The sequence below is a fragment of the Blautia parvula genome, from assembly GCF_020215665.1.
GTDB classification, from domain to species: Bacteria; Bacillota; Clostridia; order Lachnospirales; family Lachnospiraceae; genus Blautia; species Blautia celeris.
On sequence record NZ_CP084061.1, the window covers coordinates 3,563,187 to 3,620,857 of the forward strand.

57 protein-coding genes (2 of these 57 cut by a window edge) are annotated in these 57,671 nt (G+C 48.3%); 5 read left to right on the forward strand and 52 right to left on the reverse strand.

Annotation, left to right across the window (positions count from 1 at the left end; all coding sequences use genetic code 11):
• From LC508_RS16395 to LC508_RS16445, 11 genes are all read right to left on the reverse strand, one after another.
• Positions 1-533, reverse strand: partial view of a DctP family TRAP transporter solute-binding subunit gene (locus tag LC508_RS16395; RefSeq protein WP_103732613.1) — the 5' portion only. It extends 508 nt beyond the left edge of the window; the window shows 533 of its 1,041 coding nt (coding positions 1-533); its start codon is at positions 531-533; its stop codon lies off the left edge, out of view.
• A 209-nt stretch (positions 534-742) separates the two neighbouring features.
• On the reverse strand, positions 743-1,372 hold the full coding sequence (locus tag LC508_RS16400) for a zf-HC2 domain-containing protein (protein ID WP_054351465.1): 630 nt from the start codon (positions 1,370-1,372) through the stop codon (positions 743-745).
• A complete protein-coding gene (locus tag LC508_RS16405; protein ID WP_103732614.1) occupies positions 1,362-1,850 on the reverse strand; it encodes an RNA polymerase sigma factor in 489 nt (162 codons plus the stop codon). The genes LC508_RS16400 and LC508_RS16405 overlap by 11 nt, the downstream gene beginning before the upstream one ends.
• Positions 1,851-2,255: 405 nt before the next feature.
• Positions 2,256-4,940, reverse strand: coding sequence for an ABC transporter permease (locus LC508_RS16410; RefSeq protein ID WP_158587274.1), 2,685 nt, complete (start codon positions 4,938-4,940; stop codon positions 2,256-2,258).
• Between the two features lie 2 nt (positions 4,941-4,942).
• Positions 4,943-5,617: an ABC transporter ATP-binding protein gene (locus LC508_RS16415; RefSeq protein ID WP_033139981.1), complete on the reverse strand. Its 675-nt coding sequence runs from the start codon at positions 5,615-5,617 to the stop codon at positions 4,943-4,945.
• A gap of 155 nt (positions 5,618-5,772) precedes the next feature.
• Entirely contained in the window at positions 5,773-6,753 is a 981-nt protein-coding gene (locus tag LC508_RS16420; RefSeq protein WP_103732577.1) for a sensor histidine kinase, read from the reverse strand.
• 3 nt (positions 6,754-6,756) lie between these two features.
• Positions 6,757-7,425: a response regulator transcription factor gene (locus LC508_RS16425; RefSeq protein ID WP_054351460.1), complete on the reverse strand. Its 669-nt coding sequence runs from the start codon at positions 7,423-7,425 to the stop codon at positions 6,757-6,759.
• A gap of 917 nt (positions 7,426-8,342) precedes the next feature.
• The gene (locus LC508_RS16430) at positions 8,343-9,743 is read right to left on the reverse strand and encodes a DUF4153 domain-containing protein (protein ID WP_103732578.1); all 1,401 of its coding nucleotides are present in this window, start codon (positions 9,741-9,743) and stop codon (positions 8,343-8,345) included.
• 73 nt (positions 9,744-9,816) lie between these two features.
• On the reverse strand, positions 9,817-10,023 hold the full coding sequence (locus LC508_RS16435; RefSeq protein WP_033139879.1) for a helix-turn-helix domain-containing protein: 207 nt from the start codon (positions 10,021-10,023) through the stop codon (positions 9,817-9,819).
• Positions 10,024-10,035: 12 nt separating this feature from the next.
• Complete coding sequence (locus tag LC508_RS16440; protein WP_054351456.1) at positions 10,036-10,518, reverse strand: DUF2975 domain-containing protein; 483 nt, start codon at positions 10,516-10,518, stop codon at positions 10,036-10,038.
• A gap of 252 nt (positions 10,519-10,770) precedes the next feature.
• Positions 10,771-11,262, reverse strand: coding sequence for a GNAT family N-acetyltransferase (locus LC508_RS16445; protein ID WP_054351455.1), 492 nt, complete (start codon positions 11,260-11,262; stop codon positions 10,771-10,773).
• A gap of 141 nt (positions 11,263-11,403) precedes the next feature.
• On the opposite strand from LC508_RS16445, the gene LC508_RS16450 reads away from it, so the two are divergent.
• Positions 11,404-12,402, forward strand: coding sequence for a hypothetical protein (locus tag LC508_RS16450; protein ID WP_181014407.1), 999 nt, complete (start codon positions 11,404-11,406; stop codon positions 12,400-12,402).
• A gap of 67 nt (positions 12,403-12,469) precedes the next feature.
• On the opposite strand, the gene LC508_RS16455 is transcribed toward LC508_RS16450, so the two are convergent.
• The 22 genes from LC508_RS16455 to LC508_RS16560 form a co-directional block, all read right to left on the reverse strand.
• Positions 12,470-12,955 (reverse strand): CarD family transcriptional regulator, encoded by a 486-nt coding sequence (locus LC508_RS16455; RefSeq protein ID WP_033139881.1) that lies wholly within the window; start codon positions 12,953-12,955, stop codon positions 12,470-12,472.
• 311 nt (positions 12,956-13,266) lie between these two features.
• Positions 13,267-14,346: a uroporphyrinogen decarboxylase family protein gene (locus LC508_RS16460; protein WP_033139882.1), complete on the reverse strand. Its 1,080-nt coding sequence runs from the start codon at positions 14,344-14,346 to the stop codon at positions 13,267-13,269.
• 150 nt (positions 14,347-14,496) lie between these two features.
• Positions 14,497-15,489, reverse strand: coding sequence for a LacI family DNA-binding transcriptional regulator (locus tag LC508_RS16465; protein WP_054351452.1), 993 nt, complete (start codon positions 15,487-15,489; stop codon positions 14,497-14,499).
• A 127-nt stretch (positions 15,490-15,616) separates the two neighbouring features.
• Positions 15,617-16,495, reverse strand: a complete 879-nt coding sequence (locus LC508_RS16470) for a DMT family transporter (protein ID WP_033139884.1) — start codon at positions 16,493-16,495, stop codon at positions 15,617-15,619.
• Positions 16,496-16,502: 7 nt separating this feature from the next.
• Positions 16,503-17,543 (reverse strand): M20/M25/M40 family metallo-hydrolase, encoded by a 1,041-nt coding sequence (locus LC508_RS16475; protein WP_103731313.1) that lies wholly within the window; start codon positions 17,541-17,543, stop codon positions 16,503-16,505.
• 16 nt (positions 17,544-17,559) lie between these two features.
• Complete coding sequence (locus LC508_RS16480) at positions 17,560-18,918, reverse strand: MATE family efflux transporter (protein WP_158587275.1); 1,359 nt, start codon at positions 18,916-18,918, stop codon at positions 17,560-17,562.
• 70 nt (positions 18,919-18,988) lie between these two features.
• Positions 18,989-20,284, reverse strand: a complete 1,296-nt coding sequence (locus LC508_RS16485; RefSeq protein WP_033139886.1) for an ABC transporter substrate-binding protein — start codon at positions 20,282-20,284, stop codon at positions 18,989-18,991.
• Positions 20,285-20,325: 41 nt separating this feature from the next.
• A complete protein-coding gene (locus LC508_RS16490; protein WP_081960153.1) occupies positions 20,326-21,165 on the reverse strand; it encodes a carbohydrate ABC transporter permease in 840 nt (279 codons plus the stop codon).
• A complete protein-coding gene (locus LC508_RS16495; protein WP_103731314.1) occupies positions 21,162-22,055 on the reverse strand; it encodes a carbohydrate ABC transporter permease in 894 nt (297 codons plus the stop codon). Before LC508_RS16495 ends, LC508_RS16490 begins: the two co-directional genes overlap by 4 nt.
• Before the next feature lie 15 nt (positions 22,056-22,070).
• Positions 22,071-25,187: a glycoside hydrolase family 2 TIM barrel-domain containing protein gene (locus LC508_RS16500; RefSeq protein ID WP_103731315.1), complete on the reverse strand. Its 3,117-nt coding sequence runs from the start codon at positions 25,185-25,187 to the stop codon at positions 22,071-22,073.
• 15 nt (positions 25,188-25,202) lie between these two features.
• Positions 25,203-26,228, reverse strand: a complete 1,026-nt coding sequence (locus LC508_RS16505; protein ID WP_033139889.1) for a LacI family DNA-binding transcriptional regulator — start codon at positions 26,226-26,228, stop codon at positions 25,203-25,205.
• Positions 26,229-26,509: 281 nt separating this feature from the next.
• Positions 26,510-27,535 (reverse strand): SIS domain-containing protein, encoded by a 1,026-nt coding sequence (locus LC508_RS16510; RefSeq protein ID WP_103731316.1) that lies wholly within the window; start codon positions 27,533-27,535, stop codon positions 26,510-26,512.
• A 20-nt stretch (positions 27,536-27,555) separates the two neighbouring features.
• Positions 27,556-28,272 (reverse strand): GntR family transcriptional regulator, encoded by a 717-nt coding sequence (locus tag LC508_RS16515; protein ID WP_103731317.1) that lies wholly within the window; start codon positions 28,270-28,272, stop codon positions 27,556-27,558.
• A 1-nt stretch (position 28,273) separates the two neighbouring features.
• Positions 28,274-29,053, reverse strand: a complete 780-nt coding sequence (frlD, locus tag LC508_RS16520) for a fructoselysine 6-kinase (protein WP_054351438.1) — start codon at positions 29,051-29,053, stop codon at positions 28,274-28,276.
• Complete coding sequence (locus tag LC508_RS16525) at positions 29,031-29,765, reverse strand: GntR family transcriptional regulator (RefSeq protein ID WP_103731318.1); 735 nt, start codon at positions 29,763-29,765, stop codon at positions 29,031-29,033. Before LC508_RS16525 ends, frlD begins: the two co-directional genes overlap by 23 nt.
• A gap of 277 nt (positions 29,766-30,042) precedes the next feature.
• Entirely contained in the window at positions 30,043-30,744 is a 702-nt protein-coding gene (locus LC508_RS16530; protein ID WP_054351436.1) for a hypothetical protein, read from the reverse strand.
• Positions 30,741-31,085 carry a PadR family transcriptional regulator gene (locus LC508_RS16535; protein WP_033139895.1) on the reverse strand — a complete coding sequence of 115 codons (345 nt, stop codon included), beginning with the start codon at positions 31,083-31,085 and terminating at the stop codon, positions 30,741-30,743. The genes LC508_RS16530 and LC508_RS16535 overlap by 4 nt, the downstream gene beginning before the upstream one ends.
• Before the next feature lie 115 nt (positions 31,086-31,200).
• The gene (locus LC508_RS16540) at positions 31,201-31,419 is read right to left on the reverse strand and encodes a hypothetical protein (protein ID WP_054351435.1); all 219 of its coding nucleotides are present in this window, start codon (positions 31,417-31,419) and stop codon (positions 31,201-31,203) included.
• A 117-nt stretch (positions 31,420-31,536) separates the two neighbouring features.
• The gene (locus LC508_RS16545; protein ID WP_033139897.1) at positions 31,537-32,766 is read right to left on the reverse strand and encodes a permease prefix domain 1-containing protein; all 1,230 of its coding nucleotides are present in this window, start codon (positions 32,764-32,766) and stop codon (positions 31,537-31,539) included.
• Positions 32,753-33,103, reverse strand: coding sequence for a PadR family transcriptional regulator (locus LC508_RS16550; protein ID WP_033139898.1), 351 nt, complete (start codon positions 33,101-33,103; stop codon positions 32,753-32,755). Before LC508_RS16550 ends, LC508_RS16545 begins: the two co-directional genes overlap by 14 nt.
• A 48-nt stretch (positions 33,104-33,151) precedes the next feature.
• Positions 33,152-33,343 (reverse strand): hypothetical protein, encoded by a 192-nt coding sequence (locus LC508_RS16555; protein WP_054351432.1) that lies wholly within the window; start codon positions 33,341-33,343, stop codon positions 33,152-33,154.
• Between the two features lie 155 nt (positions 33,344-33,498).
• Positions 33,499-34,449, reverse strand: a complete 951-nt coding sequence (locus tag LC508_RS16560) for an AraC family transcriptional regulator (protein WP_158587276.1) — start codon at positions 34,447-34,449, stop codon at positions 33,499-33,501.
• 116 nt (positions 34,450-34,565) lie between these two features.
• Between LC508_RS16560 and LC508_RS16565 the strand changes: the two genes are divergently transcribed.
• Together LC508_RS16565 and LC508_RS16570 are read left to right on the forward strand one after the other, a co-directional pair.
• Positions 34,566-35,906 (forward strand): MATE family efflux transporter, encoded by a 1,341-nt coding sequence (locus LC508_RS16565; protein WP_054351428.1) that lies wholly within the window; start codon positions 34,566-34,568, stop codon positions 35,904-35,906.
• Positions 35,907-35,927: 21 nt separating this feature from the next.
• The gene (locus LC508_RS16570; RefSeq protein ID WP_054351427.1) at positions 35,928-36,536 is read left to right on the forward strand and encodes a maltose acetyltransferase domain-containing protein; all 609 of its coding nucleotides are present in this window, start codon (positions 35,928-35,930) and stop codon (positions 36,534-36,536) included.
• Here the strand turns inward: LC508_RS16570 and LC508_RS16575 are convergent.
• Genes LC508_RS16575 through LC508_RS16595 form a run of 5 tightly spaced genes read right to left on the reverse strand, consistent with a single transcriptional unit; the run spans position 36,472 to position 42,933 of the window.
• Complete coding sequence (locus LC508_RS16575) at positions 36,472-37,515, reverse strand: hypothetical protein (protein ID WP_103733199.1); 1,044 nt, start codon at positions 37,513-37,515, stop codon at positions 36,472-36,474. The genes LC508_RS16570 and LC508_RS16575 overlap by 65 nt on opposite strands.
• Positions 37,512-39,011, reverse strand: coding sequence for an HlyD family secretion protein (locus tag LC508_RS16580; protein WP_118593908.1), 1,500 nt, complete (start codon positions 39,009-39,011; stop codon positions 37,512-37,514). Before LC508_RS16580 ends, LC508_RS16575 begins: the two co-directional genes overlap by 4 nt.
• A 2-nt stretch (positions 39,012-39,013) precedes the next feature.
• Complete coding sequence (locus tag LC508_RS16585; protein ID WP_052099068.1) at positions 39,014-39,820, reverse strand: carbohydrate ABC transporter permease; 807 nt, start codon at positions 39,818-39,820, stop codon at positions 39,014-39,016.
• Positions 39,821-39,851: 31 nt separating this feature from the next.
• Positions 39,852-40,757 carry a carbohydrate ABC transporter permease gene (locus LC508_RS16590; protein ID WP_225305199.1) on the reverse strand — a complete coding sequence of 302 codons (906 nt, stop codon included), beginning with the start codon at positions 40,755-40,757 and terminating at the stop codon, positions 39,852-39,854.
• Complete coding sequence (locus LC508_RS16595; protein WP_103732588.1) at positions 40,684-42,933, reverse strand: ABC transporter substrate-binding protein; 2,250 nt, start codon at positions 42,931-42,933, stop codon at positions 40,684-40,686. The genes LC508_RS16590 and LC508_RS16595 overlap by 74 nt, the downstream gene beginning before the upstream one ends.
• 185 nt (positions 42,934-43,118) lie before the next feature.
• Here LC508_RS16595 and LC508_RS16600 point away from each other — a divergent pair, with 185 nt between their 5' ends.
• Entirely contained in the window at positions 43,119-43,799 is a 681-nt protein-coding gene (locus LC508_RS16600; protein WP_103732589.1) for a response regulator transcription factor, read from the forward strand.
• Positions 43,793-45,109 carry a sensor histidine kinase gene (locus LC508_RS16605; RefSeq protein ID WP_103732590.1) on the forward strand — a complete coding sequence of 439 codons (1,317 nt, stop codon included), beginning with the start codon at positions 43,793-43,795 and terminating at the stop codon, positions 45,107-45,109. Before LC508_RS16600 ends, LC508_RS16605 begins: the two co-directional genes overlap by 7 nt.
• A 41-nt stretch (positions 45,110-45,150) precedes the next feature.
• Here LC508_RS16605 and LC508_RS16610 read toward each other — a convergent pair whose 3' ends face one another.
• From LC508_RS16610 to LC508_RS16675, 14 genes are all read right to left on the reverse strand, one after another.
• A complete protein-coding gene (locus LC508_RS16610; RefSeq protein ID WP_054351417.1) occupies positions 45,151-45,798 on the reverse strand; it encodes a hypothetical protein in 648 nt (215 codons plus the stop codon).
• Positions 45,779-48,310: a hybrid sensor histidine kinase/response regulator gene (locus LC508_RS16615; protein ID WP_118593909.1), complete on the reverse strand. Its 2,532-nt coding sequence runs from the start codon at positions 48,308-48,310 to the stop codon at positions 45,779-45,781. Before LC508_RS16615 ends, LC508_RS16610 begins: the two co-directional genes overlap by 20 nt.
• A gap of 17 nt (positions 48,311-48,327) precedes the next feature.
• Positions 48,328-49,626, reverse strand: coding sequence for an ABC transporter substrate-binding protein (locus LC508_RS16620; RefSeq protein WP_103731004.1), 1,299 nt, complete (start codon positions 49,624-49,626; stop codon positions 48,328-48,330).
• A 634-nt stretch (positions 49,627-50,260) separates the two neighbouring features.
• A complete protein-coding gene (locus LC508_RS16625) occupies positions 50,261-50,848 on the reverse strand; it encodes a DNA-3-methyladenine glycosylase I (RefSeq protein WP_033139910.1) in 588 nt (195 codons plus the stop codon).
• Between the two features lie 83 nt (positions 50,849-50,931).
• Positions 50,932-51,714 (reverse strand): TatD family hydrolase, encoded by a 783-nt coding sequence (locus tag LC508_RS16630; protein ID WP_158587277.1) that lies wholly within the window; start codon positions 51,712-51,714, stop codon positions 50,932-50,934.
• 10 nt (positions 51,715-51,724) lie between these two features.
• Positions 51,725-52,021, reverse strand: a complete 297-nt coding sequence (locus LC508_RS16635; RefSeq protein WP_033139912.1) for a hypothetical protein — start codon at positions 52,019-52,021, stop codon at positions 51,725-51,727.
• Positions 52,022-52,210: 189 nt separating this feature from the next.
• Positions 52,211-52,423 (reverse strand): DUF3791 domain-containing protein, encoded by a 213-nt coding sequence (locus LC508_RS16640; protein ID WP_033139913.1) that lies wholly within the window; start codon positions 52,421-52,423, stop codon positions 52,211-52,213.
• A gap of 2 nt (positions 52,424-52,425) precedes the next feature.
• A complete protein-coding gene (locus LC508_RS16645) occupies positions 52,426-52,665 on the reverse strand; it encodes a hypothetical protein (RefSeq protein ID WP_033139914.1) in 240 nt (79 codons plus the stop codon).
• The gene (locus tag LC508_RS16650) at positions 52,665-53,156 is read right to left on the reverse strand and encodes a DUF3990 domain-containing protein (protein WP_033139915.1); all 492 of its coding nucleotides are present in this window, start codon (positions 53,154-53,156) and stop codon (positions 52,665-52,667) included. The genes LC508_RS16645 and LC508_RS16650 overlap by 1 nt, the downstream gene beginning before the upstream one ends.
• On the reverse strand, positions 53,153-53,455 hold the full coding sequence (locus LC508_RS16655; RefSeq protein ID WP_033139916.1) for a nucleotidyltransferase family protein: 303 nt from the start codon (positions 53,453-53,455) through the stop codon (positions 53,153-53,155). Before LC508_RS16655 ends, LC508_RS16650 begins: the two co-directional genes overlap by 4 nt.
• A gap of 105 nt (positions 53,456-53,560) precedes the next feature.
• Positions 53,561-54,520: an anti-sigma factor family protein gene (locus LC508_RS16660; protein ID WP_054351408.1), complete on the reverse strand. Its 960-nt coding sequence runs from the start codon at positions 54,518-54,520 to the stop codon at positions 53,561-53,563.
• Positions 54,521-54,524: 4 nt separating this feature from the next.
• Complete coding sequence (locus LC508_RS16665) at positions 54,525-55,001, reverse strand: RNA polymerase sigma factor (RefSeq protein ID WP_054351407.1); 477 nt, start codon at positions 54,999-55,001, stop codon at positions 54,525-54,527.
• 252 nt (positions 55,002-55,253) lie between these two features.
• Positions 55,254-56,351, reverse strand: coding sequence for a winged helix-turn-helix transcriptional regulator (locus LC508_RS16670; protein WP_103731002.1), 1,098 nt, complete (start codon positions 56,349-56,351; stop codon positions 55,254-55,256).
• A 92-nt stretch (positions 56,352-56,443) separates the two neighbouring features.
• Positions 56,444-57,671, reverse strand: the 3' portion of a protein-coding gene (locus tag LC508_RS16675) for an ABC transporter permease (RefSeq protein WP_103731001.1). It continues 842 nt past the right edge of the window; 1,228 of the gene's 2,070 nt are visible here — the last part of the coding sequence; its start codon lies off the right edge, out of view — the gene reads right to left on this strand; the stop codon is at positions 56,444-56,446.

The following is a 57,671-nucleotide window of genomic DNA, read 5'->3' on the forward strand; positions in this document are numbered from 1 at the left end:
GGTGTACGGACCTCACGCTTGCTGTTGGTGATCTGGCGGAAACCGTTGTGGAAAGAGCCCAGATAGGTGATTCCCTTTGCCTCCAGCCGCTCCGCGTAGTATTCCCCTCCGGTGTTGTCAATGATCTCTCTGGCATGCTGGTAATCATCAAAGATCCACGGGATCGTTGCCACGGAAAGCTGTTCGTCAATGACTGCCATAACACATGTGGCATAGGCTGCCAGATCCACGCCTCCGCCTGCGATCATCTCAATTCCCTTTGTGGAGTTTCCTCCTGCAAGCTGGTCGTTGGGATAGACGGCTATGGTCACATTTCCATCGGATGCCTCCTCCACCAGTTCCGCAAATTTGTCCGCCACTCTGGAGTCGATCTGAATGTCCGTTCCGTTCACTGCCATGACCAGTTCAATCTTCTGATACCCTTTTCCGGCTTCCCCGGAAGCCTCCACATTCTTCGTTCCGCCGCTGCACCCCGTAAGCAGCCCTGTCATAACGGCTCCGGCAGTCAGCAGGCTTAACACCCTAGCTTTCATAAATACCTCCTTTAGTGTCCCCCCGTTTTTTAACATCCTACGTTGGTTGTTTTTCTATGATTACATCCTAACATCCCATGTTTTAAAAGTCAACTGTTTTCGGTAGATTCCATTATATGTACAATTTTTATCTCTATTTTCTGTACATTATGCACAGAAAGAGAATCAGATACCCCTGATTCTCCTTTGCTGAAATCTGTTCTTATCTTCTAATTCTGTTCTGAAGAGGATATGTTCTCTTCACTGATCAGTTCTCCGTTTCTGATCGTGATGGTCTTATCGGAAAACTCCAGGACCCATTCACAGATGTAAGCATCGCCTGCCATTTCATTTTCCCATCCCATGCTGCCTTTGACAAAGAGTCCTTTTCTAAAGCTCAGGGCCTTCAGGTAGGTACGGGTGCCGATGATGTTGCCGCTGCTGTCCTCTATATTTTCTGTCATTCCATTGAATTCCAGTTCGCCTCCTTTTGGCGTCAGCTCCAGATATGCTCCGTTTTCCTTCAGGCCGTAAGACAATTTTACATCACTGGACAGCACATTTCTGCTCCCCATGCTGTACCCTGTAAAAGTCCAGACCAGGGCCGCGGCCAGAATTATGACAGCAAACGCCGCAGCGATCAGTACCTTTTTCCTCTTCTTCCTCATTCCCACGATCAGAGCTGCATCCGTCACGTCCGCTTTCGGCAGGATCTCAGGAACTTCCCCGGTCATCTCCCGGTAATATTTACTGCATTTTTCACATGTCTTTAAATGTTTTTCAATTTCTCTGTTGCTCTCCTCGCTGGTCAGTCCGTCTGCATAGGAAGGCAGAAGGTCCTGTACTACATCACATTTCATGCCTGTTCTCCTCTCTGATTTTCTGCTTGCCCCGGTAAAATGTTACCCGCGCCCAGTTCTCGTCCCTGCCCAGTATCTCCCCGATTTCCCGGAAACTGAAATCCCCGCTGATTCTCAGATACATGACCTCACGTACAGGTTCCGGAAGCTGATGCAGTCTCTTGTACAGGTACACCCTCTCATCCCTGGCTATCAACTCCTCATCGGGCTGCATGGCATCTGAGGGAATTTCCTTTTCCGGCTCATACACTGCTGTCCTCTGTGACTGTTTCACTTCTTTTATCCAGAGGTTCTTCGCAATCTGGCAGAGCCAGACATAGAGTCTGCAGTCACCCCGGAAGCTGTCTATGGATTTCATGGCCCTGAAAAACGTCTCCTGCGTCAGTTCTTCCGCAGTATGGGGATCATGGCAGAGGCTGAACAAGTATTTGTATACCTGGACAGCATATTTTGTGTAAATCTGCTCTATATCCTGCATCTTTCGTCCTCCTTATCCATAAGAGCTGCCAGCGTTTCTTTCGTTACAGATAATTTTAAAATTTATATTTTATTAGTTGTAAATTGTGGTAATAAACAAGACAAGTATATCTTGAATTAATATCTTGAATCTGTTATGATAAAAATATAAAAGGAACAACCGCCCACAAGGTGGGTTGACCAGGAAATAAAGGAAAGAAAAACCACCCTCAACTGGCCAAGTATTCGGGTGGTTTTTCTATGTTAAGTCAATGACAAATCAAATAATAGTGTCAATAAAACCCTGATGATTCAGCACAGCCCGTTACACCTTAGCTTTGAAAAGTGGAATCAGCCTTTCAAAGTCAGGGCATAACGGGCTATATTAATGAAATCTGCAGCTTATCTGCATAAATTACAGGCAGCGTCAGTCCGCATATCTTCGCAGACGCTCCGTTATGCTCTTTCCCGTCATCCGTCTGTACATGAAGACTGCGGTCAGTATACAGATTGCAGGCAGGCTTGCCGCGATTACTGCCGTCCATGCCCAGGGATAATAGAATTTAAAATAGAGCAGGTCCTGTTTTATGGCCTTTCCCAGAAACCAGAGGACAGCGGAGCCCAGCGTAAGAAGCATCCCAATCACACTCAGGCCATAGAATGCACCTTCCAGGACCACCAGCCTGCCAAGCTGTTTTCTGGTCATCCCCACGCTCTCCATAACAGCCAGTTCCTTCTGCCTGGATGACAGACTTGTATAAAGTGTATTGAAATAGTTTGCAATTCCCATCACCATCAGCAGAACGCTCAGTACCCCCATAACAATCCGGCTAGCGCGGATATAGGAGGAGGCGTCATTCAGGGCATCTGATTTGCTGTTCATATAGATGTAGTGCTTTTCATCTCTGGTCCTGTTGTCCTGCTGTATAATTCCGGTAATCTCCTGTTTGATAAGCGGTTCCTTCTGCCTGTCCACATCAATCTGTATACCGAAGATTTTTTCCTTGAAATTCAGGCTCCTGAAAGCCTTCTCCGTCATGATAAAATAATTGATCCCGCTTCCGTGGGTTGTCATATTCAGTTTGGGAAAGTGTTTTTTTGATATATCCAGGTATCCGGCGCAGGAAAGTTCCCCTTTCAGATACTTGTCATCCACTTTATTCTCAAATAGTGAAAGGCTGTAAAAATGCAGAGGCATTCCAATCGTTTCATCACCATCTTCCTGCAATTCTTTTGACAGCTCATGCGTATGCAAAAGCATGGTGCCTGTACCGTTTTCCAGGCTGTCCACATCCGCATTTATCCCATATTCCTCCACATACTTTCTCAGTTCTTCAACAAACGCATCGTCTACAATCTGTAACGTGGCAAAAAAACTTACGGCTGTGGTGCCGTATACAGATTTCAGACGGGGCAGAAGGGCTTCGTCCCCTCCTTCCTCAGTTCCGTTTGTCTCAGAGGGCATATTGATCATGGCAAAGCAGCCTTTTGTATATCCCATTTTGTCTTCAGACACACCATCAACTGCAAGTATTCTGTCTCTTAACTCTTCTGTAATGACCGGTGTGTTATCATCCCAATCATATGATGCATATCCCGCGTCCCGGTCAATGTTTGTAAAAGTACTGATTTCAAAGTCATGCCGCTCCTCAATACTGTTTGTAATATCCGTCCCCCTGCTTATGACTACTGCTCCCAGCGCACAGATACACCCCATGCTCAGGGACAGCAGGGTGACTGCAAATCTTCTCCCGGAACGTGTGATATTCCGCCATGCCATCCCTGCAATGGATGCCCCGTCACTGCAGTGTTTCCTGCTTCCACATCTCTGCAGGATACTGCTCCGCGGCTGCCGGGTGCGCCTCTGACGGCGGTAGGTATGGCTGGCTGCCGCAGATGCAGTCTCCTCGTAACGGACAGACTCTATGGGACTGAACTTCACCACTTTTCTGACAGCGATCCCTGCGGCCAGAAGCGTTGTCAGTCCTACGAACACCACACTGGCTGCCAGAAATGCGGGATAAAACACAGCCATCCCTCCGGCACTTCCCATACCGTGGAGATATAATTCTCCCAGCGTCCCCGGAAGCAAAAATTTCACCACAAAAGAACCGGCAGCAGCCCCTAAAAGGCATCCTGCAAGAATCATTCTCCCGGTCTGGCAGAACACGATCTTTTTGATCTGTCCGCCGGTCGTGCCAATGGTTTTCAACAGACCATACTGGCGGATATCATTGCCAAGAGTGATGGACATTACATTGTAAATCAGCAGAAAGGCTCCCCCCAGAATCATAACACTGCAGAGAAATGCCACCATATAGCTGCCGATAAAATCCTCCACCACCGTAAATGCCAGGGAATTCATCCCAATAAACTGCTGGGCAACAGATTCCGTGGACACATCCTCATAAAGTTTCGCCTCCATAAGTTCACCGTCTGCAAAAAACCCGTTCTGTTCCATGAGAATATAGCTGGCAGGAAATAGGGGAATCCCCAGACTTTCCAGATATTTCTCAGAGAAGTAGGCCACAGGGACATTCAATATGGGGTTTACATAATCTTTATAATAACCGGATAAGACGAAACTGCTCTCTATGGCATCCCTGTTCTCCTGAAACCGGAGTTCTGCATCCAGTGTCATTCCTATATGGGGATTTTCAATGCCAAGCTGCTCTAATCCACGAAGGGGGAGCATAACTTCATTCGCTTCTTCCGGGTAATGGCCTGTGACATCTGTGTAGGCCGGTCTTATCAATTTTTCAAATGCCGTATTGTCGAGAACCGTACAGCCCAGTACAGGCGCTCCGCCCTTATACCAGACGGCAAAGTCTTTTTCCAGGCCTGTATTTTTCACATAATCCAGTGTTTTTATTTTTTCATACTGCTTTTCTGAGCCGTCTTCCAGGGAGAGGCTGGCAACGCTGCCGTCATTTCTGGCGTATAAGAGATAGTCTGCCTCCATTTTCCCCCTGGCAATGCTGAATGCTCCGAATACCATGAACACAGCCAGGGCAACTGCCAGCGTCAGGACACGGTTTCTCCCCCTGTTCTTCCTGTAATTGGCCCGCGCAAGCTCCCGGATGACTTCCCTGTTGTTATTCCTTAATTCCATAGTCATTCCTCCCTCCTGCAGATCCGCCCGTCTTCCATCCGGATCATCCGGTCGGTCATCTGGGCAATCTCCTCATTGTGGGTGACTATGACTATAGTCTGGGAATATTCTTCCGCCATGGTCTTCATCAGACCAATTACCTCAAGACCGGTTTTGGAATCCAGGTTTCCGGTGGGTTCGTCCGCCAGAACGATGGCCGGTTTTGTCACCAGCGCCCTGGCTATGGCGACTCGCTGCTGCTGCCCGCCGGAAAGGGTGTTCGGCATCTGGTGCACCTTCTCATCCAGGCCCAGGGAATGAATGATCCTGTCCACAAATTCTTTGTTGATCTTCACACCATCCAGCTTCAAAGGCAGAACAATATTCTCATACACATTGAGCACGGAAACCAGATTATAATTCTGGAAAACAAAGCCGATGTTCCTGCGCCTGAATACGGTCAGTTCATCGTTATCCATGGCTGCCAGCTCATATCCTCTTACCATCACGCTTCCGGTGGTGGGATAATCCAGACCTCCCAGCATGTTGAGAAGGGTGGTCTTGCCGCACCCGGAGGAACCTATGACTGCGATAAATTCTCCCTCACTGATATCTATGTCCACGCCGTCCAATGCCCGGACTACCAGCTCCCCTGTTTTGTAAATCTTCTCAAGGCCTCTTGTCCTTAATATTTCCATACTTTCCTCCTTGCCTGCCCGCCGCAGGCTGTGCCGGTTAAGGCATTCCTGCTGTGTGCCTGTCGTGCTTAACAGGAAATGCACACACCTCATGCGGGCTTCTCTGTTATTTCTGCTGTCATGATATGAGGATAGCAGGTAAATCTAACAATCTTCTAACAGGGAAGATAAATGGAGATGGAAGTACCGTCCGCTTCCCTTTTCACTTTCAAAAACCCTTCATGCTGTTTCACGATCTCTCTTGTGATATACAGTCCTATACCGAATCCCTCCTGGCTGTTCACATTGCTCCCCCTGTAAAAACGGCAGAAGATGCGGTTTTCATCATCAACGATCCCCATGCCGAAATCGCGGACTTCAATCTGTGTGAACATTTCATTTTTCACTGCCCGGACAATGATTTCTGAATTTTCAGGGGAATATTTAATGCTGTTGTCCAGCAGATTGGCTGCTGCCTCGGAGATCCAGTTTCTGTCATGGGGAAGAGAGATGTTTTCCGGACAATCCAGAGTTATTTCCATGTGTTTTTCCTCTGCCTTTCTCCTTACCTGAAAAATGGCTTTTGCCAGGGTCTTTCTGAGGTTCTGTCTCTCTTTTCTGATCTGGATAATGCGGTGTTCCATGCGGGATGCGGAAATGAAACTCTCTGTGAGAAACTTTATCTTCCGCTCTGACTGCTCCACTGCCCGGATGCAGGTATCCTGCTCCTCTGCTGTCAGCTCCTGTTCACGCAGAAGGGAAAGGTAGGTCTCCATATTGGTGAGAGGGGTTCTGATCTGATGGGCAATCTCTGACAGAAAGCGGCGGACCTCCTCCTGTTCTTCCAAAAGCTTTTCATTGTATTTTGTCACAATGGCATGGATTTTTACAGTCTGTGCCTGGAGTTTTGATACCAGGCTGTCAGCGGTTTCTGTTGTGACAGGGCTGCCGTTTCCCTGAATAAGCTGTTCCAGAATATCGGATATCTGTATCAGATCATCCTCGTATTTTTTTCTTATACCTGAAAACACCGGGAGATAACAGCAGAGAAAACAGGCCGTCAGAAGCAGATATCCGGCATCCGCGGTCAGAAAGGAAGCCAGAATCCCCGCGGCAATGGGCAGGATTCCTGCAGTGTAATATATCTTTTTCTTCATAGGCTAATCTCCGAAAGTGTATCCCAGGCCGAATACATTTTTCACAAATATGGGATGGGCATTGTCCGGTTCTATTTTCTTTCTCAGGCGGTTGACGGTGACGCTCACTGTATTTTCCACCACAAACTGACCGTCAATATCCCAGATCCTCTCCAGTATGGTCTCCTTTGTCAGAATTTGTCCGCGGTTTTGGACCAGAAGTTCCAGAAGACTGTACTCCTTTGCCGTGAGATTTATCTGACGCTCCTGGTAAAACACCTGTTTTTTCTTCCAATTGATCCTGAGGCCACGAAACAGAAAACTGTCTTCCTCCCCGCCGCTTCGGCGCAGAATGGCCTCAATCCGCTTTTTCAGCACACTCATCTGAAAAGGTTTGACCACATAATCATCACATCCGGCCTCGAATGCCTCCAGCATATCGCGCTCTTCATCCCTGGCAGTCAGAAAAAGAACCGGTATCTTACTAAAGCGTTCCGCCTCCCGGCAGATGGAGATTCCATTCCCATCCGGCAGATTTATGTCAACCAACATCAGGTCAGGGTTATCCTGCAGCAGAGCGATCCCATCCCTGCATGATTTTCCGGCGGTTACCTGATACCCCTCTTTTTCCAGAGTGATGACAAGGGCCTTATTCAGAAGTTCGTCGTCTTCAATCACTGCTATTTTCTTCATCTGTACTCCTTTTTTTCGTTATCTATCCTGAAATTATAACAAATAGCAGAGATTCTGAACAGAGGGAACTATCTCGACCTTTGGTCTGTTGCAAATAGCAGGAGCCAAAATATAAAATTTTTATAACCCATTGACAGAACATCCGAATGCTGTATCCTGTCACTATCTGTTATTTAACCCTGCAGTATATAGCGGGCTATAAGGCAGGCTGCCCGATACGGGTATGGCTCATTTGCAGCCAGATCATTCATCTTAGCAGGCTTTCCTGCATTCCGGCGTTTCGCCAAAAATCTCAATTTATTTATGAAAACAAAATATCCGGATGCGGAACTTATGTCACTATTTTGCCGTGTCTGTTTGAAAGCGTGGTGCTGCCTTTGACATAATTTTCGATTGAATATCTTGTTATAATTTGCTAAAATAAAAGGATATAATGCATGAGTGATATTGCATATCAAAATAAAGATATCGTATCAAAAATATTCGGTCACGGGCTGAAGTAAAAATCCCTTGAGGTCTATGGCATTCCTATGTCCCAGGTTGTGAATGTCCTTCCGGTGAATCTGCCGGCAATCGAGGCCAGCGAACTCAGTACGGATAATCTCTTTGAGCTGGAAGATCATTCTGTGGCACTGATCGACTATGAAAGCCAGTACACGGAGCTAAGCAAAGTGAAATATATCAATCACATAGCCAGGTTTCTAAAACGGTATGGGGCAGGGAGCCCAACAGGAAAAACTCGCATTAAAACTGCTTCTAAAAGGCCAAAGCCCGGAAGAAATCTCCGCAAAAACAGGCCTGCCCATAGCTGCATTAAATCAAATCAAAAATTAGCATATCCGTCATTTACATTTCTCAGGCTGAAAATCCCTGCACCTTCCCAATCTAAAAGATTATAAGCGCAGGGATATTCATGTCTAATATATATTTTCTTCTGTTATCTGCTCCGGAAAATATTTCTGATTATAAGAATCCATCATATATTCAACCGGAAGTACACAGAGCATGCAGTATAAAACGGCTCCCGTTATAACACTGATCCGTACCATGGGAAACGTTCTCCACTGGCGCACAATAACCAGGGTAAACACCACTGCCATCCAGATCATAAACACCATTGTCAGTACCCTCTTGATGGTAAAGCCAAAGGCGGCTATATAAAGCACCATTTTACTCATGGCAGTCAGTATAAGAAGCAGAGTGAGTACAGAAAGAAGGACATTGAGCCAGCGCAGCACTGCACTGCTCTCTTTTCCTTTTCTGGAAAACAAATTGGCCCCCAGCAGAAGGACCAGATTCAGCGCAGCGATCTGGCAGAGTTCAAAAAATCCTCTCCTGGCATATTCCGCATAGGTAAAGTTCTCCGGCCGGATTCCGGCAAAGGCGGAAAACAGATATTTTCCCTGCAGCCCTATGAACAGCAGATAAATGGCGCATACGATCAGTATGGCTGTAGTGACGGCCGTATTGGGCACGATCCGGATAGAGCGGGAGGTTTCCCGGAGCTCCTCTTTGTCAATGCAGTCCGTATTTCTCTTATGGATCCCTCCGTAAATCAGTCCGAATAAATATGCCGAAACAGGCAGGGAAAGTATCATCCTGGCAAGAGTATACAAAAAGTGCTCCTGGATATACAAACCACTGTTCTGCATCAGCCTCTGAAACCCTTCATCCGCACTGGACAACAGGGGAAGCACAAGGAGCAGAACAGGGACAGCTATGATAATGCCCAGGATAATATAGCGGATATCCTTCCCTCTGCCCTTCTTTTGAAGCTCCTCGTCCGTATCCCTGTCCTCGTGTATTCCCGTTATAATCTTAAAACCACATCCGAAGTTACCGAAAGGCACCCGCAGCAATGCATTCCATCCGTCAAACACAACCCACTCCGACGTCTTATCCTTTTCCAGAAGACTGCCGGATATAAGCAGTGTCCAGTACGCCGCACATACGATCAGCATTGGGACCTGCAGAAACGGCATGGCGCTCCAAAAGGCATACGGTACTCCAACGCCCAGCATAATGACCATCCAGAACCAGCTCTCCCGTCCCGGACGTCCCCCCTTCAGGAAAATATAGGCCAGTACTGCAGTCGCATATGCAGCAGTATAAAATGCCAGATGACTGCCGAAATCCATGCTGGTAAAGGTATATACAAACCCATATCCCACCAGCAAATACAGCCAGGCAAAACATTTATCTTTTCCATCCGCCTCTATGGGTTTTGCCTTTATCCACTCATTTTCCTCAAAAACAGGCGCACTTTCACAGGGCAGACCGTTCTCACTGCCTGCCGGCATTTGTTTTTCCGTATTCATATTTTACTGCTCCTTTCTCACTTCTGATTTTTTAACCCCAAACTGCCGTGAGCGTTTGATAACTACCCATATATTAATCGTCCACATACTCCAGAATATCTCCGGGCTGGCATTCCAGGGCCTTGCAGATACTGTTTAATGTGCTGATTTTTATCGCTTTGGCTTTGCCGTTTTTCAATACCGAAATATTGGCCATTGTGATTCCCACACGCTCAGACAGTTCCGTGACGCTCATTTTCCGCTTCGCAAGCATAACATCTATATTAATAATAATCGCCATCTTCTGTCCCTCCTATATGGTCAGATCCTGGTCTTCCTGTATTTGGCTTGCATTATAGACCAAATGGGACAGGGCAGCACACAGGACTGTGAGTGTAATGCAGATAAACAAAATCAAAACAATGCCGAATAAATAGCCGATCCCCAGAGAATACCACCCCAGAACACAGAACACTGCCAGAAACAGGGCGTAAAGCACACTGTCAGCCAGTGTATAGTGGCTCATCTGCTTAAGCGCCTCTGCGTTTTCCCGGCAGAAAGACTTGTTCTCTCCAATCCTGCTGCATACGCCCCAGAATTTGACCAAACATAGGAAACAGGGAATCGCTGTTATCCAGATGAAGATACAGGTTCCCCAATACACACCTTTTCCCGCCTGTCCGTCCAGCACCTGCCTCAGTACCGAGGGCAAAAACCACGCCACCAGCGCCAGAAACAGGATTCCGGTTCCGGCTGTTATTAATTTCAAATACTTTGACATTTCTGTTTGCTTCATGATTCTCCTCCTGCAGTTTCAAAATAGATAAATGATTTCTGTCCTTTCTGGCTCCATTATATTGCTTGCGAATCGTAAAGTCAATATATTTTTATTGTTTTACGATAAATTTTATTTGTATTGGATTAAAATCCGTTCTACAGACAGCGTTTTCCGTACAGCAAAATCCAAAATAATTCTCCCGAGCAGCAGCAGAAAAAAAGCCAGGCACCGGTGTGCCTGACTCCTTTTGACAGATGCTCCCTTTTTCATTTACAATTCCCTGTAATATGGACAAATATCTTCATAGTGCCCATCTTTCATCAGAAAGCCGCCGGGAATGACGCCCAGTTGTTTAAATCCCAGTTTTTCATACAGATGCCGTGCTGCCCTGTTAGTCCTCACAACAGCATTAAACTGCAGAATCCGGAATCCGCACATGCGGCCCTGTATGAGACAGTCCTTTACCAGCATCTCCCCGATGTGTTTTCCCCTGGCTGCAGACTTCACCGCATAACTAGCGTTGGATATATGGCCGCATCTGCCCACATTGTTCGGATGCAGAATATACAGTCCCAGAATCTCACCTGTCCCTGCGTCCTCCGCCACCCCGCAGTATGTCTGACAGCAGAAAAATTCCGCGCCCGTTTTCTCATCCAGCAAATCCAACTGCGGGTAAGCCACGCCCTCCTCCACCACTTCGTTCCATATGGAAATCATACTCTCTATGTCTTTTTCTTCAAACTTTCGGACATTAATACCCATAAATTCTCCTCCTCTGTGTCTCATTTTTATCCGTAATTTTATTATACAATCCCTGTCAACCATAAATCCTATATTTCCTGCATTACAACTCTTTTTTTATTATATTTTTGTGTTAGAATAGTAATAAAAGGGGGGAATTTTATGGGCAAAACACTGGTAAAAATATTTTTAGTACTGGTATTTCTCGGGGTGCTGCTGAGTCTGCTGCCCTACGCATGGATACTGCTGATCCCGGCAGTCTTTTTGTACCGGAGAAAATTCAGGGAGGAACCGCTCAGGAAGAAAAAATACACTGCGGCACTGGGCGTTCTTTCTCTGTTGTCACTTGGTACCTTCGGCTACGCCCAGGCATCCGGCCCTGCGGTTGAAAAGATATCCATATCTCCCACATCCAACTATGAGATGGATGTGAATGCAGAATATCCGATCAACATTCAGGTCCAGCCTGAGGATGCACGCCTCAAAAATCTTGAACTGGTAACAGATAACGGCCTTTTGACCCTTGATTATTCTAAGGGCGAGACCTCCGGAGTGATCAAAAGCTCAGGAAAGACAGGGGAAAGCAATGTCTATCTAAAGACAGGGGACGGCAAAAGCAGCAACGCCATACATATCTCTGTTACGGATAAGAAAGCCGAAGCCAAGGCACAGCAAAAGGCCGAGGCTGAGGCTAAAAAACAGGCCGAAGAAGAGGCTAAACAAAAGGCAGAAGCCGAGGCCAAAAAGCAGGCCGAGAAAGAGGCAAAACAAAAAGCCGAAGCCGAGGCCAAAAAACAGGCCGAAGAAGAGGCTAAACAAAAGGCAGAAGCCGAGGCCAAAAAACAGGCTGAGGAAGAGGCAAGGCTCCAGGCAGAAGCTGCCGCAAAACAGCAGGCTGAGGAGGAGGCAAGGCTCCAGGCGGAAGCCGAAGCCCAGCAGCAGGCGGCTGAGGAGGCAAGACTCCAGGCAGAAGCAGAAGCTGCAGCCCAAGAGGCAGAGGCCGCTGCAGCCCAGCCCGTAGAGCAGATGGTCTGGCTCTCGGCGACCGGCAAAAAATACCACAGCATACCCAACTGCGGCAATATGAATCCCGACAATGCCCGCCAGGTTCCGCTTTCCCAGGCCGAGGGCCGGTATGAAAGATGTAAAAACTGCTGGTAAATTCCGCAAAGTAAAATTCCTGTGCACCATAAAGGCGCACAGGAATTTTACTTCATCTAGTCTGTTATTATAAATTTTTTCTGTCCTTTATAAAGCCATCCACTTCATCAGCGGAAATATCGAGCGCATATGCGAATTCACTGTACAGCGCTTTCTCCGCTATCTGGCGGTACTTTTTATCCATACTGGTAATAGAGCCTCTCTTCGTGGTTCTCTGGTACAGTGTTTTCAGAATTTTCACCCATGCTTCACATTCGCAGCTTGAAATGCAGGTCTTGTATTCCCGCTCCCTCATCCGCTCATTTGTAACCCAGAGAATATCAATGTCATCCATCTCGTCAATCAATGTCAGTGCCTCTTCTCTTGTCGCAGGTCTTCTGATATTGTGTTCACCTTCCACAGGGATGTATGCCTTCTCCTTTTCATCATCCACAGACTGCATGGTATAGTATATTTTCTTCCTGTCAGCCCCCGAAAAATCCAGAGTTCCCACTTTTTGAACCTTATACAATCCCCTGCATTTAAAAACTACAATATCGCCTTCCTGTATCATACGGCACGCTCCTTCCATATCCAGAAAAGCCCTGACCTGCCGAAAAGGGCAAGACAAGGCTTATCAATGCGAGTTCCTACAGTCTTAGTATAGCACCTTTCAGAAATTATTGTAAGTGTTATTTTAATGTATTGACAATTTTCAGCGATTCTCCCAATAGAAAGGCAGTTTTAGCTTGTACAAATCACACATGTGCCCCTCTCTGTGACCTGTCCGCCTGCCCAGGCTTCCGGAGAGCGGCGCATTGGCAAACTAAAAAAGCGTAAATCCAAAACCTGGATTTACGCTTCCTGCCACTCGGTAATCTCATTTTATCTGTGGTACAGCTTATTATAATACTCCAGAGAATAGTGATACAGCTCGTCTCTGGCAATCTCTTCTTTTACAGGGTCCGGGGTCTCTGTCATGATCCACGCCATCATTCTGCCGTTCTCTCCGAAGTGATCCACATAGTCGCGGATTGCCGCACGGATCTGCTTTTCATCCCAGTCCGCACCGATATTGACGGGGAAACAGAAGGTCATCTGTTTTCCATAGGTGTTGTGTAGGAAATCCGGATCATTTGCGTTTGCCTGAGGTGTCCACATATCAATGCCCATCTCCAGCATTTCCGGCACATACTGCATATTGCGTCCGCAGGAGTGCAGTTCTATGAATTTGCCCTGGTCTTTTACGAATTTCAGATAACGTGATGTAGCCGGCATAAGCTGTTCCCGGAACATTTCGTTGGAGAAAAATCCGCTCCGCTGGGTTCCCCAGTCATCGTGATAGAGAACGCCGTCCACTCTGCCGTAATATTTGAAGATCTGCTCTGTACTCTCGATCTTATAGTCCGCCATTTTCTGGAAAAACTCCTCCAGAAGCTCCGGCTCCTCATAGAAAGCCACCAGGGATTCATCAAAAGGAATCAGCTCATGCAGCCTCTCAAAAACACCTTCCACGCACTCGTAAATATGAGGCCTGTCAGGGTCCAATGCCTTCTGCAGCTTCTCGCCGTCAGCCTTGAAATCCACAACTGACAGATCCGGCCACGCAAGCTCTTCCTTCCATTTTGCAAAGTCAGAGATGGTACGGGTTCCAGGACGGGTGATCATACCGTTGATTCCCTCCACCATGAACCAGTCAACACCCCACCAGTCATAACCATCCACCTCCGGAACCGGGTGTTCCTCCATGGCGTCCGGCCAAACTGTATTGGATTCATAAAAATACGCCGGCATCCAGTAAGGCTCTTCCCCTTTTACGCACCGGATATAGTTTTCCCTCACGCTGATAGGCCGTTTCTCAATGGGTGGCTTCGGCTGCTGGAAAATCCACGGAAAACTTCCCTCTGCCTGCCAATGTTTGGAATAATCCCTGTTTGCCGCTGTCTGCATAAATTTCGATACCATACAAAATACCTCCTGTCCTTTTTACACCAATAATACACTTCTCTCTTAATAATATTATTGTAGTCAATCAGGACAGAAGATGATAGAGCACTGCATTACAAAAATGGAAAATTTGAAAACTGCATTTTTGTATGGAGCATACCAACCTTTTTATTTAACCCTGCCTGTGCTGCCGCGCACGATAAGCCTGGCGGGCACAATGATTTTCAATCCGATCTCTCTGCCGGAGGCTATGTGTTCCTCCAGGATACGAACTGCTTCCTCACCTAAAAGTTCCATGTGAAGCCGCACGGTGGTAAGGGAGGGAACCAGATAATTGGCTACGGATATGTCATTATATCCCACCACACTCATATCTCCCGGAATCTGCAGCCCTTTTTCGCTTATGGCCCGATAACACCCCACTGCCAGCGCATCGTTGCTGGCGAATACAGCCGTGGGCCTCTCCTTCTCCTCCAGAAGCTCACGGCACAGCACATAACCGTCCTCAGGAGTAAATCTCCCGAGTCTCACAAGAGACTCCCGAAATTCACCTGTCCGGTCCATATATTCTTTATAGGCCACAATTCTGCTGTCATACACTTCCTCGCCGTCCCTGTCCACCTCGTAACCGCCAATGAACGCTATTTTTCTGTGGCCCAGTTCGGTCAGATAGTCCAGGACGGCTTCCACAGACCCTGCCAGATCATTGACGACGCAGTCAAACCTGTCCGACTTTGGCATGGCGTCCAAAAATACGGTGGGCTTTCCAAACGCCTCAATCTGACTTACCATGCTCCTGCTGAATGTTCCCAGACACAGAAGCCCGTCAAGCCCCGCCAGATCCTTCAGTTCCTCCAGATTCTGTATCTGGCGGTATTCTATATTTTCCGCCTCCAGCTTTCTCTCCACTGCAAGACGGACGGTAAGATAATAGATATCCCGCAGTTCCTCCTCCCTGGTATAGGAGTAATAGACTCCCACCGCAAGGCGGCGCTTTCTGCTCTTTCTCTCTTTTAACTGATACTGCAGTTCCCTGGCCGTGTCAAATATCTTCTTTCTGGTCTCTTCCTGCACATTCAGTGTATCATCGTAATTCAAAACCCTGGAAACAGTTGCTGTGGAAAATCCGGTCCGATCTGCGATGTCTTTTATTGTAGCCATCTTAGTTACCTCTCTGTATGATACAATTGTAAACACTTTAGCATCATCTTATCATATCACCCGAAAGCCCGCAACGGATTTATACGGTTCCCTCCGTACCCGGCGGAACACTTCACGAAGATTCCTCTCACATATCCCGCGCCTCTGCCGGCATCTCCGGCTCCCCTGCGGAATTCGCAAGTATGACAGCCCCCAGGATTATGACGCATCCAAGTATCATGCGCAGGGTAATGCTCTCATGGAGAATGATTACGGAAAATAAGGTTCCGAAGACAGATTCCATGGACAGGATAATGGCCGCCTTGGTCTCATCCACATATTTCTGGCATGCGGTCTGAAGAAGATAACATATGGTCGTGCTTATGATCCCAAGGTAGAGTACACTGCCCCATCCCTTTGCAGTGACCTGAAACTGTACCTGCCCGGAGGCTGCCATGAATACCAGGGACAAAACAGCGGCTGTACACATCTGAACAAAATTCAGCACAGACGCCCTGTATTTCTTTACAAAGATACTGGTCAGGAAAATCTGGAAAGCAAATCCCACTGCACATATGAGCGTCAGCCCGTCCCCCAGGCCCAGGGATAAGTCCTTATCCAGGGACAGAAGACCAACCCCCGCAATTGCCAGCACTGCGCCTGCTATCCCCTTCAGCCCCACCTTCTTTCTGCAGATTAAAAACGCGATAAACGGTACGATCACCACATTCGTCGCAGTCAGAAACGCATTCTTTGACGGCGTGGTATACTGAAGCCCTATGATCTGAAGGGAAAATCCAAGAAAAAGCGCAGTCCCCATAAGCGCACCTGCCTTTAATTCTTCCCTTTTCACACCTTTCAGGCTGCGGATGCTGATTCCTCCCATGAGCACAGAGGCCAGAAGAAAACGAATCGCCATGATCTGAAAAGGCAGAAGGCTGTCAAGGGCCATATCACTGGCTACGAATCCACCGCCCCAGATGACCGTGACTACGATCAGTCCTGCAATTGCCATGTATTTCTTCATAACAGCCTCACGCCTCCAGGGGCTTCAGACAGATATCCGGCCCGATACTGCATAAAAATTCCGCCAGCACGTCAATACATGCCTGTACATCACTCATACTGCACACCTCTGCCGGATTATGCATGTAGCGCAGGGGTATGGACAGAACCGTAGTCGGTATCCCCCTTCCGGCAACGTGGATGGCATCCGCGTCTGTGCAGGTCCTGCCGCAGCCGTTCTCCCACTGGCAGCTTATATCCAGATTCTCCGCCGCCTTTTTCAGGCGCCCCACCAACATTTTATGGCTGAAGGAGTTCTGCAGAAATACAGGTCCGCCCCCAAGCCCGATCTCTCCGTTTTCAATGGCCCTTGTCCCTTCATAGTCGCTGGTATATGTCACATCCACCGCAACCGCCAGAGTGGGGGCGATCCGGGATGCGCACCAGGAAGCGCCGTGTTTTGTAAGCTCTTCACCCACCGTGGCCGCTGCATAGACGCCGCATGTACAGCCCTTTTCTTTTGCCTTTCTGGCTGCTTCCAGTATAATGTACCCGCCCAGCCGGTTATCCAGTCCGCGGGCACAGAGCCTGTCATTCAGAAGCTCTCTGTAATCTGTGTCAAAGATCACCGGATCCCCCGGTGCTGCCGCCTCCATGGCGTCCTCCCTGGAAACCGCTCCGATATCAATGATAAGATCCGTGATCTCCGGCTCTTTCTTGTTCAGGGAGCTGTGATTGCGGACTGCGCCGAAAACAACCTTTCCGTTATGGATGACTCTGACCTTCTGCCCCGGATATGTGCCGGGATAGATACCGCCGGCTTTTGATACATGGAGCATTCCCTTCTCCGTTATATGTGATACCATCAGGCCGATCTCGTCCATATGGGCGGACAGCATGACCTTAATTTTGGATGCCGGATTGATGACACTCACCACATCGGCAATCTCATCCGTATAGATCTCATCCGCAAATCCCTCCGCGTATTTCATAACTTTTCTCTGTATATCCTCCTCAAACCCTGAGACGGATGCTGTTGAAAGCAGCTCATATAAAAATTCTCTGCTCATTTTCTCCTCCTTTCCTCTACACTGTTTGAAGCGCTCGCTCCCGCTTTTTATTGATCCGGTAATACAGGACTGCACTGAGCAGGAATCTGGATACCTGGTCCACTGCAATGATCAGCCAGACAGCCGTAAGCGGCAGTCCCAACACATAGGCCGCCAGCATACACAGCGGGATCCTGACGATCCAGATACCGAATCCCGCCACCAGCATGGGGGCATTTTTGTAGCCCATGGCCCTGATGGTCCCATTGTATATCCTGGACAGGTTCTGGGGAATCTGGATAAATCCCATGACAAACACATACACAACGCCAATGGCCTGCAGTTCCGGCTTGTCTGTCATCAGCGTCATAAAGAACCTGGGCAGGAAAATGAGAAGCAGAGAGGTAATGGAACTGATCACAACCCCGACCTTCAGCAGTTCTTTGAAATATATTTTCCGCAGTTCCTCATCCTGCCTGCCGATGGCTCTCGCTGCCAGTGTGGTGGATGCTGTGCTGAAGCCGATGGCCGGCATCTCCGTGATCTCCTCTGCCTGTATGCCGAGCTGGTATGCGGCAAACGCCTGATTTCCGTAAAACAGGATCACCTTGCTTAAAATAATGGCAGAGAACTGCCAGAACATACTCTCCAGCGCTGCCGGAATCCCTGTTGTGTATATGTCATAAATACACCTTCTGTCAAAGCTGAAAAACCGGTGCGCTGCAGGCATTTTCCGGAACAGCCCGCCCTTCTTTTTATACAGCAGATAAAGCCCGGTGCACGCCCCCACCGCCTGAGCAGTCACAAGGGCAGCCGCAGCCCCCTTGATTCCCATGCCTGGAACGCCGAAAGCGCCGAAGATAAAGCAGTATCCGCACACAATGTTGACCACATTCATGAGCACCGCAATATACATGGGCACCTTGGTATTGCCGTACCCCTGGAAAGATGCCGTTACCACGGTCATGATCACCACAAAGGGAAATCCAAACACAATGGTCTTCATATATCCCTGAGCCAGGGACAGAATCTGGGCATCTTTTGAGAAAAATCCCAGAAAAAGCGGTGCCTGAAAATACAGCACCACCTGAAAGATAAGTACAATGATCAGCTCTGTCAGCATGGTCTGCTCCGCGATCTTCCTGCACTCCTGATGTCTCCCCGCACCGTATGCACGGGCGATCAGGACCGTGGCACCGATTGCCACGCCCTTGTAAAAGCACCATAAGGTATCCGTGATCCGGATACAGATTCCCTGTGCGGAAATATCGTTTGCAAGCAGTCGTCCCACCATAGCCGTGATCACCAAGTTAGCTGAGATCTGAAGTATGTTTTCCAGTATCATCGGAATAATGATTTGATAAATTTCCCGTTTTATAGCCTTTTTTCCGTACACAGAAACCTCCATCCTTTTGAAAACGGGTGTCATAAGGCACCCGTTTCCAGTTTATGTGCTGTCTATTCTTTTATTTGCCGAATTTTGCTTTCATTTCCTCCTGTTCCGCATTGAGAACTTCTGTGGGGTCACCGTTGTTCAGCATAACCTTTGCCATGGAGTTCTTGGACATTTCCAATGCCTCCGCAAAGTTGGCTGTGTAATTTACCTGTGGGACAGTCTTTCCTATCTCTGTGAACAGGTCAAAGATCTTCTGGCCTCCGAAGAACTCATCTCCCTCTTTGAACACGTCAGATTCCAGCGCTTTTAAGTAAGAGGGGTACAGGCCGTAATTCTGGAATCCTTCCACATTGGCATCCACGTCCTCCATGACGTATTTTACGAATGCCTTTGCCGCCTCAGCGCTCTTGCTGGCTGAAGGCACGGCAAGAACGGAACCGCCATTTGACGCGCCCTGGCTTTCCGAGTCTGCCTGGAACTTCGGCAGCGGCATAACTGCCCACTTGCCGTCCTGGTCGGGAACCGCATCCTTGATGGAACCAACCATCCAGACAGCGTCTGCGATACATGCGAACTTGTCTGCGCCCATGCCGGCTACCATGTCATCCCATGAGGAGTTGTTGAAGGTAATGCCCGCGTCGTACATTTTCTTACAGGTCTCCATAGCCTGGATGGAAGCTTCTGAATTCACCTGGGTGTTGCCGTCCTTGTCAAAGTAGAAGCCGCCGCCCTCCATCATGAGAAGCCTGTATGTAGTATCATTTCTGGATTCCGCCATGCACAGCATGTCAGCTCCTGTCTTGTCTTTTAAAACTTTTCCTGCCTCAATGAAATCGTCCCAGGTCACAATATCCTCTGCCTTGATCCCTGCCTGCTCGAACAGATCACTTCTGTAGAACATGCCGCACGGGCCGGAATCCCAGGGATAGGCAATAACTTTGCCGTCAACCGTGCACTCTGACAATTTGATGGGGAAGAAATCATCGGGGTTGATCATATCTGTGAACTCTTCAAATTTTCCCGGGAATTTCTCTCCGAACTTTGCCATCTGTTCGCCTTCAATGGACACAATGTCAGGAAGTCCGATACCTGACTGCAGGCATGTGGTCATCTTCTGATACACCTGGTCTACGCCCATCTCCTCAAAGTTAAAACTCACATCCGGGTTTTCCTCCTGGAACTTTTCCGCCCACTCTTCCAGATGGGCCAGTGCCACGTCCCAGCTCCAAATTGTGATCTCACCGGAGAGTGCGCCTTCCTTATCACCGGAAGCCTCCTTTTTCGCTCCGCCGCTCCCGCCGCAGGCTGTCAGGGACAATGCCATCACTGCTGCTGTTACCAATGCCGCTGCTTGTTTCTTTTTCATTTCTTTATTCCTCCTTAAATTTTTTTACAGAATCAGATACACTACTCTTTCACCGCACCGCCCATGACGCCTGCCACGAACTGCTTCTGGAATACCAGGAAGATGATCATAATAGGCAGAACCGCGCAGACGGTCGCCAGCATGATCACACCGTAGTCTTTTCTCCACGCCACACCATCCAGCATAGCCAGGGCTACAGGGAAGTTGTACATGGATTTTGTGCTGAGAATGATCAAAGGCCACATAAAATTGTTCCACATACTCATGAACATATAGATTCCCAGGGCACCCACCGCAGGTTTCTGTGAGGGGAGCACCACTTTCAGGAAAATACCAATCTCCCCACAGCCGTCTATTCTGGCAGCCTCAATAAGGGAGGTTGGGAACGCCAGCATATTCTGCCGCATCAGGAAAATACCGAAGGCTCCGGCAAGACCGGGAAGCACAACCGCCTGATAGGTATTGGCCCAGCCGATATTGTTCATCAGCGTGAACAGCGGCACATACATTACCTGTGCGGGAATCATCATGGTTATCATGATAAGGCCGAACAACAGGCCCTTTCCCTTAAATTCAAACTTCGCCAGCGCATATCCCGCCATGGAGTGCAGCACTATGGCAAGGGCCGTGTAGCTGACTGTCATGATGGTGGAATTGGTAAGGATCCTCACAAGGTCCATTTTCTTGTTCAGGTTCGCAAAATTCTCTGCCAGATGGGAGCCGAAAAACAGTTTCGGCGCTGCGCTCAGGATCTCCGCATTGGTGTTCGTGGCTGACACGAACATGAAATAAAAGGGAAACAGGGAGATCAGTGCTGCTATGGTCAGGAACACATAGGTGAAAACCTTGCGTCCGCTTATCTTCTTTCCTGTTGTTTTCACGAATTGTCACCTCCATTTGTAGCCTTGAACTGGACAAAGGACAGTATGCCGATAATGATCACCAGGGCATAGCTGAGTGCTGCCGCGTACCCGAATTTGTAATACGAAAATCCGGTGTTGTACAGGTAATGCCCAATGGTTATGGTGGCATTGTCCGGCCCTCCTTTTGTCAGTACAAAGGACTCATCAAACAACTGCAGGGTTCCGATCGTGGAGGTAATGCTTACAAACAGGATGATGGATTTTACCATGGGAATGGTGATCCGGAAAAACTTCTGTAAAAAAGAGGCCCCGTCCATATCCGCTGACTCGTAAAGCTCTGTGGGGATTCCCTTCAGCCCGGCGATCATGATAATGGTGTTATAGCCGGTCCACCTCCAGGTGATGCCCATAATGACAACAGCCCTTGCGCCCCACACGGAATTCAGCCAGTCCACACCGCTCCATCCTACAGAGCGGAGAAAATGGTTTACCAGACCGAAATCGGTGTTGAACAGCAGTTTAAAGATCATAGCATAGGCAACCAGTGCTGTCACAGAGGGCAGAAACACGCTGATTCGGTAACAGGTCCTGAATTTCAGGAAATTCTCTTCCACCAGAACTCCCAGGATCAGGGACAGGATCACCATAACAGGCACCTGGATCGCCAGATAGATAAATGTGTTGCCCAGGGACTTCCAGAACACCGGGTCCCTGAACATGGTCACATAGTTGTTGATTCCGCAGAACAGGTACTCCCCGCCCTCAAAATCATAGAAACTCAGCGCCAGCGATTTGATCACCGGATAGACCATGAACACCCCGAACAGGACTATCATCGGCAGTAAAAATATGTACGGCGCCGTTTTTTTGTTCACAAAGTTTCTTCTTCTTTCTTTTCCCCCAGCCATTTTTCTCTTCCTTTCTTACCTTCTCCTGTATTGCTCCGCCTTCTTAGCAAGGCCTTCCCGCTCTGCTCCGAAAATCTTCCAGGTAAATGCAAAGGGTTCGGGATAAAGCCTGTCTTTTTCCAGACACTCAGCGCCCCAGCTCGCACTTCCAAGCCCATGCTGTGCATAGTCTACGGACAATTGGATATGTTCTGTCCTGTGCAGCTCGTTTGTGTGGGAGGCCTGTGTCAGATCTTCCTGGGTGTAGTGCAGTGCGCCAAAGGAGAATACTTCTTCTGATGCTATGCAGATTCCGCTGCCTGAATCTGTGAGAAACGCGGCCCAGCGGGTATCCTGATGGTTTCCTGTCTCCTGGGGCACCACGTAGGGGAAGTAAAAATCCTCCACCTGTTTTTCCCATAAGCCCACCGGATTTCCATCCCTGCAGTCCGGGTATGTCTCCAGGGGTCCTCTTCCGTACCAGACAGCCTGCTCACAGGATTTGTCCAGCACGAACCGCATACCAATCCGCGGGAAACTCTCCGGAAGCTGGACACCTGTGGGAACACCGCTGTATCTGGCGGTCACCAGTCCATCCGGTGTGATGCGGTATTCCGCCTCCACGATCACTTTCCAGTCCACGGTAATGGGCGCGTATATCTGGGAAACCAGGATGGAAACAGCCTGTTCCTGTTCTCTCACCGTCACCTTCTCCACCATGTTCGTCATGGATTTCAGCATGCCTTTTTCCCAAATCTGTGCAGCGTTCTTGTCATTGTCAACAGGAGCTCTCCAGAAGTTCAGGCCAAGGCCCTTTCTGACCAGGCGCTCCCCGTTTACTGTATAGCCGCTGAGATATCCGTGGATTCTGTCAAACTCGGCGGTGAAGTTTTTCCCTTCTATATAGATGGTTCCGCATTTTTCCGTGAGACAAAGACCGCCGGATTCTGTTCCCTCCGAAACTGGATGTGCTGCCGGTTCTGCCTCTTTTATGCACTCCTGATGGAAGGCTGCTTCGTAGTGTTCTTCTTCAGTCCACTCCTGCTTTTCTCTGAAGCGTACGGATATTGTGAGCCAGATATCCTGTGTCTCTGTCCAGTCCTCTGCAGTCTGCGGGTCATACAGCGCAATGCGCCTGCTGCCGTGAGGGGCAATTCCGCCCAGATCTGCTTTTCCTTCCAATAGAACTCCCTGCAGTGTATGGACCCGGAAGGTTCCTTCCAGATGGGACAGATCCGTAAAATCGTATTTGTTGTGTACTGTAATCTCTCCGGTGTCCTTATCAAACCCGGAAAAGGTCACCGGCTCCATCACCTTTTTCACCTGCAGGACAGCCGGAGTCGGTCTTCTGTCTGCCTGCACCAGGCCGTCACAGCAGAACGCGCCGCTGTTTGGATAATCCCCGTAGTCTCCGCCGTATGTAAAACAGCTTTTGCCTTCCCTGTCATATTTTTTGATTCCGTGGTCAATCCATTCCCAGATAAAGCCGCCCTGCAGCCTTGGGTACCGCTCAAAGATCTCCCAGTATTCCTTCAGCCCGCCGGGGCCGTTTCCCATGGCATGGGCATATTCGCAGACCACATGCGGTTTCTTCCTGGTAGTGTCTCTTCCCAGGTCTTCCAACGCTTTGTGCCTGGTGTACATAGTGCTGTAAACATCTGCAATGGAGGCATCCCTGTCCTCCTCATAGTGCACCAGTCTGGTGGGGTCATACGCTTTTATAAACCTTCCGCTGGCAACAAAGCTGCTTCCGAATCCCGATTCATTTCCCAGTGACCAGAACAGGATACTGGGATGGTTCTTATCTCTTCTCACCATGCGCTCAGCCCGGTCCACATAGCTCTTCTCCCACAGGGTATCATCACTGATCCGGTTCATGTTTTTGGTGTAAGCCATCTGGTTGCATTCCAGGTCAGCCTCCTCCATGACATAAAAGCCGAGACGGTCACACAAATCCAGGAAGTCCGGGTGCGGCGGATAATGGGCCGTGCGTACGGCATTGATGTTATACTGTTTCATCAGATACAGATCTGCCAGCATATCTTCCTTTGTAATGCATCTTCCTGTCTTTTCATTCCAGTCATGCCGGTTTATGCCTTTTAATTTGATTGCTCTGCCGTTTACCCAAAACAGGCCGTCCCTCAGACAGATTGTTCTGAATCCCACCCATTCACCGTAGAATTCCACCACCTCATCTTCTCTCTTAAGCGTGATGACCAGCCGGTACAGATTCGGCTGTTCCGCTGACCAGGGCCGTATGTTATCCGGTCCTGCCTCTGCAAGATAGTCTGTTTCTCCTCTGCTGCCGCGTATCCGGCGGGTGTCTTTAAAAATAACCTGTTCCCCGTCAAGCAGCTCGGTCTCTACGGAAAGCTCTGTTTCATCTCCCGTATGGTTCTCAAAGACAGCCTCCAGCCGGAACTTCCCTCTCTTTCCCGGCATACTGCAGGTGCCCTGCTGTTCCGTCAGCAGCTCTGATGTGATACGGCAGTCCAGCATGTGTATTTTCGGCCTGCTGATCAAAGATACATCCCTGATGATTCCGGCAAACCACCACATATCCTGGTTTTCCAGATAGCTGCCGTCACAGAATTTGTAAACCTTTACTGCCAGAACATTGTCCCCGTCCTTTAAGGCCTCGGTCACATCAAACTCCGCCGTATTGCGGGAGCCCTGACTGTATCCTATAAAAATGCCGTTGAGCCATACATGGTAAGCGCTCTCCACACCGTCAAACCGCAGGATATATTCCCTGTCCTTCTGCTTATCTTCACAAAAGGTATGGCGGTAGACGCCTGTGGGATTGTCCGCCTGTATCCCCGGGTCATCCAGGATGGGAAAAAGTGCTATGGCGTCATTGTAATGGGGAAAATCACAGCCATTTAACTGCCAGTGTCCCGGAACCGGCATAAATGCAAATTCCCGGTCATCATAAGTTTCCTCCACACATTCTTCAGGTACATAGAAAGGAGACTCATAATATGCGAATTTCCACTGTCCGTTCAGCAGACGGAAATTTCCGCTCTCCTCTCTCTTTCCTTTCACGGCTGATTCCCTGTCCGGATAACCGCAGTAAAACGGTCTGACCGGAAGGCGGTTCCTGCCAAGAACCTCTACATTGCTCCAATCCCTGTGTCTGTATAAGTATTCCATTTCTTCCCCCTTCTTTTATTCAGGACAGCTTTCCCTGAGTATCAACTGATTCGGGACCACTATTTTCAAGCCCCGCTCCCTGTCGGTCCAGAGGCATTCCATCAGTGTTTTGGCTGCCATCATACCAATCAGGTCATTGTGCAGCTTCACTGTGGAGAGAGCCGGTGTCACAAAGGACGCTGCCTGGTCATCATTACAGCCGATGATCGCCACGTCACCCGGAACTGCTATTTTTTCTTCCTCCAGAGCCTTTAAAAAGCCGATCGCCATGGTGTCGTTCTCCACAAACACAGCTCTGGGGAGCCTTCCCTTCCGGATGATCTCTTTTCCCAGACGGTAACCGAACTGGGTATGATTGGACTGGGCCAGGTAAATATATTTTTCATCGTATTTTTCCAGGCTTTTCATGATCTGGCGGAAATACAGGAACCGTTCATCCCTGTGGAGCTTTCCATTGACTTCAAGCCCATAAGTACCCATATATCCAATGGTGTCAAATCCCTTTTTCAGAAAAAAGTCCAGCGCTTTTTTCACAGCCTGTTTAAAATCATTTACCACACAGTCGGCCTCCAGCTTCTCGTCTTTGAGCTGAAAGTCAGCGCATACCACCGGCAGCCCGGAGTCCAGCACAGCCCGGCGGAATATCTTTTTCTGATACCAGAGCGTTGAGTAACCCACAAAGACAAGCCCCTGGTACCCTGAAATCCTGGATGCATTGGCATCCAGCATGGGCTCAAACACCTCTTTTACCTTGAAACCGTTTTTCTCCAGCTCCATTTTAATGTTCATGCGGATGACCTGGTAAAACCTATCCTCCACTTCCTCTGTCTCGCCGTACAGGAGCATGACGCCTATGGTGCCTCTCGTGCCCTGGATGGCGGAATATTCAAAACACCGATTGTATCCCAGCTCGCCTGCCGCCTCCAGGATTCTTTCCTTGGTCTTCTGTGAGACCGAGAAAGTAGTGTCATTTTTCAAAACCCTGGATACGGATGCGGCTGATACTCCGGCCCTCTGTGCAACATCCCGTATTGTAGCCATATCCCCACCTCTTATTTACTTAACGCCTGTTTTGTTTAGTTAATATATTATTTGTTTAGTAAATATATGTATCTTCCTTACATCCTCACAATACTTGAATTAATGGGGTTTGTCAACAATATATTTCGTATTTTCCCGCATTTGTTGTGCATATCTGATATTTTTATGACTTTTATATAAATTCCTACCCCATATATTTAGTAAATATACATAAAAGAAAAGGGCTGTTTTCCATGGTAAACAGCCCTTTTCTTATGCAGTTAGTAAATTTATTTACTATATCAGTATTCCACCACACCGTAATATCTCCGGTCATCAGGATTGTGATCCCTCACCACGGAGAAATAGTAACAGAACCACTCCAGCGGCACGAACATGACAAAGGGTGCCAGATCCGGGTGAAGCCCCATAGCGAAATCCGCGTAGTCAAGCACAATGGCGGTTCCTTTCCACCGCTCCACAAACTGCAGTGCCCTCTGTGTGATCTCCCTGGCAGAATCTGTGGGAACCAAAAATAAAAACGGAACGCCTGATTCCACGATCTCCAGGGGACCGTGACGGAATTCACCGGCCTGAATCACCGCCCCGTGAGACCAGAGAAATTCCATGCCGGTGATAACGCCCTCCTTATAAGCAAGAGGGACCATGGAGCTGGCTGATACTGTGTAAAATCCCTTCAGACTTCGCAGGGGTTTTGTCATTTCCAGGGCCTTCTTTTCAAAGTTTTCAATGTGGTATCCAAGCACCTCGGGCAGGCGCTTCATATCGGACAGTATTTTTTCCATAACCTCTGTGCTCTCGCCGCGGTCTATGGCAGTGCGGGCGATCAGGGTGTAAAGTGCCGCAAGCTGGCATTCCCACATGGCCTCTGCGTGATAATCCACCACAAAGTCTGCCTCCTGACCCAGAGGATTCTCCTCCCTCTGATTGCAGACACCCACTGTCATGATTCCCTGCTTTCCGGCTTTTCTGAGTCCTTTTACGATTTCTTCCGTGGTGCCTGACTGGGATATGAATACCGCCAGCATTTTTCTGTCACCATAGACCGGCATGGAATCTATGAATTCCCACCCGGTGTAGGCATTTACTGCCAGTGTCGTGTATTTGTCCGCCAGGTATTTTGCTGTACTGCCGGCAGCGCTGGAGCTTCCGCAGCCGACAAAACAGATACGCTCCACCTGATTCTCTTTGATATAAGCCAGAATGGGGGCTATTTTAGCGTCCGCTGTCTCCAGAAAATCCGCCACCTCTTTTTTCATGTCTGCTGTTACTAAAAAATGTACCTCTTCTTTGTTTAGATTCAACATATCTCTTTTCCTTTCTTCAGTCACTGTGTCAGTTCTATTTCCAGTTTCACTTTGTCCGTCCGCATATAGGCCCTGCAGTATTCCACCACCTTTCCCTGCCTGTCGTATGTTTGGAACGTAAAGAGAAAAACACTGCTGCCCTCCGGTATTTCAAGCCATTTTGCCTCTTTCTTCCCTGCTTTGACAATCGTCACTTCCTGTCTGGATTCGTGGAGACGGACGCCTCTCTGTTCCATGATCTCATACAGAGAAGACGCCTCCGGACTGCAGGAACGGACCTCCCCCAGTATCTCTTCCGGAACATAGGTGTATTCCACAGAGACGGGAAGGCCGTCCCCCAGACGGAGCCTCACGATCTCATGGATTCCCCCGCCCTGTGCAGGCATCTCCATATGGGAATACAGAGGCGCACAAGACAGCATTCTCCATGAAAGAATCCTGCTGCCGGCCTTTCTGCCCTGTTCTCTCATTGTCTGGGTAAATCCGCAGAGGCGGCACACATCCCCTTTTCTGGGGACTGAGGAGGCATAAGTTCCGGAACCTTGTCTCCGCTTTATCATGCCCTCACTTTCCAGAACGGCAAGCGCGCGGCGTATGGTCATTCGGTTTACATAAAATTCTTCCGCTAATTCCCGCTCTGAAGGGAGTCTGCTGCCCAGCGGGTATTCCCCGTCTTCTATTTTCTTTCGGATAGCCCCGGCTATACCGGCGTATACGAAACGGTCACCCCCCGCCATATCACCAGGCTCCAAAGTGGCCGATCGTGAGGGCTGCTTTGTCTGCCCCGGCGTGCATACAGCGTTTCAGCGGCTCACCTTCTAATGCTCTGCTTAAAAATCCCGCAATGTAGGAATCTCCCGCCCCCAGGGTGTCCACTGCCTGCGCGCCCGTAACGCCAATGGCTGTGTATTCTTTTCCGTCGTAGGCAACACTGCCGTTCTCTCCCAGTGTTGCAATTACGCAGCCTGCCCCCTGTTCTTTTACGCGTTTTAAAAGGCTTCTGGTAAATGTGTTGTCTTCCCGGCAGGAGAAGAAGGCATAATCTATATATGGAGCCAGAGAATCTATCTTAGGGGCGTCATATTTGTTTGAGAAATCATAAGACGTTTTTACTTTGGACGGCAGTCTGCCCAGACAGGCATCACACTGTCCCCAGACTGCCATATGTACACAGTCAAAGCCCGCCAGATACTGCAGATCCTCGTCAGACAGCACAAATCCCTCCAGAACATTCAGAAAGTCCTCCCCGAATTTTCTGTCTCCATCCACAAGTTCTATGTATGTGACTGCTGTCTTCCCCTCTTTTCTCTGCATACGGACAGTCTCCACCCCCTGCTCCTTTAACTTTTCCTGCATCATGTCACCAAAGGTATCTGTGCCGATCCAGCCCAGGTACGCGGTGTCCATGCCAAGCTGCCGTCCGTAGACAGCCACATTCACCGCGTTTCCGCCGGGATAGGCCCATCCCTGCCGCTCATAGAAATCCACGCAGTTGTCACCGATCGCTGCCAGCCTCATAATCTTCCTCCATCCTTAAAATACTGGTAAATCTGCATCTGTCACCTCTTGTGAGGGAGCAGGCATATTCCACCTTAACTCCGTTTTCATCAAATGCCCGCATTTCCATCACTGCCAGGGCATCTCCCCGGCTGCAGTTTAAAATCCCCGCCTCCCTTGCATCGGCTGCCCTGACGCTCATAGTCTGCTTTCCCCGGATCAGGTGTATTCCGTACTCCTCTTCCAGAAGGCGGTACAGGGAACCGGTCAATGGTTTTGTCTGCAGATCCGGGGCAATGCAGACGGGAATATAAGAGATTTCAAGGGCTGCCTCCTCCCGGTCCACGCTGCGCAGGCGGACGGTCTCTGTGATATCCGACCGGGGCGTCAGCCCAAATTCCTCCGTCAGCGCGTTCCCTGCCGGAATCACCCTGCAGGACAGAAGCTTTGTGGTCACGGTACTTCCGTTTTCCTGTGCCATTTGGGAAAAAGATTCAAAACGCTCCATGTGCCTGAGTATTTTCTTTTCCGCGGCAAAGGTTCCCACCCCTTTTACACTGTATACGATTCCTTCCTCCTTCAGCCGTTCAAGCGCTGCCCGCACAGTCCCCTTCTGTACTTTGAACCGCTCTGCCAGTTCCTCATTGGACGGCAGACGCCCGCCTCCTTCCAGATGGCTGTTCTCTATATACATCCGGATTCGGTCTGAAAGATAAAACCTGTCTCGGTGCATTGTATCCCCCTTTCAGTATGTATACCAATTAGTTATTTTTCTATACTGCAGACTATACACGCTAAAACACAGAGGAGCAAGAGGGGGAGGGAAATATCGTGAATGTGCATAGTAAACGTGATTATTTCTTCTTATATAAATGGATGGTGGGATTTTTGTATCATATTTTCAGATGTGGTAAAAGAATTTACTTTTAGGTCTCGCCGCCCGCCAGAGCGTGTTTGGACTGATCACTGCAGGAAATAAACCAATGCCAAAAGGGAGATGCTGTGCAGTCTCACAGCATCCCCCTCTGTTCCTCTTTTTCCCGACTCCTTCTTCTGAAACGAAGCGCAAGCAATACAAATGGCAATACAATCTCAGCCAGCATGATAAGGGCAGGGAAATGAAACTCCCAGGTAAATTCCCAGTATCTGAAAATCTCTCCGTTGTTATAAATCCAGGAGACAGTCCCGGCAGCAGCAAGTCCTGCGGAGATTATGGATAAGAGCAGGCTGTTTGTCTTCCTGCTTCCCAGAAAACGATACATATCCAGACATGCCAGAACAAAACCGCCTGACATCATCCAATTTCCAATCATGCCTACCGTATAGCTGACAAATATGGAAGTGGGGCCATCCGCACCGCCAATCAGACTGACAGACTCTCTGAACTGTCTTTGAACCATACTCTTCATATAAAGATTCATAGCAAGGATATATACCGCATAAACAGCCGCCGCTGCACCGAGCACTAAAAATATATACCTGAAACCGCCGGGTTTTCTCTCCGCTCCCAGCTCCGCGTTAAACCGATCCGCCACCTCTTTCGGGCTTCCCAGATCCTCCAGTATCTTATCCACGGACCAGCCGGCTTCCATTCTGGCATGGATATCCGTGCCCAGATCCGCATTGATCCTGACTTTCATTTTCAAAGGAACCTTCAGTTTTCGCTCCACTGCGTTTACATACTTTTTGATTTTTTTCTGGTCTTCTGTCATTCGTCTCCCTCCCCGCATAATTTTGTGATACAGCTCTGGAAATGGGTCCACAAATTTCTGTACTCCCCGTATGTCTCGCGGCCCTTTTCTGTTATGGTATAATATTTCTTCGGTGCCGCTCTCCCCTCTCCGTTCTGCCAGAAGGATTCTATGAGTCCGCTGTCTTCCAGACGGTAGAGAACAGGATACAGGGTACCCTCCTTCAAATCAAAAAATCCTTCTCCTCTCTGCTCCAGGTTCTGAAGAATTTCATATCCGTAAGTGCTCTTCTCCTGCACCAATCTGAGGACCACCATATCCAGGACACCTTTTTTAAGCTGCTGCGCAAACTTATTATCCATACCTGTCCTCCTTTTTATAATACTTAGTATTACTAAATACTATTATATACTAATACTATCTCATGTCAATCATTATATTTTGACACGCTCAAATTTCTGAAATTGCTGCCCGCTCTTACTTATTATATTTCCGCTTAACTGCCCTGCCCGCCAGGAATAAAATAAGCCCAGGCAAAAGGAACTCAATCCCCCTTACAGCCACGAACAGACGAAACGGAGCGGAATTACTCATCTCATCATATTGATAAAAATCCACACTGCTTCCCACACAGAACCCCACTGCCAGCAGCACGGCAAAACCATAAAATACTTTATAGATATTTTTTCTGTCCATTCATACCTCCTGCTAAGTATCTGCTGTCAATCACAGTATAACAAATCCCCCGTCAAAAAGATACAGCCCGGCATGTCTCTTTCCGAACATCCCGGGCTGTTGCCGTATACTGCGCAGTCAAGCTGCTCTCTTTGTGGGCAGCTCCGCCTTAGGCAGTACCTTATCGTGCCTGTGCATATGAAGAAACGTCCCCAGAAGAATATAATAAAGATAGAGGGCACCCCCATTGCTGAACCTGTTGACAGAAAAAAACGGAAAAAACACCTGGCTGATATCCCCAAATCCCATCATCGCCAGAAGAGAATATAATACCATCATACTAAAAGCGGTCAGCACACCGGTGCATATGATATTGCAATACTGGTTCGTCAGCTTCCTGATATCATACAGCATCCACAGAAAAACACCGATGATCAGCAGGATCATAACAAATATCCCCAATATTCCCGCACTGCCGAATAACCGCAGAAGCATTCCCGGGGTATCATCCATATCCAGGTATTTTCGGACACTCTGTGCGATCCTGTGGTCCCGGATGGCCCTGTATACCATGGGAACCCCAAAAAGCGCCAGCAGCCCGGGAAGACTCCATAATTTTATAAGGAACTCACGCCTTTTTATCCGGAACCATCCCCTGCGGACAGCAATCGTTAAGATGATCACATGCGCCAGTACGACCATGAACGTAAAAAAGTATTGCCGGGAAATCATACTGAGCAGACACACTACACCGGCAATTGCCAGCAGCCGGCGCACTTCACCATATCCGCCCTTCCGGTAATAAAATGCCAGCCCGCCAAATCCGGCCACGTTACTGAACAGCATGGTCTGATATGCCATGTCGGTCAGATGAAAGCCTGAATCCTCAACAGCCGCACCGCCGAAGACACTTATCATCATAAATACGGCACTGATTATAAAAAAGAGAAGCCAGAGCTGATAGGGCTTGGAGAAATATTCCTTCCTGTAACCGCCAAAAGAGAACATGAGCAGAAAAAACAGCCCGGTACCGCGCCAAAGCATATACTTAGAAACGTCGTCCGGCATTTCACCCTTAAAATACGCAATCGCAAGCACTACAGTCAGCAGGTCGATCCCTATAAAAAACAGCAGAAGCTTTACATCCAGCCGTGTTCTGTGCACCTTGTCAAGCTCAATCCCCGTCTCCACCGGGTCGCCCATCTCCTCCACGGCCCTTTCCACAGCCTCCTCCCGGCTCATTCCCTTTCTCCGGAAATATTCCGTATCCTCCTCAATATGTCCCAGCAGCTCCGTTCTGATATCTTCCCATATACTCTTGCACCGGATCTGTTCTTCCACAGTCTTCAGATACTCATGAACCTTCATAGGCCGGCCCTCCCAGTACACGTCTGACTGCCGTTTCGTATGTCTCCCATTCTTCCTTTTTTCCGTCCAGATGTCTGTGCCCTTTTTTTGTGATCCTGTAGTATTTTCTTGTCTTTCCGCCTGCTTCCCTCTCGTACGCCTCCAGAAATCCCTTCTCCTCCAGTCCGTGAAGAAGCGGGTAAAGGGTGCCTGCTTTCAGTTCAAATACATTCTGCGACCTGTCCCTCAGCGTTTCGATCATCTCATATCCATACATTTCCCGCTCCGACAAAAGCTGAAGCAGCAAAAGCGTTGTACTGCCTGACAGCAGGCTTTTATCCAGTTTATTTGCTTCCATTACTGTTCCTCCTCTCAGCAGATGATGCCGTCTGCAGCGCCGCAATACTCACTTTCTGAACAGAGTGGCGATCATAGCTGCCACGAATATGGGCACCCACATAAAACAAAGGCCGCACAGCAGCCGCATCACAAATGTCAGGCCCGAGTCTGCCAGAAGTCCCATTCCGATACACGCCGCCAAAATACTGAAGATGAGAGCGGCTGCACTCAATATGATTTTTCCCATCCTGGTTTTCATAAGCATTCATCCCCTTTCTTCAACCCTGACTGCAGAGGCAGAAATGAAGATCTGTCGCTGTCCGTCACTATATAGATAATCTATATATCGTTCATCTATATAGTATCACTATCCGCCCCTCTTGTAAAGCCCCACTGCTTCATTTTTACACAAAACTATTTTGTCAGCGTCACTGTTTGCTCCGTACCCGGCAGCGCGTTTTGCGATAGTGCAGATATGCTTCTTTTTTTCCTGTATTCAAGAGGCGTATCCCCGGTCTTTCGCTTAAAAGCCGTAATATAATAGCTGACTGTACAGAACCCTGTCATCTCCGCGATCTCCGATATATTCAAATCCTTCTTTTCCAGAAGCTCCATACTCCGGGAAAGCCGGTATTCCAGCAGATACTCCCAGGGAGTCATGTGCACCATCTTCTTAAAAAAACGGCAGCACTCCCCTTTGCTGATATGGGCAGAGGCCGCAAGCTGCTCCAGGGTGAATTTCTCCCTGTAATGTTCATGCAGGAAATTGAGCAGTACGGCTGTGCGCTGCTGTTCCTGCGCGCTGTAATCAATCTTCCCCCCGGCATCAAACAGATTTTCACACAGCAGCAGCCACAGACGCTGCAGATGCTCACAGACCAGCAGCTCCCTGTGCGGGGAGGCCTCTCCGAAATGGGCAAAGATCCAGGACAGATTCTCCACTGCCTCTTTTTCCCAGCATTCTCCCGTATCGGCAAAATGATAGAAGGGCCGGGCTTTCGCAAATGTCCGGTAATACTTTTCATAATAAAAGCTCCCTTTATACCCATACAGCAGAACCGGATCAAATATAATGGTGCGGTATCTGACCGTCTGCCCGCTTCCCTTTTTCAGCGTGTGGAGCGCATCCGGAAATATCAAAAAGGCCTCCCCTGCCCTAAGTCTTGTCTTTTTCTCCAGAACCTGTACCTCTGCCTCCCCTTCCAGGATCAGTGATATCTCCACCTGCTTCTGCTGGTGCCAGTTCACAAAATTATTGGCATACTCATCCAGATTGTCATAGAAAATTTCAGCCGGAAAGGAGTATGTGCCAAGCAGAAGCGTAGAACACAGATCCTTGTCCACAGGTACGATTTTATCCAACATGGTTTTTCCTCTTTTCATCAATATTTTGCAATAAATAACCGATATTTTTAAAGTTTTTCATATGTAAAGTTAATATAATTATATCTATAAATATTTTTTTACACAAGGAGCAAACATTGAAAATAAAAGATGATTTCATAAAATCCCTGTTGTTTATCACGTTTCCCATTGTTCTGCAGAGTCTGCTCACCACGGCCGTAGGCTCGGCTGATGTGTTGATGCTTAGTTATGTCAACCAAACTGCTCTCTCTGCGGTTTCACTGGCCAACCAGGTACAATTTGTACTGAATCTGGTTTACGTGGGGCTTCGGACAGGCACAACGGCCATGTCAGCCCAATACTGGGGCAGGCATGACACAGCTTCCATACGGCGCCTTACCCTGGTTGTACTCCGCTTTTCCATGGGCGTTTCTCTGCTCTTCTTTCTGCTGGCCTTCTGTATGCCAAGGCAGCTTATGCATATCTTCACATCAGAGCCGGAGCTGATCCGGACAGGGGCAGAGTATCTGCGCATTATTGCTTTCTCCTATCTCTTCATGGGAATGTCACAGATCTATCTCTGCGTCCTGAAATCCATCCAGCAGGTGGGTAGAAGCGCTGTCATCGGTTCTTTCACACTGGCTGCCAATGTATTACTAAATGCAGTCTTTATCTTCGGACTCCTGGGATTTCCCAAACTTGGGGTGACAGGAGTTGCCATAGCCACGGTCATTTCCAGAGCAGCGGAGCTCGGTCTGTGCGCAGTGGATGCGGGCCTGGTAAAAAAGATCCGCCTTTCCCGTACGGATTTTCACGACGCAGGCGCTGTTCTGACTAAAAACTTTTTAAAATACTCCCTTCCCGTCACTGCCGAGGGCTTTGTATGGGGCGGCGCCACTGCTGTCCTCTCCGCTATCATGGGACATCTCGGCTCTGACATTGTGGCCGCCAACTCCGTGGCCTCTGTGGTACAGGGACTGGCTACTGTGGTATGTTTCGGGTTTGCCGAGGGCGGTGCGGTTCTGCTTGGAAAAGAACTGGGAAAAAGCAATTATCAGAAAGCAGGCGCCGATGCGTCAAAGCTTATGAAGGCTGCCCTGCTGAGCGGTCTTGCCGGCGCTCTGCTCATGCTCCTTTTAAAACCACTGGTCACAGATATGGTCCGCCTGTCACCCCAGGCCCTCATCTATCTGAACAGTATGTATCTGCTGCAGGCTTTAAACGCAGTGCTGGCCTCCTTCACAAATACCGCCATCTGCGGCATTTTCTGTGCCGGAGGAGATACGAAGTTCGGGCTGTACTGTGATTTTCTTGTAATGTGGGGTTATTCTGTACTGATCGGACTTTTTCTGGGATTTGTCTGGAAACTGCCGCCGGTCACAGTTTACATAATTATGAATCTGCACGAACTGGTTAAAACGCCGTTTGTCCTGAAACATTATAAGGGCAGAAAATGGCTGAAAAATATTACTATTTAATTTTAAGGAGGATATACAACCATGACAATGGAAGAAAGAAAAGCAAAAGGACTGCTCTGGACAGACACACCGGAGGCCATGGAAGCCCAGGCGAGAGCCCGCGGACTGGTTTATGACTTTAACCACACAAGACCTGAGGAAAAAGAAAAAAGAATGGAACTGCTGCAGCAGATCTTTGGCTCCCTGGGAAAAGACGTATGGATCGAACCGCCTCTTACCCTGGCATTCGGCAAGACAGTTTCCATCGGGGACAACACATATATCAACTCGAATCTGACTCTTGTGGATGACTATACCATAAAAATAGGCAGCGGTGTGCTCTTTGCCCCCAATGTCACCATCAGCGCAACCGGACATCCCGTACACCATAAACTGCGCACCCACGGAGAAATGTACTCCTTCCCTGTCACCATCGGGGACAATGTATGGATCGGAAGCGGTGCTGTTATCCTGCCGGGAGTGACCATTGGCAATAACTCGGTCATCGGAGCCGGAAGCATTGTGACAAAAGATATTCCCGCAGACTGCATTGCTGTGGGAAACCCATGCAGAGTTCTGCGGGAAATTACGGATGACGATTTGATCTATTATTATAAAAACCGAAGGCTGGACGAGGAAACTTCAGAATAATCACAGAACAGGCGCTGCCGGAAAGCATGCAGCCTGCTGTCTGAAGCAGCATCTCCCTGTCGCGGCAGTCAAGGGCCCGGGTCATAAGCTTACTGATATCCCCGGCCTTCTCTGCCGCCAGATTGGCAAAGAAAGAAAAGTCTGACCAGGCTCCGGGTATATAATCATCGGAAAAGCGGAAACTGAAAAACACCAGAATGCTGATTCCGGCAATCACTGCCACAGGAAAACAGATACTGCAGATTTCCTTTACCCAGCTCTTCCACTCTGCACTGCGATATGTCCGCCGAAGCCTGGCTGCGGCCAGTACAAATAAGACCCACAGGGGAGCCATGAGGAACAGGCCCCCCAGACCACAGAACAGATCACCCTCTGACTTTACTTCCGGTTCCCCCGGAAGAAGCCCCAAGAGCGTCTGCAGCGCACCGGACGCAGGCATATTTTCATATTTCACCTGCACCCTGCTGTACTGTGTTCCGGTGTCTCCCTGAATGATACATACAGCATCTGTCACATCCAGAATTCCTCTGATCTGGTATTCTCTTCCCAGTACCTGTAACACTCCCCCGATTCCATCCAGGTTAAGCTTCCCGGCAAGTCCCCTGCTGATCACACATCCGGCCCGGTCACCGGAGGATACCAGGCTTCCTGCACAGAGTTTTCCGGGCATGATCAAATTCATATTGCCTGCTGCTCTGATAAGCTGCGCTTCTGTCCTCTGTCCCAAAGACGCGTTTGCCGCACTCACTTCCTCCGGCTCTTTCCACAGCGTTATATCTTTTATATATCTCTTCTCATTTTCTCCGGCGTTCTTCCACCAGGTTTCCATCTGCTCTCTGGTTATGGGCGCATTGCGGTACACAAGGCCAAGCTCCCCGGCGGCATGTTTTTTAAGGCCGCTGCTGCAGGAGAGGCCCATACCCGCGAAGCATACCAGGATGACAACCGCCAGCAGAAAACTTATATCTTTTCTTCTCACTCTAACCGTACCTGATTCCCCTCCTCCACATATTTACTGGATTCTGTTATGATAAGGCTGTTTCTGCCTATTGCTGACTTCACTGCCGCATTTTTATCGTCTTTGTCCAAAACAGTTACCGGAACAGACACTGCGGTGTAAACCTTGCCCAGGATGCCGTCTCTTACCTCTGCTGTCAGCACAAATGCCTGTCCCTGTGCTTCATGCAGACTGCCAAGGGGAATCACCTGTTCATAGGAACCGGATTCCCTGGATGCCTCATACGTGAAGGCTGTGCCAAGCTTCAGCTGTTTTCCTTCTATCTGTCCGCACCAGACCATTCCGCCGGATTCTGTCTGGTTCTCTCCTGCCGGGGATGCTGTATTCTGAGAGGATGCCTGTTCAAAACGCTCCGCCCTCACTGTCACAGCCTCCGTACTCCCCGAAAGCTTGACGCTGATCTTATCACCTTCCTGTATCTTACCTGCATCTTCAGGTGCTATCTGACCTTTTGCCTCCATGGTTTCAGACGCAATTATGATCTGTTCCGTACCGGCGGTCACAGCGCCTTGTGTCACACCTGCTGACTGAAAGATACCGGAGGCGCCGGCACTTACAACCCCATCTGCACTCTGGATATCTGTCAGCTTTTTCAGTTCCGCTTCTGCGCCCTGGATATCCACCTGGATTCCTTCCACACTGAGGCTGTTTGACTTTTTCTTCTTTTCTTCATTCTGCTGCGCGTTGGCTTCATTTTGGCTGGCCAGATCATACTGCTCAACCGCCTGGTTATAGGAGATGACCTGATTGTTCAGGGCGTCTGCCGCACCCTGCATTTTTTCCTCTGCTGCCTGCACTTTCTGTTCCCACTGTGCGTATTCCGACACAGAAGTGTCCTCATTCTGAGGCGCTCCGGTTCCCGTATCGGGATATTCTCCCTGGGCGTCATTCCGGCTGTCATCTCCCTCTGTACCGCTGTCTGCAGCCGGAGGAGTGTCCGGTATATTGCCAGTTTGGGCAGGCGGAGGGTTATTTACCAGCTCCTCATACTCTGCGGCTGCCTGATCGTAGGCCGCCTGGGCCTGGGCCAGCAGTTCCTCCGCATTGTTGAGGGAAATCTGTGCCTGGGCAGTCTCCGGTGTACGGGCATCCTCCTGTCCTGCCAGCTTCTGCTGTTCAAGCTGCAGATTCAGCTTTTCGATCTCCCTGTTCTTTGTCTCTATCTTCTCTGCCAGGTAATCCATATCCAACTGTACCAGTGCCTGCCCCTCCTCCACTGCTGTCTGTGGTTTCACAAGGATCTCTTTTATCTTCTGTCCCTCAGGCAGAGACTGGCTGTACTCTTCCTTTGCTGTGATCGATCCGCTGCCCGTCACCGTCTGGGTCAGCACCCCTTTCCCCACCTTGGCTGTCTTTACCTTAGCAACGGTTATGGAGGAGGCTGCCCTTGCCACCACAGTGCAGCACAGCATCAGCACTAAAAAATATATCACTGCTTTTCCCGCTTTTTTTCTCATAACTACTCCTTTAACCCCGATGCCACGATTCCCTGCTCCAAATACTCCTGCCCCCATAAAAAGATCAGCACTGCCGGCAGCATCATCACAATAGACGCCGCGAAGGAACTTCCCACCTGATCCGTCGTGATCTGCGGAAGATAGAGGGAGAGGGGCAGTTTTGCCTTTGTCTTCAGAAATGTCATAGGTGCCTCAATGGCATTCCAGTATTCCAGAAAATTCAGCAGCACTGATGCCATGATTCCCGGCATCCCAAGCGGCACTCCCACATGAAGAAAGATCTTAAGCTGCCCGGCTCCGTCCACCATGGCTGCCTCCACAAGGGCATCCGGTATGGAATGAAAAAACTTCTGCATGATGAACACCGGAAACGCCGAGAAAACCCCGGGCAGAATGATCGCCAGGTGGGTATCCATGAGCGATAAATTGGAAAGCACCAGATAACTGGATACCATAGTGACCTGGAAGGGCATGATCATTAAGATCATATATAATAAAAATAAAATTCTCCGCCCTGTAAAACGGTATCTGCCAAATGCCCACGCCGCCGGCATACCGACCAGCACCTGCCCCAGCAGAATAGGTACCACCTGTTTGACCGAATTCCAGAACATCACGAAGAAATCCGGAGAATCCAGCAGCAATTCCACATAGGGTCTTAACGTGGGATAGACAGGCAGCAGTTCCATCTGAACCGCCTGCCCGCCTCCGCCCAGCACCCCGCCGTAGGCTGCCTTCAGTTCCTCCGGTCCCATAAATGAGTTTGGAAACATGACCAGCACCGGCACCCAGAACAGAAGGCAGAACATGGCCAGCACTGCCGTGCGCACTGTCTTTTTTTTATTCACTGCTCTCCTGCCTTTCGTTCCACCATTCCACCAATACCAGTATCACACTCACCGCAATTGCCATTAAAACTGCCGCAGCGCTCATTTTCTGTATATCCAGCTTGGTAAACCAGTTATTGAACAGGTGCTGCAGCATATAAATGCTCTCATGGGGATAGTCCCCCGCGATCAGATACGCCTCCCGAAACACCCTGAAGGCATTTACAAAGGACAGGACCCCTATGAGGAAAATACTGCCCTTCATCTGGGGCAGCGTAATGTACCGAAAGCACTGGAATGCCCCGGCACCACTGACTCTGGCCGCCTCATACTGCTCCTCCGGAATAGCCGAGAGCGCGGCGATCCACAGCACAATATCATACCCCATATTCTTCCACAGATAAGACCCCACCAGGATCCAGAAAGCATATCCTGTATTCATCCAGTCCTGCCCGGTCAGATGCAGCACTCCCAGCATCTGATTCACAGCGCCGTTCTGGTCAAATAAAAGCTTCCAGAAAACCACCACGGAAGCCACCGGGATTGCCATGGGCAGGAGAAATCCTGCCCGCAGTACCCTGGCAAATCCGGTGATGCTGTTTAAGAAAACCGCCGCCACAAATGACAATGCCAGAAGCAGAGGCAGACAGATGCACAGAAACCGCACCGTATTGCCCAGTGCCTGTCTGAAAGCACCGTTTTCCAGCACCTGTCTGTAATTATCCATCCCCACAAAAAGCCCGCCCACTGCCTGAAAAAAGGAACGGCGTATCACATCTGCGAAGGGCAGAAGGACAAAGACCAGCAGGCCCAGCAGACTGGGTGCCAGAAATGCGTATGCTGTTTTATTCTGACAGGTAGGTGTCCATTTTCTGGACAATTGCCTTTGCCGCTTCTGCGGATGTCTCTGTACCTTCATAACATTTCTCCACTTCTTCCATAACTGTGTCATACAGTGTCCGGTTTGGAATGAAAGGATTATCCAGTGTACGGATCAAATCCAGATAGATTTGAAGGGTCTGACTATCGGCATTCCCGTATTCCTCCATGACTTCCTCCCCTGTCTTGGGATCTTTGAAGGAACTGCTTACAACGTCCTGCTGCGCAGCTTCTGTATCTGCGTATGCCAGCATATTCTTAAATGCGCTCTCTGTAACAGGATAGCCGTCCATTGTCTCGCTGCCCTGCACATCATCCGCCAGAAGCGCTTTTATAAATAACTCTGCTGCCTCCTGCTGCTTGGACGATGCGTTGATTCCCGCAATGGTGTACGGCACATAACAGTTATGGATAGTCTGTGGTTCAATCCCTGCTTTCTTGATGCTGTAGGCAGGATACATCATACTGCTGTAACCCTGTAATTCATATAATGATACCCTTCCATCCTTTAACGCGCTGAAATAACCCGCTGAAAAATACACATTCTTGTCTTCGTTCTCCTCCGGATCATATCCGTAAGCTTCCTCCAGCATTTTTGTATCCATATTTTCAAAAATCTTTAAGCAGTCATCTAAAAACTGTATCATTTTCTCCTCATCAATGCCCCCGTCCTCTTTTACGAGGTCCTGATACATGACAGAAAGCAGTGACTCCGCAGCAGAGGTGTGTATCGTATCTCCCAGAACCTGGGCATCCGGGTTCTCATTCAGATAAGAAGTCAGGGCTTCCAGACTCTCCAAAGCTTTGCCGGTGTCATCCTTGGCAGCCATAACCGGAAGTCCCACACGGGCCGGAATGCCGTAGACCTTCCCGTCTCTGTCAAGCGCCTTTCCGATATTCTCCAGCATACCGCTGTCTTTTACCAGCTCGTCCCTGAGACCGCTTATATCCATCAGGACTCCCTTTTCTATGTAGGAGTCCACCGGAAGTCTGTCTAAGATCAGCACGTCAGCACCCTCACCGTTTAGAAGTTCTGTGTTCAGGCTGCGGATATCATCCGAATTTGGCTTTTCATACTGTCCGACCGCGTAGCTGTAGTCCACTCTTATATCCGGGTTCTGGGTCTGGAACAGGCTTATGGCCTGCTCTACGGTTTTGTTCTCTTTCAGGCTGTAAACGGTCAGTGTGTTTTCCGCTGAAACAGGCATTTCCTTGTTGTAGGTGTAATGTGCCATATACAGTCTGCCCTTGTCATACTCGTTGTACAGAGCGTAAAAATCATCTTCCTCCCCACAGAAAAATGACGAAACACCAACCTCTGATGCCCCCATTTTCCCGTAAGACCCATCAAGCAGTGTCTCTATCAGATCGCCTGTTTCCTGAAAACGGATAAGCCCTTTCTCGGTCAGTGAGTACCATGTCCCGTCAGATCCGGCGGCAATATTATAAGACTCCCCTTTCTCTTCAAGCGGTACATTTCCCACCGCTGAATAATCCTCTGTGTCATAGAAATCAACACTCTTTCCATCCTTTGCCGTCACGGCCAGTCTGTTCTGTGATGCACAGATCGTATTCTGATAATTTGACATCATGGGTTCCATATCAGCCGAAAAAACTTTTTCACCGTCTTTGTAAATCTCAGCCTGCCCTGAACTGCCGTTTCCCACACACAGACTTCCGTCTGCCAGCGCATCTATATCTACCAGCATGGCTGTATACCCGCTCTCATCTGCTTTCAGCAGATTTTCAGGGGTAATATCTTCCCATGTATCCCCATCCGAATTATTTTTTAATACATGCCAGCCATAGGGAACATCCTCAGATGTATTCGTGGGAGTTCCCATTGCATACAGGTTTCCGTCCTGTCCATACTCAATATGGTTTACATACATCTCTGCAGATGTCAGCCCTGTTTCCTCCTGGGCTTCAGACCATTTTCCATCCTGATACTGATAGAAATAATACTTCATACCTGTTTCCGCATTTCCGCTGGAAGTATACAGCCAGAGGGTTCCATCCTTTTCATATGCCCCCACAGGCGTTTCCCCATCCTGTACAGGCGGCTTTAAATCCTCCTCCACATAGCGCCCCATGGCCTTCTCCTGGCTGTCCTTTTTATTGTTGTCCGCTTCCTTTGTCTGTCCGCCGCATCCTGACATCAGGCCTGCTGCCATCACAAGGCCCATTCCTGCGGCCAATATTTTTCTCCACTTCATATTAAAAACTCCTCTCTGCCGGTGATTCTGTCTGATTACCCGGCCCCTTCATCATTTAGGATATCAGATAAATCTCAAAAAGACATTTAAAGCCTGTGAGAATTTTTAAAGATTTTTTTGAGAAATGAATGGTATAATATTTGAGAGAAAAGAAACGCACTTAAAAAGGAAAGGAATGATTACCCATGCGAATTTTATTGATAGAGGATGACCAGGAACTCTGCCATGTGCTGAAGATTTCTTTAGAGAAGGCCGGATATCAGACGGATATCTGCCTGACCGGAACCGATGCGCTGTATTATGCCCTGCAGCCGGTTTACAATCTGATCATTTTAGACCGTATGCTTCCCGGCATGGACGGGCTTTCCCTCTTAAAATTGATCAGGAGCAGTGATATTGCCACCCCTGTTATTCTGGCAACTGCCATTGATGCCGTACCGGAACGGATCGCAGGCCTGGACTGCGGTGCTGACGATTATATTGTAAAACCTTATGATATAGAGGAACTCATGGCACGTATCCGGGCGCTTATCAGACGACCGAAACCCATGGAAGACCACCAAAATATGGAATACGGGGATCTGACCTACCACACTGCCACCTTAAAACTCACCTGCGGAGCGCAGACACAGCAGCTTTCCCGCAGGGAATCCATGCTTATGGAGTACTTTCTGCAGAATCCGGACCAGACCATCTCCAGACAGATGCTGTATTCCCGGGTATGGGGGCCTGACGGGGAGGTGGAGGACGGAAATCTGGATACCTATATTTATTATCTCCGCAAAATTCTCAAAAAGCTGAAAAGCCGTGTCCAGGTCACAACCGCACACGGAATCGGCTATCGATTGGAGTGCCCGCCATGCTGACAACCTTCCGAAGACGGCTGACCCTGCTTTTTGCCGGGACCACCAGCCTGATCCTGACTGTCATATTCCTCATTGTCTGGGTATACCAGAACCACCTGTACCAGGCACAGCAGGAAAATCTGTTTCAGAATTATCTTCTGGAACTTTCCAATAAGCTGGAAGCTGATATACATTTTTCAGATAACTGGCTCGCCTTGATGGAGGCGGAGAACCGCCTGATCATTCATATAGAAGAGAACCGCGTTCCTCTGTTTTTCCCCGGCTCCTGGGAACCGGCATCCAGCCGCAGCGAATTGATTGAAAAGGCCAGAAAAAAAGCCTTAGATGAGCAGGTGGATATCAGCCGCCCTCCCCTCACTACCTCCATGAGGAAGACTTCTGTCATGCAGATTGAGGGGGAAAAGGGGGATATCTACCAGGCGGCAGCCCTCCTGATACCCTCAGGCAGTACCTCAAAGGCCCTGATACTTCTGCAGGATATTACGGAGATGAGGCAGCGAAAGCTTTCCCTGGGTATTTTCTTTCTGCTGTTGGATCTGGCCGGATTTGCCGCACTTTTTCTGGCGGCCCGACTGATCCTTGGGCGTGCCATGCAGCCGATCGCGGAATACCAGCAGAGACAGACTGACTTTATTTCCGCTGCCTCCCATGAACTGCGCTCCCCGCTCACCGTCATCCAGACCAGCGCTTCTGTCATAGAGGACGACCCGGGACAGGCAGCAGCCATGTCCCGAATCATCCGACGGGAATGCAGCCGTTCCGGGAAGCTTATCCGTGACCTGCTGCTTCTGGCCTCCTCAGATTCGGGTACGCTCTCCAGGAAACTGGAGGAGGTGGAGGCAGACGCCCTGCTTCTCCGCCTGTTTGAATCCTATGAGACAGTCTGCAGACAGAAGGATATCTCCCTCAAACTCCATATGCCGGATGATATCCTGCCGCCGGTCCTCTCAGACCCGGCGTATCTGTACCAGCTCTTGTCCATTCTGCTTGAAAATGCCATAACCTACGGCATACCGCCTTCCGGGGAAAAGCCCGTGATAGAACTGTCTGCCCATCTGTCCGGACGGCATATCACCCTGTCCGTCACTGACCACGGACCGGGCATTCCGGATGAAAAAAAGGAGGCCGTATTCCGCCGTTTTTACAGGGGGGACCCCTCCCGAAGCAAAAAGGAACATTTCGGACTGGGCCTGTCCATTGCCAGTGAACTGGCCCGCCAGTTAAAATGCCGCCTTACGGTCCTGGACATCCCGGGAGGCGGTGCCTGTTTCCGAATAGAATTGACAAAAACGGGAACCAGCAGCTCTTAACGCTCTGGTTCCCGTTTTCTGTGCATCGTTTCAACTTCCTCTCATAGGAAAAGCCTGTAAAAACAAAAATAACCCGCTGCAGCCACAACAATTGCAGTTCCTGTATAAAGAATTTTGTTTTCCGCCTTTTTCCAAAATACATACCCGATAGCAGCCATCCCGGCCAGATCAAAAAGGAACTGAAAAAGAAATGTCTTATTATGGAACAGATATATTCCCACCGCCACAGTCTCAGCTCCAAGCCCTCCAATGGGCAGGCCGTACAGAAAACTGCCGGGGCTTCCCCCTTTATTCCAGAAGTACAGTACAAATCCCCCTATACTGCAGAGGCACGCCAGCGCCGTATAAAGTGCCAGCAGATTCCAATGGAATCCCTCGTTGTCAAACATGGGAAGAAACAGACCCAGTATATATTTCAGTAAATAGAAGCTGATATTCATAGCCGTGAGGTACAGCATCACATTCACCGCGGCATTCCGATTGGAACGGCTGAAAAGCACCACAAGGGTAACCGTTACCATCCAGAAGCCAAACAACGTTGCGATGGAACTCAGGCTCCATAAACTGTCATACGGAAAAAAATCCGTAAGTCTGGTCAGGATTCCTGCCAGACATCCCAGCCCTGCCATAAGAATATATGACTTTAAAGCACGCGGTTTACGTTTCGTTTCACTTCCCCGGTTTCTCATCCTGTCCTCCATCTGCTTTCTGGTTCCGGCGGTTTCTATATTCTCTCCTTCTCTTCTCGTCCACAGGTGCCAGCCATTTTTTCAAAATCTCACTCAGCTTCTGGAGCATAATGGGTTTTGCCAGAAAGTCGCTGAATCCTTCTGCCAGATACATGGCCTGTGCACTGCCGGACGCGTTTGCTGTAAGCACTACTACGGGAATGCTGCAGCAGTTCTTGTCCGGCAGCGCGCGTATCTTTTTCAGCGCCTCCATACCATCCATTCCGGGCATCATGTGGTCCATGAAGACCAGATCATACCTTTCCTTTTTGACCGCATCCACTGCCTCCTGACCGGAGTGTACACAGTCCACCTGCATGCCGTAGGGTTTCATAAGCTCCTCTGCGATCTGCAGATTTAAATCATTGTCATCCACCAGCAGCACCCTGGTATACGCATAGTCCGGGGCCGTCTCCGTGGATAATGCGGTTCCGGCTGCGGGGCCGGATGCTTCCAGTTTTTTCAGCAGAGCTGCAGCCTGTATACTGAAAAGAGGCACAAATATGGTCAGATCCTGTGCCTGTACTGACATCAGAGTATGTTCCTTCATTTTCAGCAAAGTGATCAGGGACACCTGGGCCGGCACTTCCTTTCGGTCCAGATTTTGTATGGTCTCTCTGTCTGCCATGGCATATCTGTATTCCCCCGCCCGCAGCTCCTGCACAAACGTTTCATGATTTGTGCAGATTCTGTAAGACATATTCATACGTTTCAGGCATTCTTCATAATACTCCCTCATCAGGGAGTCCGGTTCCAGTATCAGCACACTTCTCTTTTGGGGAAACCCCGGTTCCAGAAGGGAGGTCCCCTTCTTCTCTGCCCTCTGCGTAATGCAGGCTGTGAACACGGAACCTTTTCCATATTCACTCTCCACAGAAATATGACCGTCCATCATTCTGCACAGAGCACTGGTTATGACAAGACCCAATCCGGTTCCTTCCCCATTATGACTGTATTTGCTGTCCACCTGGCTGAAACTCACAAACAGTTTGTCCATATCCTGTTTTCTGATACCCACGCCGGTATCCTCCACACGCATGGTCAGGAACGCATTCTCTCCCTCCTGCCGGCAGCAAAGAGTCAGGCGGATATGTCCCTCTTCCGTAAATTTCACGGCATTTCCCACAAGGTTCACCAGGATCTGCCGGACACGTGCGGCATCACCGGTCAGACGGGCCGGAACGGATTCATCCACATCCACAAAAAAGCGGACAGGCTTTTCATCTATTTTAATGGCAGCCATATAGATCAGGTCGTAAAGAATATCCTCCAGCTCATATTCCTCATTCCGGATTATAAATTTTCCGGACTCTATTTTTGAAAAATCCAGTACATCGTTGATGATCGCCAGCAGACCTTTACCGGAGTTCAGGATACTGCGCACATACTCCCTCTGCTTGCCGTCCAGGGCAGTGCGCATCAGAAGTTCCCCCATTCCCACAATGGCATTCATGGGAGTCCGTATCTCATGGCTGATGTTGGCAAGAAATTCTGACTTGGCCTGCGCCGCATGTCTCTGGCTCTGGGAGAGCGCCCACAGCACAGCCGCAGCAGCCAGAAGCGCCAGAAAGACCACTCCCGCCGTGATGCTGATCGTGGCAAGCTCCTTTGTCAAAAGATCTGTCTTGGCGGTGATAGCCTCTTTGGAGACAATATTCACAACCGTCCAGTCATGTATTCCCAGGGGACAGTAATATGCATACCGACTGCTTCCAAACTGTTCATAGAGGATCATGCCGGATTTTCCTGCCTTTATATCTGCTTCCGTCCGGGAGAGGTCTGCACCCTCCCTGATCTCCGCATTCTGCAGGACCCGGAAGAAGTTATTGTAATCCATGCTCTTATTATGCAGAACCAGACTGCCGTCCGTGTCTATGATGTAGGAATAGCCTTCCCCGCCGTAGCTCTCTATGCCCAGCACCTCCTGAAGCTTTGAGGCCTCCAGCATGGCGGCCAGAACGCCTGCCGGTTTTCCTGCTTCGTCCTTCAAAGGAACACTCATTATAATACCGGATACAGCCCGGTTCGTTAGGATATGCCTGACAAGACCGCTGATCTGGCTCTCCCCTTCCATGGCTGCCTGAAAATAGGCTTCTCCGGATACGTCCCCATCCCTGGAAGATTCCGTGGCCTTCAGCATACCGTCTGCCTCCGCGTACCCCACATAGGCAAACTTATGTCTCCTGGCAATATCCTGCAGATAGGGGAGCCGTTTTTCCTCCGATATGGCAGGCAGTGCGTTCCCGGCGGTCTCCAGGGAAACCTGAGTATCCTGCACCACGTTTTGTATGTAGGAGACAATGTGGTCCGCCGTCTCTGCCAGATGTGCCCGGTTCTCTTCTTTGATGGTACTGTCAAATTTTCTGATATAGCTTGCGGCAAATGCTGCAAACAGCAGAATCACTGCCAGCAAAGCTGCCAATACAGCCACAAACGGCATCCGTTTCCGGGCCTCTGTCTTTTTCTTTCCCACGGGATTTCCCCCTCACTTCATTTACATTTCAGCCGTTCCTGCCTAAGCGCCTCCATCTTTGCCAGGCATTCCTCCGCGGTTTCCTTCCCATCCGCATCCATATATTCCAGAATACAGGAGGCATCCATCTGGGAGAACCCGCGTATGCGCAGCCATGCGGTTGAATCCCGGTAATGCCGCTCGATCAGGCGCTCCGCCTCCAAATACTGCGGCGTGGAAATACTGGCTACCTGATTTTTGAACACAGGCGCTGTGTATATTCCCTCGAATACAGCATTGTAATTATAAGGGTCCGCAAGAAATGTGATAAAATCCAATGCGGCATCCAGCCGTTCACTGTTCTTATTTACAATAAAAAGGCCAAGATTCGGTCCCTCAAAGGTTCCCTCCTCCGGTATCCCTACAAAAGCAGGCATGATTCCGAATTGGGAGGCATCCCCTGTAAAATCCGTATACAGCCAGGTATCCCAGCACAGCATCATGGCGTATTTTCCGCTGTCCATGGCTTCGCTCATTCCGTTCCAGTCATCTGTCCGGTAAGTCTCTCCCAGATAACCCTTCTGCGCCATGTTTTTGTACCAGTCTGCCACCTCTCTCATCTGAGGCAGATCGTCATAGCCCAGAGTGCCGTCGTTCAGGCCATTCAGTATGTCCGTATCCTCCACCAGACAATCCATAGGAAATTGGTAGAGAAGCATGGAAATCTCTTTTCCAGGCATATACAGAGGGGTAATCCCGTTCTGCATAAGGGTCTCGCAGACCTGCAGGAACGCTTCCTGCGTACCGGGAACTTCCAGGTTATATTTTTCAAAGATTTCTTTATTGTATAAGGTGCCGGAAACCGACGCCTCCCAGTGGGGAAGACCGATGATCTTCCCGTTGTATACTGTCTGGTTAATGGAGGTATCGGTCAGGTCATCCACCCAGACGGCATCGGAAAAGTCGTAAAAGTTCTCATCCGGCTGAAAGGCTTCAATATTGGTTCCGCCGTAACTTAAAAGAATATCCGGCTTCTCAATCTCCCCCGCCACGCTTGCCAGAACCTGCTGTTCAAATTCTTCCTTTGGTATCTGGACAATTTCCAGCTCATTGTCCGTGAATTCCTGATAGCGGTCAAAGGCTTTTGTTATGTAACTGCGCTCCATCTCCGGGTAGATTCCCCAGATCACCAGCTTTTCGCCGCTGATGCTGCCCCAGTCATACTGGGGCTCGTCAAAGGCTGCTGCGCTTTCTGTGTGAGCCTGCCTGCTCTGCGCACAGCCTGATAAAACCATGGCCAGTCCCATAACTGCCAGGACTCGGACTCCCTTTTTCATATACCTTTTCACCCCGCCTTTGGACTGCTTTTTAATCTGTATTTATTTGTAACTGTGAGGACACTAAACCATTCATATTTATTTTAACATTTATGGGGGGATATGTCGATATGAGTGAAGAATATAAAGTTTCTTTATAGAATGAAGAAAGTTGACTGCAGGAACGTTTCCGGTCCGCTTGAATCGATTGCGTTATAATTCATTGCCTTTATAAATATAATCATTAAGGCATATTTTCGCCTTTATCTTATCCGGCAGAATAATATGATTAAGATTCAGGCCTTTTGCCACATAAACTTAAAAAGAGAGTAATAACACCACTGTGTTACATACCCTCTTTTCATGGCTAATTTTAGTGTTGTCTGCCAACGACCAGTAAAAGACTGGTAAACATATCGGATTTTAGTGTTGTCCGCCAACGGCCAATCATATGAACATGATTGACAAATATTTCAGATTTAAGTGTTAGCCCACTAGAAAAGCACGCTTTTCTTCTAACTATTATTATATACAAATGCAGTTTTTATGTCAAGAGACTAATCTTTATTTTCTCTTTGTTATTGCAAATATTTAATTATCATATGTACTTAATTGCATGGAAATATGTGTATCTATTTCCCCTATGGTAAATATTTTACTCCCTGTATTCCACCGGATATCTCCTACATATCTCATCATACAAAAAGCAATTCTCATCATGGTCATTTATCATCCCGCATGCCTGCAGATGGGAGTACACGGTAATAGAGCCCAGATATTTAAAACCCCTCTTCTTCAGATCAGCACTCACCGCGTCGGATAATTCATTTTTCGCGACACCCTCAGTCTGATGGCTTCTGTAAACAAGTGTCTTTCCCCCTGTCCAGGACCACAGATAGGTGTCAAAGCTGCCAAACTCTTCGATTATCTGCAGGAACCTGCACGCATTATTAATGACTGCCTGAATTTTACGGAGGGAACGGATCATTCCGGGTGTCTCCATAATTTCCTGTATTTTTCCCTCATCATATACAGCAATCTTCCTGTAATCGAAGTCATCAAAACACTGGCGGAATATATGGCGTTTTTTCAACATCATATTCCAGTTCAGCCCGCACTGCATGACCTCCATCATCAGAAACTCAAACTGTTTCCTGTCATCGTGGAGGGGAATTCCCCACTCCTCGTCATGGTATTTTTGTAAAATCCCATTGTCCTTACACCAATCACATCTCTCGCTCATGCCTTCTCCTTATATGTGCTTTTTATTCTGTATCTGTTCCGCTCTCCCTTTTTCCCACATCTGCTCCTGCGGCATTTTGAGGGCTAATCTTGAAAATCAAACAGTCTTTCTGCATTCCCGGTTGTAATAGTTATGACTTCCTCATAAGTTAACTGTTTCAAATCCGAAATTGCTTTTACGACTTCCATAAGATTCAGGGAAGTATTTCTGCTCCCGGGGGCTTCTTTGGGTTTTACATAGGGGGAATCCGTTTCAAGCAAAATAGCCTCCATAGGTATCTGCCTGACTGCATTTCTTACTGCTTCCTCCTGCGGATATGTAATTCTGCCTCCGATTCCGAGAAAAAGTCCCATATCCATATATTCCGCCGCTCTGGCAATGTCGCCGCCAAAGCAGTGTACCACACCAGAATGCTGCAGAGGATGTTCCTTTAATATCTGAACAGCCTCGTCATCCGCATCTCTGATATGAAGAATCACCGGAAGCTTTATCTCCTGGGCAATTTCAAGCTGTTTATGAAACCAGACTCTCTGCCTAGCTCTCATTTCTGTGCCCTGAACGCGATAATAATCCAGCCCGGTTTCACCAATGGCAACTGTCTTACTATCTTCTGCCAGTTCCCTGAGTTCCGTTTCCCACTTTGTATCCTGCTCTGCATTTTCTTCACCGATACAGTTGGGATGGATTCCCACGGCATAATAAATCCATGGACAGTCATCAAAGAATTTCCGCATCATATGATTGGAATCAAATGTTATGGCAGGATTTACAACCTTTTTCACCCCTGAAGAAACTATTTCCTCCAGCAGACTGTATCTCCCGCAGTCGAACCTCTTATGATCATAATGTACGTGCGTATCAATCAATATTTCTCACCTATCTTCCAAACAGCCCGGAAAGTGGTTTCAAAGCCTCTCCCAGATTCTCGATTGCCTGGTTCAGGCTGTCTATATCCAGGTTTTCCAGAGCGGGTACTACAGAGTCATTAAAGGTCTTCAAGGTCTGCCGCAGATCTGTCACAAGCCCCGATATATTGATGACCAGTACCACGCCCACGGTGATCAGCACCACTGCTATGATTCCAAGCAGTACAGCGATCATCCTTGATACAAACAACTGTTTTCTGAGAAGTTCTGTCTGCTCCTCCTCAAATGTGATCCTGTTATCGTTCATGCTGCCCCTCCTCATTCATATTCTGTTACAAGTATTCTATCACATTTTGCTGTATCTGATGTAAAGATTTACAGATTCTAAACAGCAAAATATCACCGGCCAAAATCCCACCGGTGATATTCTCTGTCCTGCTGAATGTTACTGCGCATTTTTCTCTGCCGGTTACTAATAATGCAGTTCCGCCGGCAATTAAATCATGGTCGATTGTCTTGCCTCGATATACAGGTCAATATCTTCCACAATATACTTTTCTCCGGTTGTATGCAGAGCTTCAAAACAGGAAAAGATATAATCCCATACTCGGTATTTTGTGAATAGTTCAGAAATCTGTCTTCCGGTCAGGCCTTTTGCTGATTTATACTGCTCGGTACAATAGATTAAAAAATTACCTTCTTTACTCATAATCATGCCTCCTCCGGAAATATAAATGTACCTGTCTTTTTTTCTTCATCAAACATATTAAACAGGGTTAGAGCGCTCAAATGCCACAGCTTCGTATCTTCCTGCTCCAGAAAGGAATATACCTCAGAATCATAAAATTCTTTAGTGGCAGACACTTCATCATACGGATAATTCTCAGTGATCAAGTGAATCACCTGCGGTACAAGAAGCATAAGCATAGCTTCAAATTTCTGCTTTTCCATTAAAATTCCCCCTCCGGCACTGTGCCGATAAACTTTAAGTAGTTTAACGCCTTTTCTGAGGTAAGCACTAACTGGTTATATAACTTTTTGATTTTAAGAGCCTCCAATGTCTGCTCCTTAGTTAATACTCCCGCAGTATAAAGGGTAAATGTGGTATAAACATCATCATTAGCAACAGGACCAAAGATAAATTCAAATGTTTCGCCCTCATAGCTGCCTGATCTGTTATCCGATACGAAATCAAGCCATGCCTCATCAGCAGTATCAAACCGTAAAATGGAACATTCTGCAAAGGCTTTCTGTTCATCAATCTCATAGATATTGACAATCCTGCGTCCATTTTTTCTACGCCTGTAAACCTTGTCCGCAAAGCCTATGGCCTGCTTTTTGTTTGTGGTGGTATAGAAACCAAAACCAAAATCCAGAAACCGGTTCTGCTGAATCAGCTTCGGTTCGGAAACGACCACATTACTTCCATGATACAAAATCATAAATTCCCCTCCAATACCTTTGCTGCAAGTTTTTGTTCTTCCAGCAGTGATTTAATCATTGCCTCAATATGATGACGCCTGTCAATCTGCTGTTTAAGTGTTTCAATTTCCTTCTTCCCAACGTACTTGGAAATAATCTTTTTTCCATCCCGGTATTTCAGGTAGTAGTAAGTATTACCTTTGACCTGCTTTTCAGAAATTGTGCCCTTGGGCAATTCCGCAAGAGCCTCCTGGTATTTTGCAAGCATATAATCAATCCGCTGCTTTTCCTGCAGCAATGTACTTATAATTAAATTCATTCTTTTCACCCATCTATATTATACCCAACATTTCTCAGAATATCAATGGATGTTGTGTAAATATAATTATACAGCCGCAGCACCTGAGTTGCAGTTCACTGAATGTTACTGCGCATTTTCCTCTGCCAGTTTCTTAATGGAAATCTCCTCTGTCTTATCTCTGTATTTCACTGTGAGCACTTCCTGTCCGGTCAGCTTTATTTCCTCACCGTCTGCTCCCAGAATCGTATTTCCATCCGTAAATGTATAGCCGCAGGATACGCCTCTGTTATCCGGAAGATTTCCGGTATCATCATAGTGCTCTATGATCTCTATTTCATATTCCCCTTTCTTTTCTGCTGTCAGGGTAAGCCCCATCAGTTTTGGCCGGAAGTCAATGGACACCATGCCATTCTCCATCTTATTGTATGTCATTTCCACGTCTTCAGAAGATGCCAGCTTCTCCCTGCACGCCTCCTCTGCCATTTCTTTCAGGCTGAGTTCTTCTGTTTTATCCCCATACTCTATCCGCAGAACATCGTCCTCTGAAATCTGTTCTGCCTTTCCCTCCGGTGTAAGAACTGTCTCCTCATCTATAAAGGTATAACCGCAGTATGCATTTCTGTGATTGGATTTATTCAGTGGGTTTATTCGGGAAGCCCTGACGGTTATCACATTGGTATCTCCCGGTTCTGTCTCCGCATAAAGACGTATATTTTTATCCTTTGGCGCAAACTTGATCGTCACAATTTTTCCAACATACTCTTTTGAAAGGTTCACGTCCCCGGACTTTACATTCCAGCTCTTTCCGTAATAGTAACTGAGTCCGCCGAATATCAGCGCGCATATGAGAACCGTCAGTCCGACGGCCTTCCAGATTATCCTTTTTACCTTCTTAAACGGTCGGATTGCCTTCTTATTCGCTTCTGTCATTTCCGGTTTCTGCACTTCCTGTTTCATCTCGTCCAGATACGCCCTGCATTCCCTGCAGTCCTTCAAATGCTCCTCAATCGCCCTGTCACTCTCCCTGCTGGTCAGCCCGTCCACATAGCTTGGAAGCAAATCCCTGATAATTTCGCACTTCATAATCTTACCTTCCTTTCACGATTTTCTGCTTTGCCCTGTAAAAAGTCACGCGGGCCCAATTTTCATTTTTACCGAATATCTCCCCTATTTCCTTAAAAGAAAATGCACCTGTTATGCGCAAAAGCACCACTTCCTTTGCAGTCTCGTCCAATATATGCACCTTTTTAAACACATCCATCTTCTCTTCCCTGATACAGAGCTCATCCTCCGGTCCGGCCTTGTCGGAGACCATACTTTCCTCCAGCATGGATGTACCCTTTCTCTTTCGTTTGTCCAGCTCCTGATACCATAAATGCTTGGCGATCTGGCAGAGCCAGGTAGACACCTTACAGGTTCCGTCATATTTATGGGCTGAGCGCACTGCCCGGTAAAATGTCTCCTGGGTCAGCTCCTCCGCGGTACACTCCTCACGGCACAGGGTCATCAGGAAACGGAACACCGAATCTGCGTATTCCCTGTAAATGACATCCATGTCTAACATCTCTTCCTCACCTCTCTTTACTCATATATCCGGGAAATAGAGTTTTCGTTACAGAAAACGTGAAATTTTTTTACCCACGACACCTTTGGTGTTCAACTGCATCCTTCCCACTACCGGGCGGATTTCGAGACTTTCACCCTATAGAACGCGCGCCCGCCGGGCGCACTAAAAAGCACTCTGTATCTTTTGATACAAAGTGCTTCAATGTACAAGAGTGTGTTTGAAAATTCATACTGACAAGCTGCAGGATATTTATCTTTGCAGTTCCACCAACAATTCCCATCTGCCATTCCGCTTTCCGCCCAGCCGTTTGATATAACCCTTTTCCTGCAGCACTTTTGTCCTGTTCTTCACGGTTCGTTCTGACTTTCCAAGCTTTTCAGCTAACTGCTTCTGCGTTATAACAGGATTCTTAGAAATGTTTTTGAGAATTTCAAATTCATCCAAAGTGCAATCCAAAGTGCAATTTTTGCACTTTGAAATCTCTTCTGCTGCACTTTTGATTTCCTTTTCATCTGAATAATCTACATGAAGATAACGATTTTTTAATTGATGATGCCTGTCCATCAGAAAATTCTCAAAAAACAATTCCAAATACTTCGTTGTTGCATGGATATCATTTTTTAAATCATTATAATTAGCCCGCACTAAAGCATTGCGGAAATACCATGAGTGTTCAGCAAATGCTTCATTACTTACCTCAAATCCCAGAGTCTTTAGATACTTTATAATAAATACTGCTGTTGCCCGGGTATTTCCCTCGCAGAAGGGATGAATCTGCCAAATATCAGATGTAAACTTTGCAACATGTTTCACTGCATCTGATACAGTCATTCCCTCATAAGAAAACCGTTTTTCCATATTAAAATCATAGTCCAATGTATCTTTTATACTGTCACATGATGCATAAAATACCGTCTCTCCTTTTAGCACCCATTCTTTTTTTGTAATATTATATGGTCGGATTTTCCCGGCATGATCAAATACACCTTCAAATAGACGTCGATGTATCGTCAGCCATTCAGCAGGTGAAAACTGAAAAGTATGCTCGCCCAAAATTCTTGTAATCCGTGTTGAAACAATATCCGCCTCTTTTGTATCATCTTCTAAGTCTCTGCGTTCGTCCCGCTCTTCATAGTAGCTTTGAATTCTCTTTTGCGCTGCATCAATATTTATTTTTCCCTCAATATGTTCTTTTGCTGTTTCCAACAAATATTCCGATATCTTAAGTCCGTCTACATCCTGAAGACCAATAGCAGTCTGCCAGGACTCACTTTTCTCTGCCTTATCAGGTTCTCCCTGCCGAATATAATTTTCCAGTTCAAACTGCCATTTCTTTTCCTTTGACACTCCCTGTACCGCCTTCCCTGTTATGACATGGCAATATACCTACAAGTACATTATATATTTCTGTTCATCTCCGGTCAATACGGAACAGTCCGTCACAATACAATCCTCTCCATCCTCCGCAGTGACACCCTGTACATCACATACATAAACAGTGCCACTCCAAAAATCAGCCCCAGTTCCATCACAAACAACTGTACCTCCGCTGCATCCAGGTGCATATCATTAAAATAAATCAGCAGCATGGAAAACACAAGAACAATCGTGCTCCCGGCAGCCGTCGGATATGTGAAGATCTTCCGCAGTTGTCGGCGAATCACCCTTTCTATATAATTCCTGTCCGCTCCAAGTCTTCCCAGATCGCTGAAGAGCTGCCTGTTGTCCATTGCGATAGTCACGCTTCTCACATAGGTCATAACACCCACGGCTGCCAGGGAGATCACCGCAATATACACACTCAGCAGCACAAAAACAGCAACCATCTGCATGGCGTCAGCCTTTATCAAAACCTTAAAAAAGGGTGCGTATTTCCAGTCACTCATAAGCTCCATATTATCCACGGAAAGACCAGCTTCTCCGCTGTAAAAGTATTCCTGTCCCTCCTGTTCGGCGCATTTTTCCTCATAGGCATCGTACAGCGCCAGATGGTCCGACAGTGCTCCCGCATGGGCAATGTATTCCTTTTTCAGTTCCCCGGCAAACTCATATGTGCTGTATACATCCTTCACACGGAAGAAGACCAGCTTCTCCTTGTCGGTTTTACCCGCTTCCGCAAAGCGCCGGTAATCCTCATCGGAAAGGATAAAAGTAAAAGGTTCACTGGTATTTGTCAGGTTATCGAACTCCTCCGTCCCCTGATAGGACAGTTCCCTGTTCTCTACAGACAGCAGACAGTCCGGTTTCACCCATATGGACGGGTGGTATCCGCTGGGAACGATGGTCTTGTATTCCCCGGGTTTAAGCTCTGTCCCGCGCCCGGCAATCCTGGAAAAATCAGATGCCCGGACGAACGAGGCCAGTTTCCCGGAATTCAGATCCACATATTTCCCGCTGTCTGTCAGATCCCGCATCCGGTAATCCACATACAACACCACTGCTTCTGCCTCCTCATATGTCTCTATATCCACGTTATACTTTTTCGCCAGCCCGAAAATATCATCCCTGGTGATCTGCTTTTCTTCTGCGGGATAATGCATGGAATAGTCATACGGCACGTCCTCTCCCCCGGCATAGGCAGAACGGTAATACATGGCTCCCCAAAACGCGGACAAGAGCAGGACAAACACCAGAAGTGTGATCACACACATATTTTTTGTCGTCTGT

Coding starts and splice junctions, on each gene's coding strand:
- LC508_RS16460 (WP_033139882.1), bottom strand. CDS start 14,346: ATGGTATCGAAATTTATGCAGACAGCGGCAAACAGGGATTATTCCAAA.
- LC508_RS16655 (WP_033139916.1), bottom strand. CDS start 53,455: ATGAATTTAATTATAAGTACATTGCTGCAGGAAAAGCAGCGGATTGAT.
- LC508_RS16590 (WP_225305199.1), bottom strand. CDS start 40,757: ATGAAGGTACAGAGACATCCGCAGAAGCGGCAAAGGCAATTGTCCAGA.
- LC508_RS16445 (WP_054351455.1), bottom strand. CDS start 11,262: ATGGGTATTAATGTCCGAAAGTTTGAAGAAAAAGACATAGAGAGTATG.
- LC508_RS16640 (WP_033139913.1), bottom strand. CDS start 52,423: ATGAGTAAAGAAGGTAATTTTTTAATCTATTGTACCGAGCAGTATAAA.
- LC508_RS16595 (WP_103732588.1), bottom strand. CDS start 42,933: ATGAAGTGGAGAAAAATATTGGCCGCAGGAATGGGCCTTGTGATGGCA.
- LC508_RS16400 (WP_054351465.1), bottom strand. CDS start 1,372: ATGAAATGTGATGTAGTACAGGACCTTCTGCCTTCCTATGCAGACGGA.
- LC508_RS16510 (WP_103731316.1), bottom strand. CDS start 27,535: ATGTTGAATCTAAACAAAGAAGAGGTACATTTTTTAGTAACAGCAGAC.
- LC508_RS16555 (WP_054351432.1), bottom strand. CDS start 33,343: ATGAAAACCAGGATGGGAAAAATCATATTGAGTGCAGCCGCTCTCATC.
- LC508_RS16500 (WP_103731315.1), bottom strand. CDS start 25,187: ATGGAATACTTATACAGACACAGGGATTGGAGCAATGTAGAGGTTCTT.
- LC508_RS16660 (WP_054351408.1), bottom strand. CDS start 54,520: ATGAAGTGCGAAATTATCAGGGATTTGCTTCCAAGCTATGTGGACGGG.
- LC508_RS16470 (WP_033139884.1), bottom strand. CDS start 16,495: ATGAAGAAATACATGGCAATTGCAGGACTGATCGTAGTCACGGTCATC.
- LC508_RS16410 (WP_158587274.1), bottom strand. CDS start 4,940: ATGGAATTAAGGAATAACAACAGGGAAGTCATCCGGGAGCTTGCGCGG.
- LC508_RS16515 (WP_103731317.1), bottom strand. CDS start 28,272: ATGGCGGGGGGTGACCGTTTCGTATACGCCGGTATAGCCGGGGCTATC.
- LC508_RS16405 (WP_103732614.1), bottom strand. CDS start 1,850: ATGCAGGATATAGAGCAGATTTACACAAAATATGCTGTCCAGGTATAC.
- LC508_RS16665 (WP_054351407.1), bottom strand. CDS start 55,001: ATGTTAGACATGGATGTCATTTACAGGGAATACGCAGATTCGGTGTTC.
- LC508_RS16415 (WP_033139981.1), bottom strand. CDS start 5,617: ATGGAAATATTAAGGACAAGAGGCCTTGAGAAGATTTACAAAACAGGG.
- LC508_RS16525 (WP_103731318.1), bottom strand. CDS start 29,765: ATGCACCGAGACAGGTTTTATCTTTCAGACCGAATCCGGATGTATATA.
- LC508_RS16625 (WP_033139910.1), bottom strand. CDS start 50,848: ATGAGCGAGAGATGTGATTGGTGTAAGGACAATGGGATTTTACAAAAA.
- LC508_RS16535 (WP_033139895.1), bottom strand. CDS start 31,085: ATGGATAATAAGTTTGCGCAGCAGCTTAAAAAAGGTGTCCTGGATATG.
- LC508_RS16570 (WP_054351427.1), top strand. CDS start 35,928: ATGACAATGGAAGAAAGAAAAGCAAAAGGACTGCTCTGGACAGACACA.
- LC508_RS16495 (WP_103731314.1), bottom strand. CDS start 22,055: ATGGCTGGGGGAAAAGAAAGAAGAAGAAACTTTGTGAACAAAAAAACG.
- LC508_RS16485 (WP_033139886.1), bottom strand. CDS start 20,284: ATGAAAAAGAAACAAGCAGCGGCATTGGTAACAGCAGCAGTGATGGCA.
- LC508_RS16505 (WP_033139889.1), bottom strand. CDS start 26,228: ATGGCTACAATACGGGATGTTGCACAGAGGGCCGGAGTATCAGCCGCA.
- LC508_RS16425 (WP_054351460.1), bottom strand. CDS start 7,425: ATGAAGAAAATAGCAGTGATTGAAGACGACGAACTTCTGAATAAGGCC.
- LC508_RS16455 (WP_033139881.1), bottom strand. CDS start 12,955: ATGATACAGGAAGGCGATATTGTAGTTTTTAAATGCAGGGGATTGTAT.
- LC508_RS16610 (WP_054351417.1), bottom strand. CDS start 45,798: ATGAGAAACCGGGGAAGTGAAACGAAACGTAAACCGCGTGCTTTAAAG.
- frlD (WP_054351438.1), bottom strand. CDS start 29,053: ATGAGGCTGGCAGCGATCGGTGACAACTGCGTGGATTTCTATGAGCGG.
- LC508_RS16545 (WP_033139897.1), bottom strand. CDS start 32,766: ATGAAGGTTCATGAGTATCTGAAGACTGTGGAAGAACAGATCCGGTGC.
- LC508_RS16560 (WP_158587276.1), bottom strand. CDS start 34,449: ATGTTGGATAAAATCGTACCTGTGGACAAGGATCTGTGTTCTACGCTT.
- LC508_RS16530 (WP_054351436.1), bottom strand. CDS start 30,744: ATGACAGAAGACCAGAAAAAAATCAAAAAGTATGTAAACGCAGTGGAG.
- LC508_RS16550 (WP_033139898.1), bottom strand. CDS start 33,103: ATGGAAGCAAATAAACTGGATAAAAGCCTGCTGTCAGGCAGTACAACG.
- LC508_RS16475 (WP_103731313.1), bottom strand. CDS start 17,543: ATGAGCAGAGAATTTTTATATGAGCTGCTTTCAACAGCATCCGTCTCA.
- LC508_RS16635 (WP_033139912.1), bottom strand. CDS start 52,021: ATGAACGATAACAGGATCACATTTGAGGAGGAGCAGACAGAACTTCTC.
- LC508_RS16435 (WP_033139879.1), bottom strand. CDS start 10,023: ATGGCGATTATTATTAATATAGATGTTATGCTTGCGAAGCGGAAAATG.
- LC508_RS16620 (WP_103731004.1), bottom strand. CDS start 49,626: ATGAAAAAGGGAGTCCGAGTCCTGGCAGTTATGGGACTGGCCATGGTT.
- LC508_RS16440 (WP_054351456.1), bottom strand. CDS start 10,518: ATGAAGCAAACAGAAATGTCAAAGTATTTGAAATTAATAACAGCCGGA.
- LC508_RS16585 (WP_052099068.1), bottom strand. CDS start 39,820: ATGTTCTGCCTTCTGTTCTGGGTGCCGGTGCTGGTCATGTTTCCAAAC.
- LC508_RS16430 (WP_103732578.1), bottom strand. CDS start 9,743: ATGAATACGGAAAAACAAATGCCGGCAGGCAGTGAGAACGGTCTGCCC.
- LC508_RS16580 (WP_118593908.1), bottom strand. CDS start 39,011: ATGAGAAAAAAAGCGGGAAAAGCAGTGATATATTTTTTAGTGCTGATG.
- LC508_RS16465 (WP_054351452.1), bottom strand. CDS start 15,489: ATGGCTACAATAAAAGACATCGCAGATCGGACCGGATTTTCCACAGCA.
- LC508_RS16420 (WP_103732577.1), bottom strand. CDS start 6,753: ATGAAGAAAAAGATATATTACACTGCAGGAATCCTGCCCATTGCCGCG.
- LC508_RS16605 (WP_103732590.1), top strand. CDS start 43,793: ATGCTGACAACCTTCCGAAGACGGCTGACCCTGCTTTTTGCCGGGACC.
- LC508_RS16600 (WP_103732589.1), top strand. CDS start 43,119: ATGCGAATTTTATTGATAGAGGATGACCAGGAACTCTGCCATGTGCTG.
- LC508_RS16650 (WP_033139915.1), bottom strand. CDS start 53,156: ATGATTTTGTATCATGGAAGTAATGTGGTCGTTTCCGAACCGAAGCTG.
- LC508_RS16540 (WP_054351435.1), bottom strand. CDS start 31,419: ATGGACAGAAAAAATATCTATAAAGTATTTTATGGTTTTGCCGTGCTG.
- LC508_RS16450 (WP_181014407.1), top strand. CDS start 11,404: ATGGGCAAAACACTGGTAAAAATATTTTTAGTACTGGTATTTCTCGGG.
- LC508_RS16645 (WP_033139914.1), bottom strand. CDS start 52,665: ATGGAAAAGCAGAAATTTGAAGCTATGCTTATGCTTCTTGTACCGCAG.